At 63.8% G+C, this 56,393-nt stretch carries 24 protein-coding genes and 1 pseudogene; 16 read left to right on the plus strand and 9 right to left on the minus strand.

The genetic code is table 11. The features are described 5' to 3' along the window. The 3 genes and pseudogenes from LDN95_RS17755 to LDN95_RS17765 form a co-directional block, all read left to right on the plus strand. Positions 1–107: pseudogene (locus LDN95_RS17755) on the plus strand (IS5/IS1182 family transposase); the annotation flags it as partial. Positions 108–307: 200 nt separating this feature from the next. Next, positions 308–17,437 carry a leukotoxin LktA family filamentous adhesin gene (locus tag LDN95_RS17760; RefSeq protein WP_226018902.1) on the plus strand — a complete coding sequence of 5,710 codons (17,130 nt, stop codon included), beginning with the start codon at positions 308–310 and terminating at the stop codon, positions 17,435–17,437. A 5-nt stretch (positions 17,438–17,442) separates the two neighbouring features. Beyond that, positions 17,443–19,089 carry a ShlB/FhaC/HecB family hemolysin secretion/activation protein gene (locus LDN95_RS17765; RefSeq protein WP_226018903.1) on the plus strand — a complete coding sequence of 549 codons (1,647 nt, stop codon included), beginning with the start codon at positions 17,443–17,445 and terminating at the stop codon, positions 19,087–19,089. A gap of 232 nt (positions 19,090–19,321) precedes the next feature. On the opposite strand, the gene LDN95_RS17770 is transcribed toward LDN95_RS17765, so the two are convergent. The 3 genes from LDN95_RS17770 to LDN95_RS17780 all read right to left on the minus strand — a co-directional run bounded on the left by LDN95_RS17770 (position 19,322) and on the right by LDN95_RS17780 (position 24,434). After that, positions 19,322–20,731, minus strand: a complete 1,410-nt coding sequence (locus tag LDN95_RS17770) for an aldehyde dehydrogenase family protein (RefSeq protein ID WP_226018904.1) — start codon at positions 20,729–20,731, stop codon at positions 19,322–19,324. A gap of 32 nt (positions 20,732–20,763) precedes the next feature. Next, entirely contained in the window at positions 20,764–21,876 is a 1,113-nt protein-coding gene (locus LDN95_RS17775) for an NAD(P)-dependent alcohol dehydrogenase (RefSeq protein WP_226018905.1), read from the minus strand. Positions 21,877–21,953: 77 nt separating this feature from the next. Continuing rightward, positions 21,954–24,434 carry a TonB-dependent receptor gene (locus LDN95_RS17780; protein WP_226018906.1) on the minus strand — a complete coding sequence of 827 codons (2,481 nt, stop codon included), beginning with the start codon at positions 24,432–24,434 and terminating at the stop codon, positions 21,954–21,956. Between the two features lie 58 nt (positions 24,435–24,492). Between LDN95_RS17780 and LDN95_RS17785 the strand changes: the two genes are divergently transcribed. Continuing rightward, positions 24,493–25,584, plus strand: a complete 1,092-nt coding sequence (locus tag LDN95_RS17785) for a helix-turn-helix domain-containing protein (RefSeq protein ID WP_226018907.1) — start codon at positions 24,493–24,495, stop codon at positions 25,582–25,584. A gap of 914 nt (positions 25,585–26,498) precedes the next feature. After that, positions 26,499–30,326 (plus strand): GLUG motif-containing protein, encoded by a 3,828-nt coding sequence (locus LDN95_RS17790; protein WP_226018908.1) that lies wholly within the window; start codon positions 26,499–26,501, stop codon positions 30,324–30,326. Positions 30,327–30,365: 39 nt separating this feature from the next. On the opposite strand, the gene LDN95_RS17795 is transcribed toward LDN95_RS17790, so the two are convergent. Beyond that, on the minus strand, positions 30,366–33,695 hold the full coding sequence (locus tag LDN95_RS17795) for a calcium-binding protein (protein ID WP_226018909.1): 3,330 nt from the start codon (positions 33,693–33,695) through the stop codon (positions 30,366–30,368). 500 nt (positions 33,696–34,195) lie between these two features. Between LDN95_RS17795 and LDN95_RS17800 the strand changes: the two genes are divergently transcribed. Further along, complete coding sequence (locus tag LDN95_RS17800) at positions 34,196–38,095, plus strand: SIR2 family protein (RefSeq protein ID WP_226018910.1); 3,900 nt, start codon at positions 34,196–34,198, stop codon at positions 38,093–38,095. Positions 38,096–38,203: 108 nt separating this feature from the next. On the opposite strand, the gene LDN95_RS17805 is transcribed toward LDN95_RS17800, so the two are convergent. The 3 genes from LDN95_RS17805 to LDN95_RS17815 form a co-directional block, all read right to left on the minus strand. Continuing rightward, positions 38,204–39,238 carry a zinc-dependent alcohol dehydrogenase family protein gene (locus tag LDN95_RS17805; protein ID WP_226018911.1) on the minus strand — a complete coding sequence of 345 codons (1,035 nt, stop codon included), beginning with the start codon at positions 39,236–39,238 and terminating at the stop codon, positions 38,204–38,206. Between the two features lie 114 nt (positions 39,239–39,352). Beyond that, a complete protein-coding gene (locus tag LDN95_RS17810; protein WP_226018912.1) occupies positions 39,353–40,540 on the minus strand; it encodes an MFS transporter in 1,188 nt (395 codons plus the stop codon). A 200-nt stretch (positions 40,541–40,740) separates the two neighbouring features. Next, a complete protein-coding gene (locus tag LDN95_RS17815) occupies positions 40,741–42,120 on the minus strand; it encodes an MFS transporter (protein WP_226018913.1) in 1,380 nt (459 codons plus the stop codon). Between the two features lie 83 nt (positions 42,121–42,203). Here LDN95_RS17815 and LDN95_RS17820 point away from each other — a divergent pair, with 83 nt between their 5' ends. From LDN95_RS17820 to LDN95_RS17845, 6 genes are read left to right on the plus strand one after another with little or no spacing between them, the layout of a single operon-like run. Then, on the plus strand, positions 42,204–43,355 hold the full coding sequence (locus LDN95_RS17820; RefSeq protein WP_226018914.1) for an aldose epimerase family protein: 1,152 nt from the start codon (positions 42,204–42,206) through the stop codon (positions 43,353–43,355). Continuing rightward, positions 43,352–45,133 (plus strand): IlvD/Edd family dehydratase, encoded by a 1,782-nt coding sequence (locus tag LDN95_RS17825; protein WP_226018915.1) that lies wholly within the window; start codon positions 43,352–43,354, stop codon positions 45,131–45,133. The genes LDN95_RS17820 and LDN95_RS17825 overlap by 4 nt, the downstream gene beginning before the upstream one ends. Before the next feature lie 14 nt (positions 45,134–45,147). Further along, entirely contained in the window at positions 45,148–46,689 is a 1,542-nt protein-coding gene (locus LDN95_RS17830) for an aldehyde dehydrogenase (NADP(+)) (RefSeq protein WP_226018916.1), read from the plus strand. Beyond that, positions 46,689–47,666: an AraD1 family protein gene (araD1, locus tag LDN95_RS17835; protein WP_226018917.1), complete on the plus strand. Its 978-nt coding sequence runs from the start codon at positions 46,689–46,691 to the stop codon at positions 47,664–47,666. Before LDN95_RS17830 ends, araD1 begins: the two co-directional genes overlap by 1 nt. After that, on the plus strand, positions 47,663–48,589 hold the full coding sequence (locus LDN95_RS17840) for a Gfo/Idh/MocA family protein (protein ID WP_226018918.1): 927 nt from the start codon (positions 47,663–47,665) through the stop codon (positions 48,587–48,589). Before araD1 ends, LDN95_RS17840 begins: the two co-directional genes overlap by 4 nt. Positions 48,590–48,609: 20 nt before the next feature. After that, complete coding sequence (locus LDN95_RS17845) at positions 48,610–49,305, plus strand: FadR/GntR family transcriptional regulator (RefSeq protein WP_226018919.1); 696 nt, start codon at positions 48,610–48,612, stop codon at positions 49,303–49,305. Between the two features lie 56 nt (positions 49,306–49,361). On the opposite strand, the gene LDN95_RS17850 is transcribed toward LDN95_RS17845, so the two are convergent. Next, positions 49,362–49,904, minus strand: a complete 543-nt coding sequence (locus LDN95_RS17850; protein WP_226018920.1) for a hypothetical protein — start codon at positions 49,902–49,904, stop codon at positions 49,362–49,364. 14 nt (positions 49,905–49,918) lie between these two features. Continuing rightward, entirely contained in the window at positions 49,919–50,473 is a 555-nt protein-coding gene (locus tag LDN95_RS17855) for a hypothetical protein (protein WP_226018921.1), read from the minus strand. A 531-nt stretch (positions 50,474–51,004) separates the two neighbouring features. On the opposite strand from LDN95_RS17855, the gene LDN95_RS17860 reads away from it, so the two are divergent. From LDN95_RS17860 to LDN95_RS17875, 4 genes are all read left to right on the plus strand, one after another. Further along, positions 51,005–52,174 (plus strand): AraC family transcriptional regulator, encoded by a 1,170-nt coding sequence (locus tag LDN95_RS17860; RefSeq protein ID WP_226018922.1) that lies wholly within the window; start codon positions 51,005–51,007, stop codon positions 52,172–52,174. Further along, positions 52,171–53,172, plus strand: coding sequence for a L,D-transpeptidase family protein (locus tag LDN95_RS17865; RefSeq protein WP_226018923.1), 1,002 nt, complete (start codon positions 52,171–52,173; stop codon positions 53,170–53,172). The genes LDN95_RS17860 and LDN95_RS17865 overlap by 4 nt, the downstream gene beginning before the upstream one ends. Positions 53,173–53,366: 194 nt before the next feature. Continuing rightward, positions 53,367–55,373, plus strand: a complete 2,007-nt coding sequence (locus LDN95_RS17870; protein WP_226018924.1) for a M1 family metallopeptidase — start codon at positions 53,367–53,369, stop codon at positions 55,371–55,373. Position 55,374: 1 nt separating this feature from the next. After that, a complete protein-coding gene (locus tag LDN95_RS17875) occupies positions 55,375–56,253 on the plus strand; it encodes a CPBP family intramembrane glutamic endopeptidase (protein WP_226018925.1) in 879 nt (292 codons plus the stop codon). The last annotated feature ends 140 nt before the right edge of the window (positions 56,254–56,393 follow it).

A 56,393-nucleotide genomic window follows, 5' to 3' on the forward strand; every position in this document is an offset into this window, starting at 1 on the left:
GGCTGGCAAAGGATTGGGAAAGGTCCATCGCGTCATCCACCGCATGGGCCCTCATCGCCTCAATCCGCATGCTCACGCGCAGAACCGCAAGATACTGTCAAATTTGATCAACTTCTGAATCGGGCTCTTAGGCGTGCCCCGGAGAAGCTCGGAGGCATTGATGGAACCCAGTTCGGCGAGTCGGCCAAGGGTAAGACAGGCCTGCGCCAGATTGATGGTCGGGGCCGCGTCGATTGCGGCGGCGCTTGCGGCCAATGGTGTTCACGCGCAAGCAGTTGACGTTACCGCAAGCAGTGGCGGAGCGTCGGTGGTTGCCCTCCAGAGTGGCGGCAACGCTGCGGTCGTGACCACCAGCCGCGTCGTGGGCGGAACCGGCTTCAACCGCTTCGACCATTTCAATATCGGCACTGGGCAGGCCGCAACGCTGGTCGTGCCGACGGGGGCCAACAATCTCGTCAACCTGATCCGCGATCCCTCGACGATCAACGGAACCGTCAGCTCGGTCTTGGGCGCGATTGGTGGCCAAGTCGGCGGCAACGTCTTTCTTGTCGTGCCCAGCGGACTTGTCATCGGCACCACCGGGATCATCAATACCGGCCGCCTGATCGTGCGCGGCACACAGGCCAATGCCGGGAGCGGTGACCCGTCGCTGGCCGATGTCTTTGGCGGCGCGCCCGCTGCCAACGTCACGATCAACGGCCGGATCAGTGCACCTGGTGGGGTTGATATCCACGCCTCAACGGTCAGCGTCGGGGCCAGCGGAGTGGTCGAGACCGGCGCTGCGGGGCTCGCCCGGATCGGGAACACGGCGGCGCTGCAGAACAGCTTGGTTTCGACGCAGGGCCTGCCTTCGGGTCAGGCAATCGTGACCACGGCCAGCGGCGGGATAGCTATCGTGGCTGGCAGCACGATAGCGCTTGCTGCCAAGATAGCGGACAACCCGGCGACCGCCGCCAACGAAGCGCAACCGGGCGCCTTGTTTGATGCAAGGCCCGTCTCCGCTTTGCCGACACTGCCAGCAGGTGTGAGCCTGCAGGCCCCGTCGATCACGATCGGCGGACGGATCAGGACATGGGATGGCACCGGCTCAAGCCCTGCCGCCGATATCACGCTGACCGCGACGGACAGCAAGGTCTACGCCAACACATTCGCCCCGAACTCGCCGTTCTACGGCATGCCTCAGGCGACGGCGGGCATCAGCATCGACGGCTCGGTGATCGGAGGAAACATCGCGGCCAGTGCGACCGCAACCGGCACGACGAACCCCGCCGACGGCACCAAGGCGGTTGTGGCGCTGGACAAGCTCGCCGGAGCACTTGGGTCTGCCGGCCTCGCCAAGTTGACTGGCAACACGCTTGGAATCGGGGCTTTCGTCTCGCTCGTCAGCGCCAAATCCGCCATCAGCATTGGCGCCGGTGCCAGCCTTACCGCGAGCAAGGATATCACGCTTGCCGCCGGATCGGCCGCCTCATCCGTTGCCTCTGCTTCGGCAAAGGCTGGCAAGACAGCAAGCGGGCAGGCGGCCATCGCCGCATCGGTATCGCAGACGACGTCCAATGCCACGATCACCGTGGGAACCGCGCAAGCAGGCGCCAGTCTGATCGCCGACGGGGCGATCAGGATCGGTGCCAGCAGCGATCCCCGCGCCAAGACCAGCGTCATCGCCAGTTCGACCGGCGACGCGGTGGCGGCGGCCATTGCCTACAATGAAGTCAACGCCGACGCTGGAGTGACCGTTTCCAGCGGGTCGAAGCTGGATGGCAAGTCGATTGCCGTTTCCGCAACGATCGCGCAGGCAGACCCGACCGCCGGTATCGTCACCAGCGCGACAGGCCGGGTCTTTGACACCAGCCCGGGCGGCGGGGTTGCCGCAGTCACGCAGGAGGCGATCCACAGCCACGTCGACGTTGGCGGCACGATCGGCAGCGCCCGCACCGCAACTGTGACAATCGCGGCCAACACGACCATATCGCACAACAAGACGTCGGCAACGACCACCAGCAAGACGGGGACCGACAACCCGGCTGTCACCCCCAACACCGCCAACACCAATTTCGCATCGATGATCGGCGGTCTGCTCCGACTCTCTACTACCGATCCCAAGACGCCCAAGCCCGGAACGATCGGCACCAGCGCCGATCCCGCCAATCGCCTTACTGCAGCCGTCGCTGTGCTTCAGGCCAACGAGACGGCGAACGCGCGGATCACCGGCACGATCACCGCAACCGGTCAGGTCAGTGTCACCGGTCAGGTGAGCGATCAGCAAGTGCGCAACAACGCGCAAGCGAGCGCCGCTGCAGCGCTGTCGGTAAATGGCGTCGTTACCACGGTGTCTGGCGCGGCGGCTTGGGGCACGTATGTCTATTCCGGCACGGCGGACATCGCCGGAACAGTGAATGCCGGTTCGCTGAATGTAACCTCGCTGGTCGATCGACCGGTCGGGATTGCCGATCCGGTGGGGACACTGGTCGATCAGGCAGACGTCTTGAATGCGCCCGACAATTTCAACGCTGTCCTCGCCGATCTGGGTTTCGCGAAAGATGTGTTCGCAACCATATCTCCCCTGTTGACCCCCAAATCGGGCCTGTTCGGCTCCTATGCCGGAGCCAGCACGGATAGCGACAGCTCGGGCAAGGCCGCGCTTGGCGGCTCGTTTGCCTATGACAGCATCGATTCCACGAGTCGGGCATGGATCGATCCGAGCAGCCAGATCACCATTGCCGGTCCGCAGGCGGGTGCATCGGTCATCGATGCCGAAACCAGCATCGTGCTGCTGAATCTGGCTGGCCCCAAGCTGTTCGGCAGCAAGAGTGGCGGGACAGCGGGCGGCGGCGCTGTCACCTACAACGCGCTCCACCCGGTAACGACTGCCGGAATTGGTGATGGCGTGATCTTTATCGCACCGGACCGAGACTTGTCGGTGATCGCCAAGTCCGCGATCGATGCGTTTTCGCTGTCGCCTGTCGCCGGCAAGGGAAAGAGCACCACATTGAGCGGCGCTTTTGCGGTCAATCAGGTGGATGGTGCAACCCACGCGATCATTTCGAGTGCGGCGCAACTGGCGATCGGTGCGGGAGCGCTGCGCGAGGCGGCAAGTACGGACCTGCAGCTCTGGGCCGTGGCAGGCACGCTGGCGTGGAACAAGGCGGACGGGACGCAAGGGTCTTCCGATACCTCGGTGGGGGTTTCGGGTGCGCTCAACTACGTGTCGCTCGACACGCAAGCAGCGGTTGCGGCGGCGCATGACGAGTTCGATACCACGGGCCCGGCAATTGCGGCTGCCACGAAGGCCGGTGTTGCTTCGGGCAACGTGAGCGTAACGGCGCAGACTACTGGTTCGGTTAACGCCGTCTCGGTCGCTGGAGTGCGTGACAGCAGCGATCCCGAGGTCAAACCCGGCCTCAAGGACAAGCTGAGCGCGACATTCAACCCGTCCAAGGGCGCGCTTTCTGCGCCCATGACCGACGAGCTCAATATCCTTGCCTCCGGGTTTCTGGGGGCCATCGGCCTCCAGAAGTACTCCGATCAGCTCAAGGCGAACTATACCACGCGCAAGGACGCCGCCAGCGCTGGCAATGCCGCCGCCACCGACCCAGCGACCAAGACGCCGCCCACCGACGGCTGGGGCGTGGCGGGATCGGCGGGCGTGAATCTCACCTCGCTCGCCACCAAGGTGAACATCAGCAAAGCCAAGTTCACCAAAGCGGCAAATGCCGCGTCGGCGACTTTTCTGGCAAAGGCGACCGAGCGCGCGGATACGCTGGCGATCACCGGCGGGGCCACGTTGGCCAACGGAGTGCAGTACAGCGGCAGTTCAACGCTGGTCGCGGGCGCCTATGGGGTTTCCTACAGCAACAATGCCACTGCCGTAGCGATCGACCAGAGCGTGCTTGCCGGGTTCGACGCTGTTACGGCCAATGCCGCCGCAAACGGCTTGCGCATCGGCGCCGGACTGGCCTTGGCAGCGGACACCACCAAGACCACCGATGGCCGCATCTTTGCATCCTCGGCATCGGTCCTTGTCGCCAACGACAGCGTCGGCGCAGCGATCACCGACGGCGCCGTGACCGGAACCGGCAAGGGTGACGTGTCGGTCCTCGCATTCGACGGGCGCACTCTGGGTGCGGGCGCGGGTGGCCTGTCATGGGGCACCCAAAGCGGCTTTGGCGCGGCGCTGACGCTGCTGATCGACAAGGCCGCATCGGGCAAGCCGACCACGGCGCTGCTGGCTCGCACGCCTGTTTCCGGATTCGTCAACTTGTCGGTCCAGGCGCTCGACGCAGCGCGATTGGTCGGCGTAGCTGCCGCCGGTGCGCTTTCGGCCAGTGCGGACCAGAACAACGGCGCGCTCGCGGCAAGCATTTCGATCAACGACGTCGCACTCGGCACCAGCGCGCTGATCGATCTGGGCGACACCGGCACGGGCCTTGTCAACATCACCGGCGCGCTGACCGTGGCTGCCGGCGAATATGCCGCAAACGACCCGGCCGCGCAGGTTTCACGCACCAGCTGCAGCATCAATTGCGATGCCGCCGAGAGCTTGCTGGCCAACTTCGCGATCGCCTCGACCACGTTCGGCTCCGACGATCCGGTGCAGGCGAAGGATCTGCCATCGGGCGCGGCGGTCGTTTCGGTCGCCATCCCGGTTGCGTCCGCCAGAGGCAAGGCGACCGGCCTTGGCCTGTCGGTCAACCTTGTCAACAACGATCGCACCGCCGCGATTATTGGCGGTGCGGCCGCCTCGGGATCGACAATCAAGGCTGGGTCGCTTGCGCTGCGGACGGTCGACCGCGCGACGATCCTCTCGCTCGCGGCAGGCCTTTCCACCAGTTCCAACCAGACCGGCATCATGGGCTCGCTGGCCTACAACCAGATCGGCGGAACAGCCAGCGCCAGCCTCGCGCGGTCGGCAACAGCGACTGCGGGCCCGGTGATCGAGACAGGCACGGCTGGCGGCTCGGTTGCCCCGATTTCGGTCACGGCGCTGGCCGACGGGCGCATCTACAGTCTGTCGGGCGCGATCGGCATCGGCAAGAGCGCGGCAGGCGGCCTTGCGGTCAGTGTGAACAGCATCGCGCGCGATGGGTCAGGCCCGGCTGCGGGCCTTGACGCCAATGTCGACGGCGTGACGCTCAAGGGCAATCCCGGCCTTGCGGTGAATGCGGCCAGCACCGAAACGATTCTGTCCGGCGCCATCGCCGGATCGCTGGCGTCGGGCAATTCGCTTGCGGGATCGGCCTCCACCAACGCTATAGCCCCGAAAATATCGGCGCGGGCCGACAGGCTGGCCTATGCCAATGCGGTAACCGGAGATCTGGCAGTCACGGCATCGGACAGTGCCTCGATCCGCTCGCTGGCGCTGACCGCCGCGCTCTCGTCGAGCAGCAATGCCCTTGGGGCGGGTATTTCCGCCAACCGGATCAGCACCAATGTGCTGGCCAGCCTGACCCCGGCCAGTGCGATTTCGGTGCGCAACCTGCTGGTGCAGAGCCAATCTGCCGCCACCACCCAGTTGGTCGCGGTCGGACTCGGCCTCGCCGCGAAATTCAACGGTGTGGGCTCGATGGCCGTCAACCAGACGAGTGCGGAGGCCGACGCCCTGCTGACGCTCAATGGTTTCAACGTTACCGCCACCGGCTCGGTCGGCGTGCTGGCAACGCGCGACAGTTCCATCGACGCCGCAGCCGGTGCGGTGGCGCTGGGCTCCAAATCGGCCGTAGGAGCCTCGCTGGTGCTGAACGACGTGTCCGGCGGGGCGCAGGCGCTCGTGACCGGCACGGGCGCGGCCAGCGTCACAGCGCTGGGCGGCGGCGATGGGTTTGCGGTGCGCACCGGCGATCTAAGTGAAGCGCTGCAGCAGTTCAGCCTACCGGATGTGGTGCCGGATTCCACGAGTACGACAGGCGCCTCGAACGCATCGCTGCAACACATCAAACCTGCCACCACGCAGATCCACGGCGTGGCGATCAATGCCAATTCGACCCACTCCACGCGCACGCTGGCGATAACCGGCGCTGTCAGCGGCAGCGGTTTCGCAGCGGCGGTCACCGCGGTGGTCGGCAATGTCGGCGGCAACACGCAAGCGCTTGCAAGCGGCGTGCAGTTCAACGTGGGCAATGTCGGCGTGGCCAAACCGGTCGCCGAACCGGTGGCGCTCGACATTCGGGCCGGGACTGCGATCGATACCGCCAGCTTTGCCGGTGCGGCCGCAGGCAGCAACAATGTCGGCGTGGGCGCTCCGGTCGTCTCGGACGGCCTTTCCGCGCAGACAACCGCGCGCATGGCTGGTGGCGGCGTCAACACCACCGGCAACGTCACCGTGCGCGCGGCATCGCGTCAGGCGGCGACAGCGCTGGTCGTTGCCGGTGCGATCGGCGGCAATGTCGGCGCTGCGGTGTCCGGCGTCTCGCCGCGCTTCGCAGGGGTGACGACGGCTGCGGTCGATGATCCCACGGCGGTCACGATCCTTGGCAGCGGCGGTCTGGCGATCAATGCCGACAGCGATTCGCGGGGTCTTGCAACGTTCGGTACGCTGGCGCTGGGCAAGGGCGCCGGGGCCGCTACGGTTGTCGTGGTCACCGACGATGACCAGACGCAAGCCCGCTACAAGAGCACCAAGCGCGTGAGCGTGTCGGCACCCTCGGTCAATGTAACCGCGAACGGCCGGCTCGATGCGCGGGTTGCTGGCGCATCGGCCGCAGCCGGGCTCGCCGGAGCGCTGGTGGGCAATGGGGTCGGCATCGTCAATCGCCAAAGCGTCGCTGCGCAGGCAAGCGGACTGTCTTACAACAATGGCCAGGGCACCGTGGCCGTCACCGCAAACCAGATCGCCAATTTCCAGCCGATCGTCGGTCAAGTCGCCGCTACAGCGGCCATTACCAGCGGGGCAGCCGCGCTGGGTGCGGTGGTCGTGCTGTCCCAAGCCAAAGTCGATGCCACGCTGATCGACCCGCTGGTCACGGCAAAACAGGTCTCGGTCAATGCCTATGGTGCAAGCGGGGTCGATGCCTTGCAGCTCGGTCTGGCGGGCGGGCTTGGCGGCAGTATCGGCGCGAACGTCACTTACATCGGCATCGGCGAAGTGGCCGATACCGGCGCGCTGTTCTCCACGAGCGGCGACAGCAGTGCCAATGGCAAAGTTGCTACCAATGCCGGTGCTACTGGCAGTGGCAATGCCAACCTTGCGATGCTGGGTGGCGGCTCGGGCGAAACCACAGCGCAGCAGGCGGCCGCGCCCGGTCTGGACCAACTTGCCGGGTCAGGATCGGCGCACGTGGTTGCGGGCGCCGATGGCACACGCGATGCCACAGGCACTGTTCAGACGAGCAGCCGCGACCAGTTCATGCAAGTCGGCGTGGTGACAACGGCACCGGGCGCCGACGATGCCGCCGCCTCGCGCGTCAGGGCGCAAGTGCTCTCAGCGACTCCCGGGCTTGATGACCGTGTCACCACCGGCGCGCTGAGCGTGGTCAGCAGCGCCAACCTTGTGAGCAAAAGCTCCAATTTTCAGGGTGCGGCCAGCCTCGCCAGCGGGTCTGCGGCAATTGCCATCACCCGCAATGCGGCAAACAGCATCGCGCGGATCGGCGCGGGTGTGACTGCAACGGGTGTCGGCAATGCCAGCACCGCACAAGTGCAAGCCTTGACCGGGCAGGACACCAGCCGTCTGACAGGCGGCATTACCAACCCGTCCAAGGCGGCCGAAGCGCTGGTCGTCGCGGGCGCGGTGGGCGCCCTTACCGCCAGCATCGGCCTTGCCGACATCAAGTTGCAGACCGTCTCGCTCGCCGAAAGCCTTGGCAAGATCGGCTTTGGCACGTTAACCATCAAATCCGGCGACAGCAGCGACGCCGCCGCACAAGTCTATGGCGCGGCGGCAGGCGGCGCGGCGCTTAACGTTGCCGTGGCAAATGTCACCAAGGAAGGCACGGTTGGCGCCCAGATCGCCGGGAAGTCGGCATCGACCATCACCAATGTGATCGCTTCGGGGGGCGGCTCGACCAGCGCTTATGCATTGGCTGCATCAGGCGGAAACCTGCTTGATGGCAACGCGGCCGTGGCGCTGGCCACAGACCGGCGAACGGTCGATGCGCGGGTCGCCGAGGGCACGGTCATCAGCAGCAATACCTTGCTGGTCGATGCGTCATCCTCGCCCGTGATCAGCGCCGCCAGCGATGGCATTGCAGTCAGCGGGGGCATCGCCATGGGTGCAAGCGTGGCGCTCGCCAATGCCGATGCCACGGTTGAAGCGCGCGTTGGCGAAGGCGCCAACATTTCCTGTGCCACTTTCCTTGCCGCCAATTGCACCCTTACGGTTCGTGCGGCGCTGGCGCGACCGACCGATGGTGCGAATATCACGGCGCGCGCGCGCGGAAGCGCTGGCGGCGGGCTGGCAGCGGCCAACGCAACGCTGGCAACCGCGTCGGACAATGGCAACGTGGCGGCTATTATCGGTGCCGATCTCAATGGCGTGGCTGGAGCGCCGACAGTGCTTGCAGGGCCCGCTCTGACGGTTCTGGCAAGCCGCACGCTGGCCCAGACCGCCAGCGCGGACGGGCTGACCGCGGCAGGCCTGCTCTCGATCGGCGTTCAGTCGTCCAGTGCCACCTCGGCCGGCTCGGTCGATGCGGCGCTGCTCAATGTCGATGGCTCGCAGCAGGTGCTGAACGATCCTTCGACCAACCGGGCGCTGGTCAATGCCAGCGGCGGCTTCCTGCGCAATCCTGATGCGACAGTTTCGGCAACCAGCCTCGATCTCAATACGGCCACCGTGCGCGCGGGCGCAGGCGCGGTCGGCGCTGGGGTTGCCGCTAGTGCGACGACCGATGCCAGCGGGATTGTGACGACCACGATCGCACCCGATGCGGCCTACACCTTCCGCGCCGGGACGTTGACCGCAACCGCGACCGCGCAGACCGACTATCACTCCGAAGCCGATGCGACGCAGGCTTCGATCGTGGGCGGTTCGGGTAGCACGACCGGGAATACGGTCGACACCACCGCGCATGTGCTGATCGGCAAGGCGCGGGCGGGCGCCGCGACTGGCGGCAATTCGACCATCCGCGCCAGCCAGTTTGTTATCAGCGCGCAGAACACCGTGGGCGTGACCGGCAGCGACGGCGGTTTCGCGCGCGGCGCAGGCGGCGGCGCGGCGGCGGGTGCGGCTGCACAAGTCACCAACCGCGTGACGCAGCACAGCACCGTGGATGTGCTGGACGGCGTTACGCTGCGCCAATACGGCGATGCCAGCCAGAACCTGCTGGCGATGACAATCAACGCCGGCATCACCACCGCGCGCAGCCACAGTACCGCGCTGCAGGTCGGCGGGGTGATGGTCCTGCCCTTCGCGCGGGTCGACAGCACGTTCAACGCAAGCAGTCTGGTCACGATCGGGGCAAACGCACTGCTGCGTGCCGACGGCGGCATCGGTATCGGCACAACCGCACACCAGACGATTGCCGATACGTCGGCGGTGCAGATCTATGGCCTCGCCGGGATCGGCGGCGGCTCGGCCAGCACCACGGACACCGCAGCCGGTCTTGTAACCGTTGCCGATGGCGCGACGATCGAATCGCTCTCGGATGTCCACCTTACCCCCGGGATCGCGGCGGATGGGCTGGGCCGGGACAACGTGAGCATTTCGGACCAGACCGACGTGTTCAACCAGACGCTGGTTCCGATCACCGTCGACCATGATGCACACGCGACCGGCACCCTCGCCAACCGGCTGGTGATCGGCAAGGCAGTTGTCCGTTCGGCCCGCGATGTGACCTTCAGCGCGCTGGCAGAGGGGCTTGCGGCGACTGCGGTGGGTACCGGCCACAACCCCTATCTGGCACTCGTCAGCAAGTCCGACAGCGGCGGCACGGCTGACATGTCCACGGCCGGATCGATCGCCTTGAACGGCAGCCAGATCACCGCCGGGTTCCTTGCCAATCGCAAGATCGCGATCACCGACACAGCGGATGGCGGCTGGCAAGGGATCGCGACCGATTTCGACGGCACGGAAACGCTGACCCGCACGATCGTGGCCGATGCCAAGGGCAAGATCACCGGAGATACACTGGCATCGTCAGCCAAGGGCCCGATCGCGACGCCGGATCGCGACAGGCTGGGCCTTGCCCAACTCTCCAGCCGCACCGTCTCCGCGCTCGATGTCGTTGGCCAACAGATCAGCAGTCTGACCGCGCAAGTGCAGGCAGCGGGTCTTGCCGTCCCCGGCGATCCCAACGCCCTGCCAGTCGGCCCCGACCATGAAAAAGCCGCAGCCGCGCTCGCCGCTGCGGCCGCGCAATCGGCTCTCGTGGCGAAGCTCTCCGCCGCCTACGACACCCGCGCCGCGCTGGCCTCTGCCGGGAGCACGAACACGGCCGGCATCATGGTCGACAACCTTCTGGCAGCGGGCGGTTCGTTCGCCATCAACACCGCCACGATCACCGGCAGCGGAAGCACGATCGTGGCCAACGCCTCTCCCACAATCGCGATCAACAGTACCAGCGCGCGCAACCTTATCCTCGGCAACCTGTTCATCCCGGCCAAACCCAGCGGTGCGGTCACTTATGGCGGCCCGATCGGCGAGACCGATCTCAATGCCATAGCCTCCGTCCGCTCGTCCGGTCCCAACGATACGGTCGAGGGCTTGATCGACGTGACCGACGGGGCGCAGTTCGGCGCAAAGAGCGACCTCCTTGTGTTCGGCCCGATCGCCAATGTTGGCGGCACGTTCAAGGCGCTCGTCAACAACGGCAATTTCAGCCAGTTCGGCGATGTGCAGGTCGGCAAATACGATGTGACCGTGCCCAACGGCCTGTTCAACGTATCGACCACAGGCGACTTCACCATGGGTGTGCCGATCAGCCTATACTACGGGAGGCTGGGTCTTTCGCTCAACGATGCGGCCGGGTTGGACTGCGGTACCGGCGGCTCCACCGACGGCTGCGCGACGAACGCGAACCAACTTGCGTTGCTGGTGCAGTCCTACATCGCCGAGCAGACATTCGACGTGACCGACATCCCGGGCATCGATGCATTGCGTCAGGCCATGAAGCGCGCGTTCAACCTCAGCGATGCGCAAGCCGCCGATCCGATCCTGACCCTGTTCGAGCAAGGCTTTGTCGAAAACAACGGCGGGCAGGCCTATTACACCCGGCTCAACAGCGCTGGACAGCTACTGCGCACGGCGGTGACGCCGAAGTCCAGCGGTGCACCGTACACCGCTGGAGCAGGCAGCAGCGCGACGATCTTCGCATCGTGCACGCAGTGGTGCGAACTGGAAAGCAACGACAACCAACTCAGCAGCGTTGCGCCCGATGGCGGCAACCTCTTCGTTCCGTTCCTTTGGGGGTATGGCGATACCTATCCGCGCAAGGACTATCCCGGCGGATATTACACGCAAGGCAGCACCTTCAGCGATCCCGTGATCGTGCGCCGGATCACCGATCTGCCCGAGAACGGCAATGCCGCCAATGCGGTGAGCAAACTCCCGGCAACGGCCAGCGACGGCGGCCTGATCCGCGCCAACCAGGTGCGGATCAACGCCAGGTTCGTCAACGTTTCGGGCAGCATCGTTGCAGGCCCCGAAAAGCAGCGCACACTCGCGATCAACAGCCAACTGGTCAATTCGGTCGGCCTGACGATTCAGGATGCCATGGCGCTCGATCCGAACGTGCATGTCGGTTCGATCTCGGCGCCGCTGCAAAGCCTTAATGTCGCATCGGGCAATATCGGCGCGCGCTATGTCGTCACCGGACTGGTGCGCAATGGTCCTTGCCTTGTGTCCGGAGCCGGCGGATGCCTGCAGCAGGCGGTGAGCAGCACCACCGGCTACATCCAACTCGACGATGTCGATGCCGGAGCTGGCGGGGTGATCGACATTACTGGCCGCATCCTCAACACCAATCCGCTCGGCGGGGGCGAACTCAAGGTGCTCGACGGGTTTGCCAATATTTCCGTCGTCAACAACGCTCCGATCGATCTTCATCTCGGCACGATCAATGCCGGCACCGATGTCAGCGGGCTGATCAAGCTGACCGACCTGCACGCCGATGGCTCGGTTGAACAAACCACATACCGCGATACGCCTGGCTTGGGCGTGACGATGAGCCACGCAATGACCACGAAGGTGGCCGGCTCCGACCAGTTCACCACCCGGATCGATGCCGACGTGACCTATCAGCCCGGCGTGGGCGAGACCAATTCGTCGCAAGGCTCCGAGGCGCCGCTGATCTACGATCCCTCGACCCGTGGAGCGGCCTATTACGTGACGACCGAGGGCCGCACGATCACGCGCGATGTCAGCATCACCGACGATTCAGTGCCCAAGACCGATGGCAAGCTGCCCACACCCGGCACGCTTGACGTACTGGGCGGAGCGGCAAGTCCGTGGCGCTTCGGCAATGCCACGCAGCAGCCACAGTCCGGGAGCTTTGTCGATGTGGCGGCATCAGGGACCGACCCGCTCCTGATCCGCGCGCTCGGCGGCGGCACGCCCGACTTCGTGCAGACTGTCGGCGGCACCGTGACTCACAGTCAATATGATACCGTTCCGTTCGGTACGAACGATGATTTCCGCCAGAACATGACCTGGGAAATCCCTGACCAGATCAATGTCACCCTGACCACCGCAGCGCGCGCGACTTATCCGATCAAGGTCGTCTTCGACAATGGATACGGTACAGGCGGGGTCAATGTCGTGTCGACCCAGAGCAGCGTGGTCGTCGGCGGACGGATCACTTATGGCGGCGGCGATGTCGGGATAACCGCAGGTGAAAACATTGTCGGAACCCCGAGCGGGCTGATCTATGCGCACGGGTTCCACGGTTGCGCCGGTTCAGCCTCGCCCGCTGATTGCGCACCGACGTTTTCGAGCGGTTCAATCGGCTCGGCCAATCAACCACTTGCGGTGACGATTGCCGGTTCAGCGCTGGGCGATCCGGTCACCGGCCTGGGCAAAGTGGCAGGCGGAACCGTAACAGCGCAAGCGACCGGCGGCGATGTTTTCCTGACCCTCAACTCCTCGACCGCGACCGCAGGCGATCTCGACGCGGTGGCTCTGCTATCGGTCGCCGCCACCGGCAAGGTCGTGATTACATCGGGCACGGGTCTGGTCGGCATCGACGGGATCGGCCCGAACATCGTGGGGCAGGAGATCGATCTTACCACCGCCGGTTCGGTAGGCGGGTTCAACCCATATTCGGGCAGCGGCACCGATCCCCTGCGCAAGCCCGCGCTGACACTTACCGTCGGCAATGGCGGTTTGTGGATCAATGCGGGTGGCGATATCACCGTGCAGGGCGCGCTCAAGAACGACGGGACCGACATAAACGACGTCATGCGCCTCGGTGCGATCGTCTCGACCCGCGACGTGCAGATCCGCGCCCCCGGGTCCATTGTGGCGCTCGATACCACGACCACGGTCAACCAGGACAAGCTGGCCCGCTTTCTCGCGGCGACGCAGGCGCTCCAGCTTGCACCCGGCGCCACGTGCAGCGGCGCGGCCTGCCCCACGATCGATCCGACAAGGCTGACCTCGATCACCGATGCGCTGCGCAATCAGGCTCGCGCGGCATATGACACGATCATCCACGCCAACGGCCTTGCCCAGACCGAGGCGCTGGACATCGCCGCGCGGATCGACAAGCTCAACGGACTTGCCGCCTCGGGTGTCGTGATCGGCCGCGATGGCAAGGTGGTCTATGACCCTGCCAAGGATACCGGCAAGACCGCCGCTGGCTTTGCCGCATCGCTGACCGGCCGTAACGGGCTGAGCACGGCGGACATTACCGGCGCATTGCAGACTTATGCCAACAGCGTCATTGCGCTGGTCGGCGTGAACCTGCCCAACTTGTCGGGCAGCCCCGACAAGGCCGCTACGGTCTCGGCGCTTGTCAGATCGCAAGGCAAGGCAGCCGCCGAAGCCGATGCGGTCGGCAAGCTCCAACTGGTCGATCAGCTTCGCACCCAAGGCGTGCAGATCGATACCAGCGGCAAAGTGACGCTGGCGGGGTCGGCCAACGTTGCCCCCGGCAGCGCGCTCGCCGTGCTCGCGGTCAACGCGCTGCAATCGCAGACCAACGCGCTCAAACCCGCGACTGGTGCGCCCGCCATCACCCCCGTGGCGACGCCAACCCCTGCCGACGTCCTGCGCGGCCTGCAGGCCTACGTCGATAGCGTGACCGGCAAGATCAAACCGCTGTTCGGCGGCACCTTGCCCACGCTGGTCGGCCTTGGCACAACAGCCGCCCAGCTCAGCTTTGTCGACAGCAAGATCACTGCGACCGGGATCACCGCCTATACCAGCGCGCAGACGGCGGATGCACAGGCCGTGCTGACCCAGCAGTTCGGTGTTCTGCCCACCTCGCGCGCCAGCATCGACACACTTGCGTTCTCGTCCAGCTTCCTCGCTGCGCGCACCGATGGCGCCACATGGCGGCAATCCCAACTCGATTTCCAGGTGCCCTCGACGGCTTTTGTGCCGGTTGCCGATACGCAGTTCGAAACGCGCAAACCGGTGATCACCGCCCGCAATCTCACGCTCATCGCAGGCAACAGCATCGGCAATTTCGAAGCGCCCGAGGCGTTCCGGTTCACCAGCGCAGGCCTTGTCGATGCGGCGGGCAAACCGATCACCGATCCCCTGCAAAAGCAGCTGGCGGCGGCCTATCTCGCTTCGGCTGGGCCCGGCGATCTCACGGCAACCGTGACTGGTTCGCCAGCCACTCTCGTCACGTTCGTCAGCCGGCGCGACCAGCCGCTGCCGCTCGATGTTGATGGCGTGATCAACGCCTTTGCCGCCACAAACTATGTCTCGCGCACGACATCGTGGACCGCTGCCAATGCCGATCAACTGGCAGGCGACATTTTCCTGAACGATGTCAATACAATGACGATCGGTTCGATTGTCAGCCTCAAGCCCGTGACCGGCGCGCGCCGGACCGATTGCAACAGCAATCCCGCCGTGCTTCTGTCGAGCTGCGACAGCCGCATCCGCCTCACCGCCAATGCCATTACCGGCGTGACGCAAGGCGCGGCGCAGCTTACTGGACGGGTTTACGTCAACAGTACGCTCACCAGCGCCAATGTCACCGACGCAAGCGGACGCGCGCTGATCATGGGCGGGCTGATCCGGCTGGAAGCCTCGAACGGCGATCTGCAATCGAGTGATGGCACCGCCATCCAGATCGACGCGCAAGGCCTCGAAACCGTGCGGGCGGCCGGAAATGCGAGGCTGATCAAACGGACACCGGGGCTGATCGGTTCCAGCGATTTTTCGTCGCAGCTCGCCTACCGCAACGGCAACGACCTTACCGTGGGCGATGTGTTTGCCGGCAAGACCTTTGCGCTCGACAATCTGTCGGGATCGCTGCTGGTCGGCGCGGTGCCGTCCTCGCTCGCCAGCGAAAACCGCAACGGGCGGATCGTTGCCGGTGCGGTGGCCTTGCGCGCGGCGGGCGACATCGGCGGTAGCGGCATAACGGCGGCCGGGCTGCCTGCGCGCTTCGATATCCAGACCCCGCAGCTCGACAAGCTGGCAGCCGGATTTGACTATGCCGCCGCGCCGACGACAGGCCCGGCAACCACCCTCACCTTCGACGGCGGCGGGCAGCATGTCTTCTCGGCGGCCGAACTTCTCGGATCGTCTGCGATCGATCCTTATGCGCAAGTCTCGATCACCATCACCAAATTGCCGACCGGGGCCAGTCTGGTGCTGAATGGCGCCAATGGCCTCCAGTTCATAAAGGTGGGCGCAAAGATTCCTCTAGCGGCCATCTCGCAGCTTCGGTTCAACGGCTTCTCGGGGCTTGGTACCCAGACCCTCGGCTATCAGCTTACCGTGGCGGCGGGGGCGGTTGGCAGTGGCTCACCGCCTGCGGGCACAGCGGCCGGATCGGCCTGGCTCGATCTGCGCAGCGCCACCCGTATCGGCGGCAACGTTGCCTCGCTGATCGGGGCGCGCGGCTCCATCGATATCGGCAAGGGCCCCGGCGCGAACGGGCTGATCGACCTCGAAAGCGCGGTCAAGGTTGGCGGCACCATGGCCATCGCCACGGCGGGGAACTTCGCCATCGGTGCGGGGGTCAATGTCAGCAAGAGCGGCGCGGCTGCGCCCGCATCCTGCGCGACCGATCCTGCTCCTGCAACGTGCCTGATGACCCTGTCGAGCCTGAATCTGGCTGTCGGCGGCGCGTTCAATCTCACCACCGGCCGCAGCATCGAATTCGGTGCGCTTGCGGCAGGCGGCGGAAAGGTGGAATCGACGCTTGGCTCGATCACCGTCGATCGTGGCCTGACAGGCAGCGCCAGCGCTGCCGCGCCCTTCACGCTGAAGGGCAGCACCGGCGTGTTCACCCACGATATTCTGGGGGGTGCGCTCGCGCTCATCTCCACCAATGGCAATATCGATGTTGCCGGCAAGATGAACGCATCCTCGATCACCATGACCGGCAAGACCACGGGTGTCGACGGCGCGATCGATACGAGCAATCTGGTGATTGTTGCGGATGGCGACGTCTCGCTCGAAAGCACGATCACGGCGGATTCGCTCCATGTTTCAGTGACCGGCGATCTGGAACTCTCCCATTCGATCACGTTGCGCTCGCCCGCGGGCCATACCCAGTCGGTTCTGGTGGCAGGCGGCGCCGTGACCCTGGGCGACGATGCTGTGATCAGCGGAACGCCCTCGACCCTGCTCTCGATTACCGGTGCCAGTATCGGTTTTGCGCCCACATCGACGATCCGGGGTGTCGATACCACGATCGTCGCCACCAGCGGCCCTGCGTTGATCGGCACGATCGAGGGCGGTGCGTTTTCGCTTCGCGCACGAGGCGATATCGCTCTTGGCAGTCTGGCCGCCAGCAGCGCCGAGGTCGTCTCGACCCGAGGCAATATCGACTTTGGCGGATCGGTGCGGATCACATCGGGAGGCCTTGCTGGCAGCGGCAGGCTCGCCGCCCGCGCGGCTGGAGCGATCACCATCGCTGCGCCGTTTTCGGCAGGCGGCGGGATTTCCTTGGCAGCGCGGGATATCACCAGTGCAGGATCGGGTTATCTCGCCTCGAATGCGCCGATCGTGCTGCGGGCCGATCGCATGGCGCTGACCGTCGCCGATCTGCAGCCGGGTTCGGCCCCTGTCAGGCTCAACGTCTCCGGCTTTTCTGCACCTTTCACGAACGAAGCGACGTTTGCGTTCAGCACACCGCGCTTGCTGGACTTCACCACCCTCAAAGTGGCGCGCCTGCGTATCGATGACAATGGTGAGGTCCGCTTCGCACCCTGGACAGAATGCGAACTGCTCCCCGTCGCGGCGGGCAACTGGCTGGCCATGGGGGGAGGTCCGGCAGGGCGCTGTGCCCAGCCGCCGGCGCTCGATCCGGTCGGTTCGCAGAGGATCGAATCGAAACCCGCCCTCGCGCGGCCAGCCACACTTTCGCATCGGTGATTTCGATGATCTTTCGGCCAAACCGCAGTCTGGTTGCGTTTATCCTCGGCTCTGTCGCGGTGTTGCCGGTACAAGCTCGAGCAGCCAGCGCACCAGCGCTGCCACCGGGGCTCGATCCGGGGGTCATCAACGAAGCGGTGCGCCGCCAGTACGAGCCCGAACGAACTGACCGGAAACCGCCACAGCCGTCGGTGACCGTCGACGCGCAACAACCGGTCGAGCAGGCCACTGCGGGCGCGCAAATCCGCTTTGCACTCAAGGCGATCCGCTTCGATCCCAGCCACTATCTGGGACCGGAAATGCTCGCAGCGCTGGCGCAGCCGCTAGAGGGGCGCGAGGTCGGCATTGATGAGCTCAAGCAACTCGTGGAGCGGATCAATGCCCTCTACACCCAGCGCGGACTTGCGACCGCTCGTGCGGTGCTGGCGCCGCAATCGATCGAGGATGGCACCGTCGTGATCCGCCTGATCGAAGGGCGGCTCGGCGCCATTGCCGTCAAAGGTGGCAGCCCGCAGAGCCAGCGCCACGCGCAGAGGGCCATTGGCCTGCAAGCGGGCGCCTTTGCCGATCCGCGCGATCTTGAGAACCGCCTGCGCCTCTTCAACCGGGAAAATGATACCCATCTGCGTGCTGGGCTTTCGGCTGGTCAGACGCTTGGCCAGACCGATCTTGAACTGCAGCTTGTTGAACCACCGGCGCTTGGCCTCGAAGTCTTTGCTGACAACAACGGCTACCGGTCGACCGGTATGTGGGAACAAGGGGCCGTATTGCGGGCCTATCGCGTTCTGGGCAGCGCTGATCGCGCTTCGCTGGTCGCGGTGCGGTCAGATGGCGTTCGATCGTTGTCAGGGGCGTGGTCCACCCCCCTTGGTCAAGGCGCGCGGTTTGGCCTCACCGCCTCGCACGGCGAAACCACCATCCATCAGAACAGCGCCAATCCGCTCGACATTCGGGGGAGGTCAAACTCCCTTGGCGCTGATGTTGCGCTGTCGCTGGTCAATCGCAATGCCTTTTCCCTGCACCTTGATACCACGCTCAACGCCACACAATCCGATACACGCATTAGCGGCGAGCGTGTGGTCGACAATGACGTGCTGACCGCCGCCATCGCCGTAATGTTCGATGTCAACACCCCGCATCTGGTGGGCTCCGGCCATCTTGAAGCTGCTTACAACCATGTTTTCGAGCATGTGTCAGGCACGACGTTCGAGCCGCTGGTGCTGCGCGGAGATGCCCAGTTCAACCGCTCGCTCGGCCACCACGGCGCGCTGTTGCGGCTTCGCGGCGATGGGCAATGGACCGGTTTTGATACGCTGCCGGGTCTGCTCCAATACCAGATCGGCGGTGCCCGCTCGGCGCGCGCGCTCGATGCGGGAACGGCGGCTGGTGACCGTGGTTACACGGTTGCATTCGAAGCAGCACAAGTCCGTACGCTTGGCCGACATGCGCTCGAGGTTTCGGTGTTCGTTGATCATGCGGCTGCCTTCAACGCCGGTCAGCAAGAAGAAGGCGCAACCGATGTCGGGACTGGCCTGAGCATTTCGCTGTGGAACCGGGTCAACCTTCGCGGCCAATACGCCTGGGCGCTTGATCATCGCGGCGCGCATGGACTTTCGAAGCGGGGCTACCTGTCGATTTCGGCGAGATTCTGACAGACGCCGACAGCTTTGCGCGGTCAGCAAAGCGTCAAGTCGTTCAGCCCGCAGGGATGACGCCTCCGGCTCTCTATCAGGACGGACGCATTGGCGACCATGCGCCGGTATCCCGAATCCCGGTTTGACACCTGGCCTGCCACCGGCGTTATGCGTTGGCCCGAACGGGAGCGGCGAATGCCGGGCGGCCGCACACCCTACGAACACATCTGCAAATGCCGGGACCAAACACCTAGAGCGGCACGGCATTCACGATGTGGGCCTGCGTGTATTCCAGCAACCCGGCTTCGCCCAGTTCACTGCCCAGACCTGATTGCTTCACGCCGCGAAACGGGATGTCGGCCTCGATCGCCAGATGCTGGTTCACCCACACGGTTCCGGTGTTGATCCGGCGAGCGACGGCAATGGCGCGATCGGTATCCTTGCCCCAGACCGTGCCGCCCAGCCCGTAATCGCTGTCATTGGCGCGGGTGATCACATCATCGATGTCGCTGAATTTCAGCACCGGCAAGACCGGACCGAACTGTTCCTCGCGCACGAGCGGGGCGTTTTCGTCAAGATCGGCCACGATCGTGGGCGGGATGAAATAGCCGGGGCGATCCAGGGGCGCACCGCCGGCCAGAACGGTCCCGGTCCGGGCCGCGTCAGCAAGCAGCACGGAAACCTTGTCGAATTGCATCCGGTTCTGCACCGGACCGATGGTCACGCCCTGCTCGGCGCCATCGCCGACAACGGCGTCGCGCGCCAACGCTGCGATCTCTTCGAGAAACGCGTCATAGATCGATTCATGCACATAGGCCCGCTTGACGGCGACACAGATCTGGCCCGCGTTGGTCATCGCCCCCTGATAGACCTTTTGCGCTGCCAGTTTAGCGGGCATGTCATCGAGCACGATTGCCGCGTCGTTGCCGCCAAGCTCAAGCGTCACGCGCTTTACCGTCCCTGCGGCCGACGCCATGACCTTCTTGCCGGTGGCCGTCGAGCCGGTGAATCCAACCTTGGCAATGTCCGGATGGCTGGAAAGGAGCGGCCCCAACTCGTTCTGGTCGCAGATGATGTTCGCCACGCCGGCGGGCAGCACATCGGCCAGGATCTCACCCAACCGCAGTGTGGTGAGCGGGGTGGTCGGCGCAGGCTTGGCCACCATCGTGTTGCCTGTGACAAGGCACGGCCCCAGCTTGTTGGCCAACAGGATCAGCGGAAAGTTCCATGGCGTGATGGCAGCGCAAACGCCCAAGGGCGTGCGGTGTTCAAACACCTGATGGCCCGCTTCGTCGGTCAGCACTTTGTCGGTAACGCGCATCTGGGCGAAGCCCTTGAGCGTGAACACCGTGCCCATGATCTCGTTATGCGCCTGATCCAGCGGCTTGCCCTGTTCGCTGGTCAGCAAGCGGGCAAATTCATCGGCACGGGCCAGCAAACGATCCGCAATGGTGTCAACCAGCGCGGCCCGCTCGTCCTGCGTCCGCGCGGACCATGCTGGAAAGGCGGCCTTGGCGGCGGCAACTGCGGCCTCAAGCTGGGCGACGTCAGCCTTGGGGCAGCGCGCGATGACTTGCTCATTGGCCGGATTGATCACGTCGAAATGATCGGCACCGGCCACCAGTCGGCCGTCGATCAGCAGGTTGAAGGATGCGGTCATGGCAGGTGTCCTTGGTGGAGAGTCAGGTAGGTTCAGGGCAAGCGCAACACGGGCTTGATCACCCGCCCGCCCTCGCCCGCCTCGATTGCGGCGGTGATGTCGGCAAACTCGAAAAAGCGCACCAGCCGGTCGAACGGAAATTTGCCAGCCCGGTAATGCGCGATCAGTTCGGGGATGAAGGTTGCGGGATCGGCGCTGCCTTCGACCACACCGCGCACCACGCGCCCGCCACTCATAAGCAGTGTCGCATCGGCCGCGATGTCCGCGCCGGGCGCATAGGCTCCGACCAGCGCCAGTTCGCCACGATTGGCCAGCGCCGGTATCGCCGCATTGCAGACCGAGGCGATGCCGGTGGTGTCGACGATGTAGTCAAACCCCGCCGGACGCCCTGCCGCCGCCGCATGCGCGGTCATGCCAGCACGATCGGCGAGAAAGGCATGGGTGGCGCCCAGCTCGCGGGCCAGATCCACCCGCGCCGGATTGATATCCAGCGCCACGATCACGCTGGCCCCGGCAATCTGCGCCGCCATGACCGCCGACAAGCCGACCGCGCCCGCGCCGATCACCGCGACGCTTGAACCGGCGCGCACCTTCAGCGCGTTGAGCACCGCGCCCGCGCCCGTCTGGATGCCGCAGCCCAATGGCCCCAGCAGTTCCAGGGGCAAGTCCTTGTCCACCTTCACCGCATTGCGCCGGTTGACCACTACATGGCTGGCGAACGAGGATTGGCCAAAGACATGGCTGTGGACCGCCTGCCCCGCCGCATCGGTCAGCGCGGTCGAGCCATCCCCGCGCCCACCGAAGAAGTTGAGCGGCACCCACGCCTCGCAATAGGCAGGCGCGTGATCGTGGCAGGCACCGCAGCCCCCGCAAGAGGCGAAGGACAGCACCACGTGATCGCCGACAGCGAGATCGCGAACTTCGCTGCCCACCGCTTCGACCACGCCAGAGCCCTCGTGCCCCAGCACCACCGGCATCGGCACGGGCAGCAGGGCATCGCGCATGACCATATCGGTGTGGCACACTCCCACACCGACGATGCGCACCAGCACTTCATCCCCGCGCGGATCTTCCAGAGAAAGACGTTCGAGAGCGGGGGCCGATTTGGGCGTGCGTTGCACGGCTGCGAGAATGTCTGTCGGCATGTTCGGGCTTCCTGCCAAAAAATGAGATTGTGGCATCCGGCGCGCCCGATCAGCAGGCGCGCCGGCAGGACAGAATGTCAGAACTTCACGCCAAGGCGCGCGTACCAGACGCTTGGGCGATTGTAGGTGCCGACTTTGGCGCCAAACCCGTCGTTCTGGTTGCCCGTCACCAGAAAGCGCTTGTTGAAGATGTTATCGACACCCAGCGTCAGCGTCCAATGATCGACAGGCGGCGTATAGGTAATGTTGGCGTTCACCAGATTGACCCAGCCCTGGATGAAATCGTTCTGGTAGTCCTTGGCCATGGCGCTTTTGAAGTTGAGATCGCCATGCAGCGCCACGCTATCGCCCCGGCCCAGATCCGCTGTGTAGGTCGCGCCAAAGCTGCCCGACCACTTGGGCGTGTTCGGCAGTTTGAAGCCATAGGCAAAACCAGCCGCGGTCGCGACACTGCCCAGCGAGATGTATTTGGCGTCCATGTAGCTGACCGAACCGGTCACGCGCAGCGCCGGAATCGGGCGGGCTTCTCCGTCCACCTCGATCCCCTTGATCCGCGATTGCCCGGCGTTGATGAACCATGGCACGAACGCCGTCTGGGCGCTGGTCACGGTCAGTTGCATGTCCTTGTAGTCGGTCCAGAAGCCAGTGACGTTCAGGCGCAGGCGACGATCGAACAAGTCGCTCTTGACACCGACCTCATACGTATTGGCGTGTTCCGGGCGGAAGCTGGGTGGCTGGGTGGGATCCGGGTTCAGCGCCGTGGTGGCGGCCAGCGGCACCGCCAGACGCGTGGTCCAGCCTCCGCTCTTGTAGCCTTGCGCGAACGAGGCATAGGCCATCACATCGCGGTTCACGTGGTATTCCAGTCCGGCGTGGATCGAGGTGTTGGTCGCCGCCTGACGGAATTGCCCCAGTGGGAACACGCGCGACAGATTGGTTGGATCGGGGAACGCTGCGGGCGGGATGCCCAGCGTCAGCCCGATCTGGTTCAACTCGCTCTGGCCGCCGCTGAACAGCTTGTGTTCCTGCGTATAGCGAAGGCCGAAAGTGGCCCCCAGCGCCTCGGTGATCTTGAGGTTGTTGTGCGTGAACAGCGCCCAGGCCTTGTTGGTGAATGCGTTCGGCCCATCGACCTGCACCAGCCCTTCGCCAAAGACCACTTTGTCGTGCAGGTCGCCGCCCTCGTTGAAGTAATAAGCGCCCACCACCGACTTGAGCCGGTCGGCAAAGGCATGCACGTTAAGCTGCAATTCCTGACTGAACTGATGCTGGTTCATCGAAAACGTGGTCTCGCCCATGTCGAGCGGCGAGCCGTCGATGTCGGTACCGAACGACGAGGTCAAACGGCGCCATGCGGTGATCGACTTGACCGCAACATCGGGCGACAACTTGTAGTCGATCGTGCCCGATGTACCCCATGCCGTGACGTACGAATAGTTGGCGCCGTTGGCATACGTCGTATCGATATTGTTGGTGATGAAGCCATTGCTGAAGGGCAGGTACTTGCCGGTGGCTTGCAGGTTGGTGTTCACCTTGCCCTTGATCTGGCAGATGCCCGGAAGGGCCGACACGCCCGCCACGCACAAGTTATAGAACGTGGCGAACGTGTTGCCGCCGGGCTGTCCCAGCGCCTGATTGGTGGCTATCAGCGTTTCGGCGGCGGCCTCTTCATTGGCGTGGGTGTAGTCGCCGGCGATGACAACCGTGAGATCGCGCGCAGGCGTCCATTTCAGCTTGCCACGGATGCTCCGGCTGTTTTCGCCGCCCTGCGTGCTGCTGCCACCCACCGGGGCTGAGGTCAGGAAGTTGCCTTCGTTCGACAGGATCGTGCTCCCGGCGACAGGCCCTGTTGCGGTGCCGGTCAGCGGGTTCACCTCCTTGCCGGTGACGGTGTAGGGGATGCGGTGCTGATAGCCATCCTGATGGCTGGAGCCAAAGCTGAACGATGCCGCCAGCGTATCGGTGATGGGCAGGTTGACCATGCCCTTCACGTCCAGCCGATTGTAGCTGCCGGTCGTCACATTACCCTTGAACGCAAAATCGTGGGTCGGATCAGCCGTCACCACGCTGACCGCGCCGCCGATGGTGTTGCGTCCGAACAGCGTGCCTTGCGGACCTTTGAGGATTTCGACGCGGGACACATCGACCAGATCAAGCGCAGCACCCACCGTCCGCGCGAAATAGACGCCATCGACATAAAGCCCGACACCCGGTTCCATGTTGAAGCCAAAGTCGTTCTGACCGATGCCGCGGATATAGGCACTCATGATGGTGGATGAGCCCGCGAAGGGCGATGCGCGGTCGATCTGCACGCTGGGCGTGAAGGCGGACATCTGCGTGATGTTGGTGATGCCGCGCTGCTGCAACTGCGCCTCGCCCATGGCAGTGATGGCAATGGGCACGCTTTGTACGTTTTCGGCGCGCTTCTGTGCGGTCACGACGATTTCACCGACGCCGACATCGCCGGCTTGTGTCGGCACATCCTGAGCGGCCGCAGCTTGCCCAAGGCTGGCCAGCGCGACTGCGGCCACGCTCGCGCTCAAGCGGTAAACCTTCATACGACATCACTCCCTGAACAATTATTGCTTCGTTCCATTTCTAGAACCAGCTTCGGGCGTGGGCTTTGACGATCGCGTAAAAACGCATGACAAATGCGAAAGCGTGCTCTCGCACGTCGATCGATGTGCATCGGGCTTGCGCATTTTGTTATATTGCATAATATTGTTTGGGCAGAGGACTCCGCGACAAAGACGGACTTTTGCGAGGGAGGATCGCATGTTCCAACAGTTCTCGACGCGGGGATTGCAACCGTCCGAACGCGTTGACGCCTGGAACAACGTCATCGGCCAAACCTATAGCGGCCTGTCGGCCAGTCCGCTCCGCCCCGGATTTGCCGCCCGGATCGCGCGCTGGGAATTGGGCGACACGATCCTGACGCGGCCTGCCTCGACCGCCGTTTCGGTGGAGCGGCATCACGCTTCGCTGCAACACCCGGTCAGCCGCAAGGTGTTGCTGCATTGCCTCCATCAAGGTTCGGGCCGGCTGCGCCACCGTCGGCGCGAAGTCGATCTGCGTCAGGGCGACCTGATGGTCTGTGCGGCTGAGGAAAACTACCGCTTCGACATGCACGGCGACCACGAATTGCTGATTGCCGAGTTTGATCTCGCCGCCTTTGGCGAAACGCCGGTCGCGTGGATCGACGATGTCATCGCCCGTGCCATCCCGCGCGAAACCGCGGGCGCACGCCTGCTGAACGACTTCATGCTTTCGCTCTGGCGTGAGGGCGAGATGCTGGACGATGAAGCGCCGCGCGCCGAATTCGGCCGGGTTTTCGCAGACATGGCGCTCGCCTGTCTGCGTCCGTCTTTTGGCGTTCGCTTGAGCGAGCAGGCACCCTTATGGCAACGCGCAAAGGCCATCATCGCGTCACGCCTTGCCGACAGCAGCCTTACCCCTGCCGCGCTCGCACAGGAACTTGGAGTCGGCTTGCGCAGCCTTCAGGCAGCAGCAGCAGCCGCCAATACCACACCCGGCAGCTTCATCACCCAAAAGCGCCTCATGCTGGCGCAACAACTGCTTGTGGCTGAACGCTATCGCTCAGTCACCGAAATCGCCTTTGACTGCGGATTTGAAGACAGCAGCTACTTTTCCAAGCGATTCCGCCAGAAATTCGGCGTCAGCCCGAATCAATTCAGGACAACAAACTGAACAAGATCTTGGCGGCAGAGATATTTTGAAGCCTTCTGCCGTCAGTACCCGCGGCCAATCCAACCCGATTGGTGACAGGATCACCTAGGTCGTAAACTCATAAATCGCGCCATCGAGGTTTGAAGCAAAACGGCTCAGTGCAAGGAGGGAAGGCGCAGGGATATGTCGATATCTCAAGCCTTTCCGACGCCGCAATGGGCCGTTTTGGTCAAACGAAGTTCACCGCAAGGTAAATCCCGAAGGGACACCCGAACGGCTTCGATCTCGAACGGAAGCAACCTTGGAAAGGCAACCAGCCTTCCCGGCGGTCGCTTCCGTCCGATATCTTCGCCGTTCGGGTGCCTCGATGGCGCGATTTATGAGTTTACGACCTAAACGAACCAGCAAGAGCTAGGCGGCGTGGAGGCTAACCGCTGACGCTTGGGCAACGTGGACATCTTCCACGAGGCCGTGAGGAAAATCTCCGCGCCGCCTAGACCTTATAACCAGATTCAATCCTCTTGAATGACAATTGACGAACCAGATCACACTCCATGAAAATTGACCATTTCTGTTAAAACGATGAAATATCCATCACTCAATCTCGTACACATTTGAGATCAAACAAGGCCTTTTTCGCCGAAATTTATTCTCAGAACTCGGCAAGGACGGCTCCCGATAAAGATCGGTCAGCTCAAAACTTGTTCGTCCAAGACATTTTCGATAAAAATGTTTTGAAAAGCCGTGAAACGTCGATAGTCTGCGCAACAATCAGAAACATACTGGGTCCACCCCATTGCCGCTCGAACCGACGTCCACCCGACCAATGCGTGGTCGGGTGGACGCTGGGCACGTTTGGCGGCGGGGACCGCTGTTACCACGCTTCTTCGACCTGAATGCCACGTGTTTCGCATAGTGCGCCCGGGGGATTTATCATGGGTTCGGTCCGTCTTGATCGTCGTTTGCGTCTTGCGTTGCTGGCCACCAGCGTGCTGGGCGGGGTTGTGGGTGCCACTGGTGCGCAGGCGCAGGCGCTGCCCACGGGGGGCAGTGTCAGCGCGGGCAGCGCCAGCATTTCGGCGCCCTCTGCGGGCACGCTGACCGTCACCCAGACCAGCGGCACCGATGTCGGCGGGCTGATCGGCTATGCGGAATCCATCACGACGAACCGGATCGCGGACAGTTTTGCGACTGGTTCGGTGACAGTTCTGGGAGGCGGGTACAATGTCGGCGGGTTTACCGGGCAGAGTCATGCCGTCCTCGATCACGTTTCAGCCACGGGCAATGTCACCGTCGGCAATTCTTCAAGCTGGGTTGGCGGGCTGGTCGGATATGCCAGCGGCAACTTCGCCGCTTCACGTGCAAGCGCAAGCGGTGCGGTTACTGCAGGGAATGGCGTCAGTGACATCGGCGGGCTGATCGGCCACTTTGAAGGCAAAGCGGTCGCGGGCATCTTCATCACCAGCAGCAGCGCTTCGGGAGCGGTCAAGGTCGGCGACAACGCCCAAAACATCGGCGGGTTAATCGGTGGCGTTCGCGGCGCGACGATTGCGTCGCTTGGCGCAAATGGCACCGTGACGACGGGTGTCAGTGCCAAGAATGTCGGCGGGCTGATCGGCTCCATCGGTGCACCGCTCTACTTTCCCGCGCCGACCACGTTTGCCGCGTCAGTGACCGGCAGCAACGCCAGCGGCGCTGTCACCGTGGGCGATGGATCGAGCTATGTCGGCGGATTGCTGGGCTGGTACGACGCGTCGGCCAGCGCTACCGTTACCGGAGAGCTGACCAACAGCAGTGCCTCGGGCGCCATTAGCGCAGGCAGTTCGGCCAACTATATCGGCGGTCTGGTGGCCTGGACAAATGCCAAGACCGTTGCTGGCGTTTCAGCCAAGGGCAATGTGACCGTCACCAACGGGGCGAATTACGTCGGCGGCCTGATCGGCAAATACGACGGAACCGGCACGATCACGTCCAGCCTCGCGATCGGTGCGATCAATGCAGGCGCGTCCAGCTACGCTGTCGGCGGACTGTCGGGATCGGTGATCGGTGCCGCACTGAGCGCGGACACCGCAACCGGTCTGGTGATGACGGGCGATGCCAGCACCTCGATCGGCGGACTGATCGGCGAATTGCGTGGCGGGTTAATCACGGGCAGTTCCGCCAGCGGCGCGGTGACTACGGGCAAGACCAGCAACAACGTCGGCGGGTTGGTAGGCATCGGCATATCGTCGAGCATCGCCACCAGCAACGCGCGGGGCGCGGTAACGACCGGGTTCGAATCCTATTATGTCGGCGGGCTGGCTGGTGGGTTGGGCATCGGCGACATCACCTCGTCCTATGCGTTGGGTGCGGTCACCGGCAGCCACGAGGTCGGCGGACTGGTCGGTAGCGGCGACGGCGGCACGATCACCAACAGCTTTGCCAAGGGCGTCGTTACCCAGATCGGCACTCTCGATGTCCAACCTTATGCCAACATCGGCGGGCTGATCGGCATGAGCAGCATGACCCTGCTGAACGACTATGCCCGCGGTGATGTGCGAGCAAACAGCAAAGTGGCTTCCATCGGCGGGTTGATCGGCCGACAGGACGGCTCTGCGGCCGTGACCGGGTCATGGGCGTCGGGCAACGTTTCCTTCTTTAACGGCACGGACGTCGGCGGGCTGATCGGCCATTTCGAAGGCACCGGCACGGTGAAGTCCAGCTTTGCCAGCGGAGCGGTCACTGGCAGCAGCAGCGGAACCGGCGTCGGCGGGCTGATCGGCCTGTTCAAGGGCGCAGGCACCGTCACAAAGAGTTACGCCATCGGCGCGGTCACCGTTGCAGGGGTCGGGAATCAGGCGGGCCAGGGGCGAGGCGATGGGCTTGGCGGGCTGATCGGCCACGTCGACGGCGGCACCGTGACCTCGAGCAGCGCCAGCGGCAACGTGTCGGTGGACGCGGGTTCGAACAACGGTGGCCTGATCGGTGCGATCGAGAATGGTTCGATCAGCGCCAGCGGCGCGACCGGAAAAGTGGCGATAAGCAACGGTGGATCGCGCTACGATAATGTCGGTGAAAATACCGGTGGGCTGGTAGGACTGGCCTCGAATTCATCGATTTACAACAGTTCCGCGCGCGGCGACGTGCTTACCGTCAGCACCCGATTTGTCGGCGGGCTGGTAGGGAAGATCACCAAAGGCGACATCGTCGGATCGAACGCGATCGGCGCGGTTTCCGGCCTTTGGGCCGTCGGCGGACTGGTCGGTGGCGGCAGTGGTGGGACGATTTCCGACAGCTTTGCCAAAGGCGGCGTTCAGGGCATCAAGTCGAGCCTTACGGCCACGTCCGGTTACATCGGCGGATTCATCGGCAACTCGGCGATGACGCTGAAAAACGATTTTGCCACCGGCGCAGTGCAGACTTGGGGAACGACGCCTGAAGTCTTCGCGGTTGGCGGGCTGGCTGGCTATGCCACTGGGGAAATCAGCCAATCCTACGCCACCGGCAGCGTGACAACCGTTGCGGGCGGCGCGTATGGGATTGGCGGTCTGATCGGTCAAACCGAAAACGCAACGGTGACCAATTCCTACGCTCTGGGCACGGTGACCGGCCTTAAGAGTGTAGGCGGATTGATCGGCTCGCAGATCGGCGGATCGCTGGCGGTCACCCGGTCTTTTGCCAAAGGTCAGGTCAGCGGCAGCGTCAATGTCGGCGGCCTGATCGGCGGGATCGGCACCGACGCAGCGATCGTCAGTTCGTTTGCCACCGGCGGCGTCGTGTCGACATACGGCGACGGTTCGTATTTTGGCGGGCTGGTCGGGTTTGCCGATTCAAAGGTGTCGGCCGGTTCCGGGGCCAAGACTCCGTCGATCACCTATTCCTTTGCCACGGGCACGGTGACGGCCAGCGGGAGCGCCCAGTTCGTCGGCGGACTGGTCGGCGGCATCAACGGTGTAATCGGCGCATCGTATGCCACCGGTACGGTCTCCACAGGCGCCAAGTCGGCGTTCGTCGGCGGGCTGGCCGGCCGATTGACCGGCGGGGCAAGCCGGGCTTATGCTACCGGTCCGACCAGCACGGGAGACAGCAGCAACGCCGTCGGAGGGCTGATCGGCGGCATTGTCAGCACGACCACATATAGCGCAAAGTTAATCGAAACTTACGCGATCGGGCAAGTCAGCACTGGAACGGGCAGCACCAATGTCGGCGGCCTGGTCGGGTCGGCGGACGCAGCGACGGTCATCGAAAAGTCGATATGGAACACCCAGACCTCGGGCCGGGCGAACATGTGCGGCACGTCAGGACTCCTCGCCTGCACCAACGCTTCGGGCAAGACCACAGCGCAGATGACCGACTACACGCAGGCAAGCACGACGTATGCCGGGTGGGACTTCACCTCGGTCTGGTCGCCACCCTCGCAGACGGGGCAGAACGGGCAGAGCGGCACCTACTATCCCCAGCTCTATGCCCTGACCCCGGTGGTCGTGGCCAATCCGAGCAGTGCCACACGCAGCGTTGGCGCGGCCAATCCCGCGTTCGGCGGAACGATCCTGGCGGGGGGGCCTGCGGTCTACCTGTTCGATGCGGCGGGCGACACCTTGCCGGTGGCCAATCTGTTCAGCACCACGGCGGACGGCACGACGGGCGCGGGCACTTACGCCATCGGCCCCAATGGCTCCGCCAAATCGACTCTGGGCATCAGCTATCGCGTGATCGTGACTGTCCCTGCAACGCTGACGATTACCCCGGCGGGAGGGAATGCCGCTGCGCCCAAGGTGCCATAGGCACCGCGCTCGCCTTGGCGAAGGCGGCTATGATCAGCCTCAAATCCACAGCGGCGTGCCGTCGGGCACGAACTGGAAATCGGCGGCGGTCAGCGCGGACAGCTTGACGTTGTCGAGCTCGATATGAAAGTTCGGGCCAAGGTCGATCAGCACGTTGGCGCCGCTTTGCACCGCTGCCGCCTTCACTTCGGCAAATGTGTCGAAAGCGGGCGTTGCGCGCAGGCGGATGACGTCGTCGGTGCCCCCGGCGGTGAAGTCGGTGATGACCCAGCTCAGCGTGCCGTCATAATCGGTCACTCCGGCATAGGCGAGATTGGCCGAAATGGTCGGATCAAGCACGAACGTGTCGTTGCCTGAGCCACCGGTCAACCGGTCGAACGCGCCATCTGACACCAGCACGTCGTTCCCGGCTCCACCGTCGAGCCGGTCACCATCGACATAGAAATCGGCAATGTTGATGCCGTGATCGATCAGCGTGTCGTTGCCCGCAAGACCTGAAAGCACGTCCTCGCCGCTGCTGCCGTCGATGCGGTTGTCCAGCGCGTTGCCGACCAGCACGTCGCGGCCGATGCTGCCGGTGATGTTCTCGAAGTTGGCGGGCGCGCCAATGGCCGACAGATCGACCGCGCTGCCGTAATAAGTCGCGATCGCGATATCGACCGATGCGCCGGTGGCCGTGGTTATCGTGGCGGTATCAGGCGCAATCTCGAAATATTCGGTGATCAGCGTGTCGATACCCGCGCCACCGTCGAGCGTGTCCGAGCCATCACCGAAATAAACCGTGTCATTGCCGCCCCCGGCCTTGACGATGTCCGCGCCATCGCCGCCGTTGAACACCTCGGCGCGATCGCTGCCGATCAGCGTATCGTCCAATGCCGTGCCGATGACGCCCTCGATCGAGACGTAGATATCGGTGGCAGCGGCGGCGGTGTTGACTCCGGTGGCGAAGTTGACGGTGACCGGCGCCAGCGCGCGCGCATAGGACACCATGTCGATCCCCGCCCCGCCGTCGAGCACGTTGAGCGCGGTGTTGCCGATGAGGATATCGTCGAAAGCACTGCCTTTGATGTTTTCGACATTCTTGATGACGTCGCCCGCTGCATCGCCGGTATTGTCTACGGTCGCCCGCAACGAGATCGTCAGCCCCGCAGCGCTGTCGGCATAGCTGACCGTGTCAATGCCCGCGCCGCCGTCGATCGTGTCGGCCCCCGCGCCGCCGCTGATCGTGTCATTGCCGTCACCGCCCGAGATCGTGTCGCGCCCGGCACCACCGGCCAGATCGTCGGCCCCCGCGCTGCCGGTGATGATATCATTGAACGCAGATCCAATCACGCCTTCGATGCCGGTGAACGTATCGCCCAGCGCATCGCCCGCGCTGCCGCTGCCAGTGGCCAGATTGACAGTGACCGCCGCCTTTGCGGTCGAATAGTCGACCCGGTCGAACCCTGCGCCGCCGTTGATGATGTCCTTGCCCGCTCCCGGTCGCAGGATGTCGTCGCCGCCATTGCCGGTCAGCGTGTCGTTGCCGTCGTTGCCGACAAGGATGTTGGCCAGCTCGTTACCGGTCAGCACATCATCGAATGCACCGCCTTCGGCGCGGACGATCGCGGTGATCGTGTCACCGGTGGCATCGCCGCCAGTCACCGTCTGCAAGTCAAGCCGAACGATGACCGCCGCCGCCGAACCGACATAGCTGACGCCATCGTCGCCGCCGCCGCCGATCAGCTTGTCCGCGCCCGCGCCGCCGGTCAGCCAGTCGTTGCCGAGCCCGCCGTTGAGCGTGTCATCCCCTGCGTCGCCCAGCAGCACGTCATCGCCGCCAAGGCCGTTGAGCGTATCGTTGCCGCCTTCGCCTGCAAGACGGTTGCCCATTCCATCGCCCGAAATCGTATCGGCAAAGGCAGTTCCGGTGACGTTTTCAATCGAGACATACGTGTCGCCGGTAGCATCGCTGCCCGCACCATTGGCAGCGGCATTGCCCAGATTGACCGAAACAGCCGTGCTTGCGCCTGCATAGCTGGCGGTATCGCTGCCGCTGCCGCCATCCAACGCGTCGGCCCCGACACCACCGATCAGCACGTCGTCGCCCAGCCCGCCCAGCAGGTGGTCGGCTCCGCCCAGCCCTTCGAGTTGATCGTTGCCGATCCCGCCGGTGATCGTGTTGGCCAATTCGTTGCCGACGCCGTTGAAGCCCGCCGCCGTATCGCTTGCCCGTGCGAGGTTCTCGAAGTTGGCCAGCAGCACATAGCGCGCAAGGCCCGACACGAAGACGGTGTCGGTGCCTGCTCCGGCCGCCTCGATCACGACGTCGCTGGCAAGGTCGACGACATAAGTATCGTCGCCAAGGCCACCGTCCATGCGATCGTTGCTGCCGCCGCCGTCGAGCCAGTCGTTGCCCGCGCCACCGGTGAGTTGGTCGCTATCGAACCCGCCGATCAGCACATCGTCGCCAAGCCCGCCGTCAAGCTGGTCAAGCCCCGCACCCCCGGTCAGCGTGTCATTGCCATCGCCGCCTGCCAGGATGTCGTTGCCATCGCCCCCGTTGAGCGCATCGTTGCCGCCATCGCCCTTGAGCGTATCGTTGCCGCCATCGCCGAACAGCGTGTCGTTGCCGTCGCCCCCGCTCAGGCCATCGCCATCGTCGCCGCCGTACAGCAGATCGGCACCTGCGCCGCCGTCAAGCGTGTCGACCCCGGCAAACCCGCGCAACGTGTCATCCCCGCCCAGCCCGGTCAGGACGTTGGCCGCCGCATTGCCGCTGATCAGGTTGCCCAGATCGTTGCCGGTGCCGTTGAGCGCCGCCGTGCCGATCAGGTCCAGATCCTCGACAAACGCACTCAGCGTGTAACTTGCGGCCGCATGGACCAGATCGCGGCCGCCGCCGGTCAGTTCGACGATCTTGTCGGCGGTGTTGTCGATGGCATAGACATCGTCGCCGGTGCCCCCGGTCATCGTGTCGACGCCCGCGCCGCCGTCGAGCCAGTCGCTGCCCGCGTTGCCGGTCAACTGATCGGCCCCGCTGCCGCCCAGCAGGATGTCGTCAAGCGCACCGCCGACCAGCGTCTTGGCGGTGGTGGCAAGGCGCGCGCTCTGGACATGCCAGGTCCTGGTCAAGGTCAAGTCACTGAATTCACCGGTGACCGACACGTCGAGGGTCTGCACAGCCTCCCCCGCCGTCAACGCGACCGAGGCGACGATCGTGCCGCTGTCGACCAGCGACGGGGCGGATTCGACAAAGCTGCCGTTGGGAAAAGTCAGCGTGGAATAGGAATCGAGCAGGTGCTCGGGCGAGGCATAGTCTGTGTAGCCGTCGATATAGCTCTGGGTGATCGTCAACTTCTTCAGCACGGAGTCGACGGAAAGAGACATCCCATTGAAATACGAAGAATAATAGGAAACCGTCATTACAACACACCCCGGCCTTGCGGCTTTTGCGACCCGATCATCGGCTTGGAACCGATTTGCAACCACCCACCGCCGCCCACGCGAGCGCCGACTTCAGCATAATGTCCCGGCGATGAGATTCAGGCTTGTCGCCGCAATTTGTGACAAGCGTCTTGCACAGGCGGTTCAAAACGACCCTGCCGATTGAGGCGGCTGAGTCTGGGCGTACTGCGGCAAGACGGGTGGCAGGCATACGGCGCTGGCGAACTGGGACCGGCGATCGATGTATGGTTCGATCGTGATGAAACGACTGCGCCTGCATAAAAGGGCTGGCCTTGACCAATACATGGCCTATCCAAGTAAAGGGCAATGAGGCGGGGTCAATCGTGTCGATCGATGATCTGAACAATCAAACATATCTTTCAAAAATATACTTCAACGAATCCAGCCTGAAGTCATTCGCGCTGCAAGAGTTCGTTCGGTCTGTGCGCAGCGGACGGCTGACCGCATTCATCGGATCGCTCGTCACCGAAGAGCTTGGCTATCCCAAATGGAAAGAACTGCTCCGCGATATCGGCATTGCGGCGGGCGCATTGCCCGCTCCCAAGGAAGTGATCAAACAATTCGAAGAGGAGTTGTGGAAATGGCTCAGCGCCGAAATGGCGGCGAACTCGGCCTTTGATGCGCGCATTGCCGCCAGCGTGATCGGCCACTGGTTCGACCACCGCACCGGACGGCGCAGCAGCCGCGTCGATCTGAACAAGATGATTGCCGCAGGACTGGCCGACTACAAGACCAAGCAACGCAAGCCGGGCGGCGATGCCATTCTCAGGGCGCTGATCGAGGACTTGCAGATAAAGCGATTCATCACGACCAATTACGACGTCGAGATCGAGGCCTCGCTCGCCCGCTTGCTACCGCAGGAGGTCCATCAGCATTTCGGCACATTGCCCGAAGTCAGGGGCGATTCTGGCACCGAACGCAGCGCCGACGAACAAGCCGCACTTGGCCGCCGCGCACCCGAAGGTGAACGGATCAAACTGGCAAACGGACTGGTCATTGCAAGCGATGCCTTTCAACGCGAGCGGCTTGACCGGCTCATCGAGTTTTCGCTCGGATCGACGCAGACCGATCTGCATGTGCTGCACTTGCATGGCAGGATCGACAAACCCGAAACGATGGTCATCAGTTATCGCGACTATGACCGCATCTACCGCCGCGCAGGAGCGACGCGCGCGCCGTTCGAACAGACGCTGGCCATGCTCCATTCCAGCAATCCGGTGCTGTTCGTAGGGCTTGGCATGAAAGAGCCCGAACTGAACGAGGCACTGGAATACCTGATCGGCAATCAGCCTTTCAAGGGCGTGGGCCGCCGCTTTCTGCTGTGGTCCCCGCCTCAGGCGCGCAAAACCGTCCCAGCCGACAAGGTCCGCGCCGCGTTCCGTCTGGAAAAGCTCCACAAGCTGGGCGTGCTGACGATCTTCAACGACGAGATCGCTGAAGCGGCAAGCCTTGCCGGGGCACAAGTCGCCGACGATGCAGGTCCGTCCGACATAGCGGGTGGGCTGGCGAACGCGATCACCAACCTCGGCCGCCATTTCACCGCGACCAAGCAGGCGCGATCGCGCAAGCCGAACGCCATCGCCTGGCGTGACGTCGACTTCAGGCGCAACCTGACGCGCGACACGCTGATCTACACCTGGCAATTCCAACGCAAGGTCGAGGCCAGCACATTTACTACCACGCCGCGTCCGTCGGTTACGCGCGACGATCTCGCAAAGCACTGCCTGACCGTGCTGACCACACGACCCGGCACCGGCAAAGGCCGCGCAGCGACCGATCTGACACTGAACTGGGCGTATGAATGGTCAGGCCAAGGGCCTGTCCTCAACCCCGACGGCCCAGTGCTGCTGGTCAACATGAGCCTCCGGCTCGATACCGATTCGGCCCTGGAACTGATCTATCTGTTTCTGGGCCGCATTTCGGCAAAGCCAGACTATCGCAACCGCTGCCGCAGTCGCGAGCGCGAGTTCCTCGCCAACGATGGAGCGCTGTTTTATTGCGCCGAACCCGCCTCCGACCAGACATCACGCATCGCTCCGCTGATCGTATTCAAGGGGCTAGAGCGCTTGTTCAACAAGGGCGGTGTTCCGCTCAGCGCCGAAATGGACCGCTTCTTTCGCGCCTATCTCGTTGCGGCAATCAAGGGACCACCTGCTGCCAGTACGGTCGCAACCGACGCGGAAGTCACCGACCCGCTCGCAATCTGTCCGCTAGTGGTGTTCGGAACCCGCCGCATTCGCACCTATTTCCGCCGCCTTGAAACGCAGGTCCGGGCCCAGCTTGGCGTGCCGGAACAGGCGCGGACAATCACCGCAGCCCTCGCTCGTTCACGGCCCGGACCGACCCCATCCGAGCGGGCGGACCGGATCATCAAGGTCGATCGCGACGATCGTGAACCCCAAGGCTACCTTGGCACCTTGCGCAAGTCCTTCCAGCTCGACGGTTCCAGTCCGCCGCTACTTCTGGCCAACGACCGGGCCTTTGCGCGCGAGACATATCGCGGCGTTTTTGCATCGCAGCGCTTTCAGCGGGCTTTCGACCCGAACACGGACCACGGCAAAGTCGCCTTTGCGGTGCTGACAGTGATGGCCTTCATCGGCCAACCGGTCGAACCGCACGTGCTGTTCCACGCGCCGCGCGTGGAACGCTTGCTGAAAGCTTTGCCGGTCGACGAGCGCCGGCGCATGCTCGACGCCGTGATCGAACGTCTTGCCAGCGATGAATTCCGGCTGATCTTCAAGATCGGCAACCCGGTCGGCGATCGTTTCGAGCTAAAGCCCACCAATGGCTTCGCAATGGACCGTTATGCGCTGCACATGTCCTTGCAGGCCGAATTTCGCGAACGGTATGGCGTGCCACTGTCCGAAGCCGTGCTGTCGACCTCGTTCAACATGGCGCTTTACGTAGCGCAACCCGCCGACGGAGCCGTTGCCGAACCGGAAATTCACGACGAACTGGGCCGACTGATCGACTGGCTCATCGGCGCCTATCGCGATGCGGACACCTACGATCCGAACCATGCCCTGCTGCCGGGCGAGGAATCAGGTCCGCGCCGGCGCGCGCGGCCCCACATCGCGGCATGTCTGCGTGGTGCGCTGGCGATCGTTCGCGGGTTCTATTCGACTTCGGCGCTGCTCTCGCTCGATCTGGGCAACCGACTGATCGACGAACAACGCGACGGAGCACTGACCGAACATGCCAGTCGGCTCGAACGGCTGATTACGGCGGTCGAAGATCAGGGGAAGGCGCGCGAGGAGCTGGCAACCCTACTGTCGACGCGCGGCAACAGTCCCGGCGCTGTGCGCGCCGAACTCGGGCCGGGCGCGATCTATCGCGATGAACTGGTCTGGCTCTACAACGAATTGGGGGTGGTCAAGCTGGCGCAGGGCGACATGTACGAGGCGCGCGTCAATCTGAACGAGGCCGACCGGATCAACGCGCGCGAAGTCGAGTTCGCCTGCCGCAGCCACAACTGGCGGCGGATCTGGCTCAACCTGATCCTTGTCGATATCGAACGCGGCAAGCTGTCCGCCGCCGAAGACCGCGTCGCCCGCATCGAAAACAGTTTCGATGACAAGAACATGGTCGAAAGGATCCGCAAGGTCTTGAGCAACGTCACCCCCGGGGTGGTACCGAAGCTGCCGTTGTCGATCTCGCACGAGGATTGTCTGTCGGCGGCATTGACCACCGGCTTTCGCGCGCTGATCATGTTCCTGCGCGGTGAGCTCAACCCGGCCGAAGGCATGTTCGCGCTGGCCATTGCGATGCTCGAATACCTCGATGAGCAGCGCGCCTGCGCCTTTTTCCGACGGCACTGGGCGGCGCTGCAATATATCACCAGTGGCTCGGCGCAGGGTTCGACCCAAGCCAAGCTGGCGATTGCCGTGGCCGAATCGGTACAGCAGATGGACATCGTCTATGGCGCCAAGATCGTCCGCGCGCTGGAACTGGCCGACAGCTCCGATGCAGGCAGTCGGCGCGAGGCGATGGTCACGCTGACCCGTGCGATCGAATTCGCCACCGAGACCGATCTGCACCGGATCGCGATCGAGGCGCGGCGCAACCTCGCCCGGCTGAAGCTCAACAACGGCGATCTGGAAAGCGCACTGGAACATGCCTCGATCGCCGCGGCGCTGGCCGGGCGTTATGGCATGACGCTCTACAAAGTCACGATCCGGATCATGCTGGGCCAGATCCTACACGCTCGTGGCACCCGCGACGCCGCCGACGCAATGATCAGCAATGCCATCGGCGAGGCCGGTCGCATCGGTTACCAACGCGCTATCGAGGCCGCCCAGTTCGCCCGCGCCCGATTGCGATAGGCGACAAAACGGCGGCCTTGCACCTTGCGTTCCGGGAGCAGCAATCAGGCAAGCGCATCGGGCGGGATGTCTGACCCGGTGTGCTTGCCTGTCGATCTCATCCTACGATCAGGGTCGGATCATGACCTTCAGCGCGGTACGGGCGTTCATGGCCTCATAGCCATCAGGCACGCCGTCCAGATCGACCGTACGGTCGAACACCAGCCCCGGCTCGATGCGCCCTTCGACGATATCGGGCAGCAGTTCATCGATATAGGCGCGAACCGGCGCTGGACCGCCACCGACGGTGACGTTGTGATAGAACATCATTTGCGCGCCCGGAACGACATCGTAGTGCGGCACACCGACGCGGCCGACCGCACCGCCTGCACGGACAATGCCCATCGATGTGTCCATCGCCTGCGCCGTGCCGACGCATTCCAGCACCGATTGGACCCCAATCCCGCCAGTCAGCGCACGAACACGCGCAACGCCTTCTTCGCCGCGCTCGCTGACGACTTCGGTCGCCCCGAAGCGCCGAGCCAGATCGAGCCTCGCCTCATGCCGGCCGAGGATGATGATCTGCTCTGCGCCCAGCCGCTTTGCCGCGATCACGCCGCACAGGCCCACCGCACCATCGCCGATCACGGCGACCGTACCGCCCCGCCGCACGCGTGACGTGACCGCAGCATGGTGGCCGGTGCCCATCACGTCAGACAACGTGAGCAACGAAGCCATCAGCGCATCGTCTTCGCCCACCGGCAGCGGATAGAGCGTTCCATCGGCAAGCGGCACGCGGAGCGCTTCGGCCTGGGCGCCGCCAGCTTCGCCGCCGTTGCCGAAGAAGCCACCATGGGTGCAGGCCGTCTGCAACCCCTCTTCGCAAAAGAGGCAATCTCCGTCAGAATAGGCAAAAGGCATGATCACCACCTGCCCCGGCTTGATCCGCTGAACGTCGCTGCCCACTGCCAGAACCACGCCGATCGCCTCATGTCCCATCTGCTGGTTCACGACATTGGGGCCGCCGTTGTAGGGCCACAGATCGCTGCCGCAGATGCAGGCACGGGTGATGCGGATCAGCGCGTCGGTGGGAGCGATGATGGCGGCATCGGGCACGTTCTCGATACGCACGTCGTGTACGCCGTGCATGACGGTAGCTCGCATGATGGTATCCTTTATTTGCTGGTTCACCGACAAAACGGTCGGCTTTGAAGACATGTTCCATCCGCACAACGGCGCGGCCGTCGAGCGCTTCGGAAAAAGCGGTACGGTTGCGGTTCATCGCCTGCTTGCACGACGGACTGGAGCGGTTCCCGAAGCCCCCGCCGCACCCAGAAGGGCCGCGCTTGCCAACAAGGCGCCCCCGGCAAGAAAGCAGGCGCCGTAGCCCAGCGCATCGAAAAGTATGCCGCCACCACCTGCGCCAAGCGTGATAGCCAGTTGGACAACAGCCACCATCAATCCGCCACCCGTTTCGGCATCGTCGGGCAAGGTCCGGGCCAACCAGGTCCACCACGCGACCGGAGCGGGCGTGCCGACGAAGCCCCACAACAACAGCAGTCCACCTGCGGCCAGCGGGTTGGTCCCTGACACGACCAGCAGGACCGCGATCGCGGCCAACGCCAGCGAAGGCGCAGTCAGCGCTGCATCAAGGCTATACCGCACCAGCCGACCGATCAGGATGTTGCCGAGGACACCCGCCAGGCCCATGCCCAACAGGACCAGCGACAGCAGCGAGACGGATAAGTGTGCCCGTTGCTCAAGAAACGGGCGGAAATAGGTGAATACTGCGAATTGCCCTGCAAACATCAAGAACACCGCAGCCATACCCTTGCGCACCGCCGGTCGTGCCAGCAGGGCAAGGGAATTGGCAGGCGGGCGCTGCCCTGCCGGTCGCATCGGCGGAAGCGTCAGCCATTGCCAGGCGAACGTCAGCGCGGCCAGTGGAACCACCAGAAAGAACGCCCAGCGCCAGCCGACAAACTGGCCGATGAAGCTGCCGAGCGGCGCGGCGATGGTCGTCGCCAGCGCGTTGCCACCGTTCAGCACGGCCAGCGCACGAGGGACGTCTTGCGCGGGAACAAGGCGCATCACCGTTGCCGCCGACATCGACCAGAAGCCGCCGATCACCACACCCACCAAGGCCCGCCCCAGCATCAGCATCGCGTAGTTTCGCGCTCCGGCGACCATGAGGCCGGACACCAGCATCAGCAATGTCAGCCCAAGCAAAAGGTGGCGGCGGTCCGCCAGCGCGCTTATCCGGGCGACTACAAGGCTGGTGATCACCGCAAACAGGCCCGAAATCGAGATTGCCTGCCCTACTTCCCCTGCGGAAAGGCGCAGGTCCGCAGCGATCGGGGTGAGCAGGCTGACAGGCATGAACTCGGACGCGATCAGCGTCGAGACGCACAGCGTCAGGGCAAGGACAGCGCTCCAGCGTGCCGGGGGTTGTTCCGCTGCGTTCATGCACACTGCAATAGCGCGGACAGGGCGGCCGCATTAGCCACCGCATGATTGACGCCTCGATGAATCAGATTCATCAATCGAACCATCACCAGCCCGACGGTCGCGCCTCACCCACGAACTCGACCAACCGGCCCAGCCAGCCCGCTCAGGCCTGCCCACATAGGCCCAGCCCACAAAGCCCTTGTGCTGCCGTGGCTGCATCAATGACCCGCGGCGATGCCCTCTTCGATGGCGTGCGTCGGCGCGTGGCGGCAGGCGCGCGCGAACCACAGTACAAACAGATAGCAGCCCAGCGGAACGACAAAGGCAAGCGAGCGCGCACCGACCGTTACACTGCTTGCGAACAGATCGATCACCGCGCCGTAGAGGATCGAGATGAACCCGCCGCCGCAAATCGCCATGCACATCAGACCGGAGGTAGCCGAGGCGGGCGCAGTCGACCGCTCGAGCGTCAGCGTGAAGATGGTCGGAAACATGATCGAGTTGAACAGACCCAGAAAAATTGCCGCAATCGCCGGCAGAAAGCCCATGGTGATCGGCGCCACGAAGCCACCCGGAAGGGTAACGGTCCCGCCAAGCGGCGTGGCCGCATTGCCATAAGTAGCAATCACGATCAGGCAGAGTGCCGACGCACCCGCTCCGACCAGCGCCAGCAGCGAGGTTGCCGGAACGTGGCGCAACAATACGCTGCCGCCGAACCGCCCGACCATGGCCAGCAGCATGAAGATCGGTGCAACGTAGCCTGCGGTCTGCGAGGGGATGTTCAGGATCTGGGGCTGTTCGAGGAAGAAGATCATCCCCGAGATGACGCAGACTTCCGCGCCGACGTAGAGGAATATCGCGAGCGCGCCGAGGTTGGCCCAGCGCGATTTCAATGCCGCCAGCGGCGATTCACCAAGCGCCGGGATGGCAGGCGCGTGGGCCGATATCGTTCCGCGCACCAGCAGAACCGCCCCGATGAACAGTACCAACGCCACCGCGATCAGGAAGTAGACTTCGGTGACGAACGATAACCCCTCGGCCTTGAGCGCGTCGGTCAGCACGACATTCTTGACGAACAGATCGCCCTTGAGGAGGTAGGTTGCGCCAAAGATTCCGCCGACATAGGCGCCGAGCGAATTGAACGCCTGGCTGAGATTCAAGCGGAAGTGGGAGCTTTTCCGGTCGCCCATCGAGGCGATCAGCGGATTGGCTGCAACCTGCAGCAGCGTGATGCCCGACGCTGCCACGAACAGCCCGATCAGCACTGTGACGAAGCTGTGCGAAAGGCTTGTCGACCATGCGATCAGGCATCCCGCCACCACGCCGATCAGGCCAAGCACGATCGAATTGGCGTAGCCACGCCGCGACAGATACCAGGCCGCCGGGATCGACATCACACCGTACGCGATGAAGAACGCAAACTGGTTCAACTGCGTCTCGAAGTCCGAGAGCGTGTAGATCACCTTCATGCTTTTCACGAGCGGGTCGATCAGGTTGGTCACGAACGCCCAGATGAAGAACAGCACGGTGACGAACACCAGCGCCGTGGCCAGCCGTGAGCGCCGCTTCCCCTCAACGTCCCCTGTCGTGCTTGTCATTGCGATTTATCCCCACCCGATACCTGTTGCATTTGTATGAGTATATCGGCAAGAAGAGGTGGTCAAGACGAACGGGAGGCAGGATGATCGTGTCGCGGACAGCGCAACAGTCGGCCTTGGCCTTGAGTCTGATGGTCGCCTGCACAGGCACCGCCCATGCGGCCAGCGCCGAACGAGCTGCGGCTGGCGCGCTCAAGGACGGAACAGCGGTCGAAGCGATCACGCTGCGCAACGCCAATGGCGTAGTGGCCCGCATCCTGTCGTACGGCGCGACGCTTCAGTCGCTCGTCGCCCCAGACCGCAAGGGCCAGCCGGCGGACATCGTTCTGGGGCATCAGACCCCCGCCGATCAGGAGGCAAGGCGCACCTTTTTCGGTGCCACCATCGGGCGGGTCGCCAACCGGATCGCGGGCGCCCGCTTCACGCTCGATGGCGTTGCCTATTCCATCGACAAGAACGACGGGCCCAATGCGCTGCACGGGGGCGGACAAGGATTCGATCGGGCCAACTGGAGCGTGGCAAGGCTGGTCAGCGGCCCGGTCGCCTCAGTCGTGCTGACCCACCACAGCCCGGACGGCGATATGGGCTATCCCGGCAACCTTGACGTCACGGTGACTTATTCGCTCGACGAACAAGGCAACCTGGGCATCGTGTTCGAAGCGACGACCGACCGGACGACGGTCGTGAACATGACCAATCACGCTCTGTTCAATCTGGCCGGAGACGGTGCGCCGCAGGGAGCCATGCTGCAACGGCTGACGATTCCCGCCGCGCGCTACACGCCGGTCGATGAAACCCTGATCCCAACGGGTGAACTGCGATCCGTGAACGGCAGTGTATTCGACTTCCGCAAGGGCCGGGTTCTGGCTGCTGGCGCGCGCGATGCCACCGATGCGCAGATCGTTATCGGCCACGGCTATGACCACAATTTCGTGCTCGACAAGGGCCAGACCGCGACACCGGAACTTGCCGCACGGCTCGAAGATCCAGCCTCGGGCCGCGTTCTCGAAGTGCTTTCGACCGAACCTGGATTGCAGCTCTATACCGGCAATTTCCTCGACGGCACAGTGATCGGGAAAGGCGGCCACTTGTACCGCATGGGCGACGGCATCGCGCTCGAGCCCCAGAAGTTTCCCGACACGCCGAACCGGCCTGCGCTCGGCTCGGTCCGGGTCGTTCCCGGCAAGCCCTATCGGCACGCCATGATCTACCGCCTTTCGGTGAGCAAACGATGACCAAACTGCGTTCCGCCGCCTGGTTCGACAATCCGGCCAACATCGACATGACCGCGCTCTATCTTGAGCGCTATCTGAACTTCGGCATCAGCCTTGACGAATTGCGCTCGGGCCGCCCGATCATCGGCATCGCGCAGACGGGATCGGACCTCAGTCCATGCAACCGCCACCACCTCGTGCTTGCCGAACGGGTGCGCGAGGGCATTCGCGAAGCGGGCGGCGTACCACTCGAATTTCCGGTCCACCCGATCCAGGAAACCGGCAAGCGCCCGACGGCAGGCCTCGACCGCAATCTTGCCTATCTCGGTCTGGTCGAGGTGCTCCACGGCTATCCGCTCGACGGCGTCGTGCTGACGATCGGCTGCGACAAGACCACACCGGCCTGCCTGATGGCGGCGGCCACGGTGAACTTGCCCGCCATCGCGCTGTCGGTCGGGCCGATGCTCAACGGCTGGCACAAGGGCGAGCGCACCGGCAGCGGGACCATCGTGTGGAAGGCCCGCGAGATGCTCAGCCGGGGCGAGATCGACGATGCCGGGTTCATCAAGCTGGTCGCCAGTTCCGCCCCCTCCACCGGCTATTGCAATACCATGGGCACGGCCACCACGATGAATTCACTGTGCGAGGCGCTCGGCATGTCACTGCCCGGTTCCGCCGCGATACCGGCGCCCTATCGCGACCGTCAGGAAAATGCCTATCGCACTGGCTTGCGCATCGTCGACATGGTTCGCGAGGACATCAAGCCTTCCGACATCATGACTCGCGATGCCTTCCTGAATGCCATCGTCGTCAATTCGGCCATCGGTGGTTCGACCAACGCGCCGATCCATCTGGCAGCGATCGCGCGGCATATGGGCGTCGATCTGCCCCTGCGCGACTGGCAGGACCATGGGCACAAGGTGCCGCTTCTCGTCAATCTGCAACCAGCCGGGGACTATCTGGGCGAGGACTATTATCACGCCGGAGGGGTACCTGCGGTCACCGGCCAGCTTATCGAGCAGGGCTTGATCCGCGAAGGAGCGATGACCGTCAATGGCCGCACCATCGGTGAAAACTGCCGGGGCGTGGCCATCGAGGACGAAAAGGTCATCCGTCCTTTCACCTCACCTCTGCGCGAGAATGCCGGGTTCCTCGTCCTGTCGGGCAATCTTTTCGACAGCGCGATGATGAAAACCAGCGTGATCTCGCCCGAATTTCGCGCGCGCTACCTTAGCAATCCCGACGATCCCGAGGCGTTCGAAGGCCCAGTGGTCGTGTTCGATGGGCCTGAGGACTATCACGCACGGATCGACGATCCGGCGCTGGCGATCGATGCCACCACGTTGCTGGTGATGCGCGGTGCCGGGCCGATCGGCTATCCCGGCGCAGCCGAGGTCGTCAACATGCGCGCCCCGGCTTATCTGCTGCGCGAAGGCATTGCGGCCCTGCCCTGCCTCGGCGACGGGCGGCAGTCCGGTACATCGGGCAGCCCGTCAATCCTCAACGCCTCACCAGAGGCGGCGGCAGGCGGCGGGCTGGCGCTGCTGGTTACGGGCGACCGTGTCCGCATCGACCTGAAGCGCGGAACCGCCGACGTGCTGATCGACAACGCCGAACTCGCCGCGCGCCGGGCTGCGCTGGAAGCCACCGGCGGCTATCCGTTCCCGCCGTCGCAAACACCGTGGCAGGCGATCCAGCGCGCGGTCGTCGGCCAACTGGCCACCGGCGCCATTCTCGAAGGGGCCGAAGCGTTTCAACGCATCGCCCAGACGCGCGGCCTGCCGCGCGACAACCACTGACCGGGAGTTCCTGTGTGACAATCGATGGCTCGATCCTGATCGGCGCGCGCGACGTGCGCCATGAAGCGGTGTTCCACGCGGTGGAGGCCGCCAGCGGCGCCGCCTTGCCCCAGCCCTTTGCCGAGGCGACCGAAACCGATGTCGCCGCCGCTTGCGCGCTGGCAGCAGCCGCATCGGACCAGTTCGGCTCCTTGTCGCCTGCCGATCGCGGCGCGTTCCTTGACGCTGTGGCAAGCGCGATCGAGGCCATCGGCGACGTCCTCATCGAAACCGCGATGAACGAGACCGGTCTGCCGCGCCCCCGTCTGGAAGGCGAACGCGGCCGCACGACCGGTCAGTTGCGGTTGTTTGCCGCCGAACTGCGCGATGGCGGCTGGCTCGATGTGGTGATCGATCCGGCAATGCCCGACCGGGTGCCGCCGCGCGCCGACTTGCGCCGGATGAACGTCCCGCTCGGGCCGGTTGCCGTGTTCGGTGCGTCGAATTTCCCGCTCGCCTTCTCGGTCGCGGGCGGCGACACCGCAGCAGCCTTTGCGGCTGGCTGCCCGGTCGTGGTCAAAGGGCACCCGGCGCACCCCGGAACCGGCGAACTCGTCGCTCGCGCAGTCCGGTCGGCGGTTCAGGCCTGCGGCTTGCCCGAGGGGGTGTTTTCCTATCTGCCCGGCCGCGCGAACGCGCTTGGCGGCGCACTGGTCGCCGATCCACACATCCGCGCCGTCGGCTTTACCGGATCGCGCAGCGGTGGCCTTGCGCTGGCCGAGATCGCCCGCCAGCGCGCCGAACCCATCCCGGTCTTTGCCGAGATGAGCAGTGTCAACCCGGTCGTGCTGATGCCGTTCGCGCTAACCACGCGTGCCGAAGCGCTGGGCGCGGCCTTCGTCGCATCGTTGACGCTTGGTGCGGGGCAATTCTGCACCAATCCCGGTCTGGTGATCGCGCTGGACGGGCCCGATCTCGACCGCTTTGTCGCGGCGGCAGCAAGCGCGCTGGCTGCGGCGCCACCCCAGGCAATGCTTACGCCCGGTATCCGGGCCGCCTATAATGCGGGCGTTGCAGCGCTCGATGGCAATCGCGCGGCACAGCGTGTCGGCCCCGGCGCGCTGTTCGAAACGACAGCGGAGCAGTTCATCGCCGATCGCTCGCTTGGCGATGAAGTGTTCGGCGTTTCGTCGGTGGTGGTGCGCTGCGCCGACCTCGCCCAATTGGCGCAAGTGCTTGCCAGCCTTGAAGGCCAGTTGACCGCCACGCTCCATCTCGACCCGGACGATACCCCTCACGCCGCTCCGATCCTCGCATTGTTGCAGGCAAAGGCTGGCCGCGTGCTCGCCAATGGCTGGCCGACCGGCGTCGAGGTTGCCCATGCGATGGTCCACGGCGGCCCTTATCCAGCGACCACTGACGGCCGGACGACATCGGTCGGAACGTTGGCGATGGCGCGCTTCGTGCGCCCAGTCTGCTTTCAGGACATACCCGACGCGCTGCTGCCTCCTGCGCTGCAGGCCGCAAACCCGTGGCATATCCCGCGCCGGATCGATGGCAAAAGGGAGACGATCTGATGCGCTCGCTGCTGCAATTCAGCCAGAATGGTGCGCGCGGTGTTGCCGTGCTGGACGAAACGGGCGGCATCTGGCGGCTGACCGGCGCGTCATCGACCCGCGAACTGGCGCTGCGAGCCGCATCCGAAGGCGTGTCCTTGCGCGATCTGGCCGAGCGCCTTGCGGCAGACGCCATCGACCCGGCGAATGTAACGCTGCTAACGCCGATCGATCACGTCGATCCGGCCCATCTGCTGGTGTCCGGGACCGGGCTGACGCACCTCGGCTCTGCCGAAGGGCGCGACAAGATGCACCGCGCGGCAGCGTCGGGCGAAACGCTGACCGATTCGATGCGGATGTTCCTGATGGGTCTGGAAGGCGGCAAGCCCGAGACCGGCGAAATCGGCGTCCAACCCGAATGGTTCTACAAGGGCGACGGCGATATCCTGGTCGCGCCGGGTGCACCGCTGACCGCCCCCGGCTTTGCCGAGGATGGCGGCGAAGAGCCCGAGATCGCCGGGGTCTATCTGATCGACACAGACGGCAATCCCTTGCGGCTGGGCTTTGTGCTGGGCAACGAGTTCTCCGACCACATCGTCGAGCGGACCAACTATTTGTGGCTCGCGCATTCCAAGTTGCGGCAGGCCGCGCTCGGACCCGAACTGCTGCTCGGCGAACTGCCCGCCAGCGTGCAAGGCACCAGCCGTATCCTGCGCGATGGCCAGTTGCTGTGGGAAAAGCCCTTCCTTTCGGGCGAGGCCAACATGTCGCACAGTATCGCCAACCTTGAACATCATCATTTCAAGAATGCTCCGTTCCGACGCGCGGGCGACCTGCATGTCCATTTCTTCGGCACGGCAACGCTCTCGTTCAGCGACGGAGTAACGACGCAGGACGGCGACATTTTCGAGATCTTGGCCGATGCGTTCACGTTGCCGGTCCGCAACCCGCTGGTGCGCGAAACCGGCTCCGCTGCGGTGAAAGTCCGCGCGCTGTGAAGGACATTCGCCTTGGGCTGGTCGGGCTGGGCAAGATCGCGCGCGACCAGCACCTTCCCGCCATCGCGGCCACCAACGGTATCGATCTGGTTGCTGTCGCCAGCCGCAATGCCACGGCGCAAAGCGTGAACAACTACCCCGATCTGACGGCGATGCTGGCAGGCGAACCTGACCTTGACGCGATCGTCCTGTGCCAGCCGCCTCAAGCACGGTACGCGGCCGCGCTGATCGCGCTCGCCGCAGGAAAGCACGTTTTTCTGGAAAAGCCGCCGGGGGCAACCGTGTCAGAGGCGCAGGCCCTTGGCGCGCTGGCAGCCGAACAGCGCGTCACCCTGTTTGCAAGCTGGCATTCGCGGTATGCCGCAGCCGTGGCGACCGCAAAAGGCTGGGTCGCCGCCAACGCCCCGCGACGCGTGCGCATCGATTGGAAAGAGGACGTGCGGCACTGGCACCCCGGACAGGAGTGGATCTGGGAGCCGGGCGGTTTCGGCGTGTTCGACCCGGGCATCAACGCCCTGTCGATCCTGACCGAAGTGATCGGCGTGCCGGTGCGGCTGGTCGATGCGGACCTGGACAAGCCCGCAAACCGCCAGACCCCTATCGCCGCGCGGCTGATGCTGGAAACAGCGAACGGCGTACCGATCCATGCGGAATTCGACTGGCGACAGACCGGGCCACAGACCTGGGACATCATGGTAGAAACGGGCGGGAAGAGCTTGATCCTGTCAGACGGGGGCAACAGGCTGACGATCGACGGAATTCCCCAGTCAATCGAACATGAGGCAGAGTATCCGGGCCTCTACCGCCGTTTTGTCGATCTGGTTCGCGCGCGGCAAAGCGATATCGATCTCGCGCCGCTGCAGATCGTGGCTGATGCCTTTCTTCGTGGTCGCTGGCACTCTACCGAGGCATTTGTGGATTAGTTTCGCGGGGGAATCGGGAATTGGGCAAGGCTGAACGCATCCATCAGGCGATCGCCCGCTCCCTTGGCACCGCCATCCTGACGGGCAAGTACCAGCCCGGTGACAGCTTCGAGGGCGAGATCGAACAATCGCTGGCGCTTGGGGTATCGCGCACGCCCTACCGTGAGGCCATCCGCATCCTTGTTGCCAAGGGGCTTATCGAAAGTCGTCCACGCGCGGGCACCCATGTAACGCAGCGTTCTCGCTGGAACCTGCTCGACCCTGACATTCTGGCATGGACGTTTTCGGGCGAACCGGATCAGGCCTTTGTCCGCGACCTGTTCGAACTGCGCGGGATCATCGAACCAGCCGCCGCAGCACTGGCCGCACAGCGCCGGACGGCCGCACAGATCGACACGATGCGTCAGGCTCTGGCAGCGATGCAGCATCACGGGCTGGCGGCAGACGAAGGTCGCGCGGCCGACCAGCGGTTCCATCATGCCGTGCTCGAAGCGACGCATAACGAAGCAGTTGCCTCGTTGGCCAGTTCGGTCGGCGCTGCCGTCGACTGGACGACCCGGTTCAAGCAGCGCCACCACGTGCTGCCGCGCGATCCCTTGCCAGAGCATCTGGCTGTCTTTCACGCCATCGAGGCGTCCGATGCCGGCGCAGCACGCAAGGCGATGGAAGAACTGCTGCGGTTGGCGCTTGACGATACCGCAGCCACGTTTGCGTGAAGCACGCCAAACCGACGGCCGGGCTCGTTCAAGCCCGGCCGTCACCAACCATCAATTCACGGCTTGGGTGCAGGTGCGGGTGCAGGTGCGGGTGCAGGAGTATCCATCTCGAACAAGTGCTTGTCCGCTGCCAGTTGCGTCTTGGCCTGTCGACCTTCGGCGCAGAACTTGGGTACATCGCGGTAATGCCCCGCCATGGCCCAGCCTGTGGCCATGCCGACATCCATCAGCAGGTTGTCGTTGAGGAACTTGATCCGCTCTGGCGAGAGGCTGGCTTCATCCGCCGGCTTGAAGGTTTCCAGCGCCTTCGCCAGCTTCACCTGATCGATTTCAAGCTCGTCGCACGACGCGGCCGCAGCGCTGTACCAGCCGATATACATGATCCGGCCGATTTCCTCGTCGCTCCACACCGGTTTGAGCAAAGTCAGCAGGCGCTTGGCGGCCTCGCGCTTCTTGGCACGCAAGGCCGGTGTGTCCTCGGGACCAAGCTTGGGCTTGGTGACGGCGGGCGGCGCGGCCACTTGCGCCAATGCCGGAATGGGAAGTGCGACAAGACCGACCAGCAGCGCAGGTATCGTCAGCATTTTGAAGCCGAGCATGGGTCTGTCTCCTCTCAATACCGGAATTCGTGCTGGGTCCAGCCCGACAGATATTCGTCGTTGTAGCGGTTGTAGCAGGCGCGCTGCCGCCGATAGCAAATGACGCCGCCCGCGGGACGATAGCTGTCCCCTGAATCGGACGGACGATAGTAATCGCTGTTGCGATCCTCGTCATACCGGTCGTATTCGTGTGACTTCTTCTTGGACGACGCCGCAGCGATAATCGCGGCAAGAGCGACAGCAACGCCCACCGCGGCCACCGCCTTGCCGGTGTTGTTGCTGCTGCCCGACTCGCGGCTCATCCCGCTGACATACAGCGATTGCACGCGTCCGTTCTCGGTCCGGCAATTGAAGTCGCGATAGTCGCCGCGTCGCTCCGCCGACCCGTTGACGACGAACCGGTCATAGCCGCGCTCGCTGACCGTCACACTTTCGGTGCCGGCATTGTAATCGCGCCGCAGCTCGGCGCTGCAGGCATTCTTGGCATCGCTTGCCGGACTGGCCAGCGCGGGGATCGGAACGGCAAGCAGGGACAATGCCGCGCCCATGCCAGCCAGGCTTCGCTTCATGCGTGTCATGTCGTTCGATCTCCTTGCGTTTTGCGCCAACATCTCACCCACCGTTGCATCAATCCCGATCTGCTTGCCGACCTCAACCAGTCTTGCTCGACCAATCGTGAATAGTGCCGCCGATTTGCAACCGGTCAGCGACTGAAGATCGCAAGCGCCGCAAACTGCCGCTGTCCTGACCGATCATCGTTGCCCCTTCGGCCCCTTGCGCCCCTCAACACTTGGGTCGCCCGGCCATGATCTCGCCAGAACGACAGCGCATGTCGGCGACAAATATCAAATCCAATTAAATACTTACAAAGTTAGTCAAATCGACAGGTCAAAGTGATTTCGGATTAATGCCCCCAGTACCCTTCTTATAGTGACCGAGCGTGGCAAGCGAAGCTATCGACAAAAACGGACACAGAGTTTGCAAAACAGGCCAAACCGGTCTTAAACACTTCTGCCGTGCAACGTCTTTGCGCCTGTTGGGATCGGTGCATTGATGCGGCGAGCGGGTGGGGTTCGAAAGCCGGAGGCGAGGGGCAGATCATGGCTGGCGCGCGTGGAACCGGCGTTTTCGACTCCGGCGCTCTGCAATCTGATGGCATGGTGAAGCAGGACGGATCGTTCCATCGTGACGTCCGGCAAGCCATCGCGGCGCTTGGCCCGGTCGCCCGGCGACCCATGCCGACAACCACCGCGATGCATCTGGGAAGCTGGCTCGGGTGGCCAAGCTGGCTGCGCGACGATACGTCGTTGACGTGTTCGGGCCCGTTGCCCAGCCATGTCTCGACGGCAGACAATCTTATCATCATCGCCAACATCCTGCACCACGCCGGAGAGACAGCCATCCTCGAACGCTTGATCAAGGATGGCCCGCATATGGTCGGGCCGATCGCGGCGCTCGCTTTTGCTCATGCGCCGACCCTTGGAAACGGGCTGCAATCGCTGGTCCGTCTGATCAACGTCAACGAACCGCACTTGCGCGCCTCGATAACGGTGCAAGGAGAGCGGCACGCGGTTGCACTTGAGCCGACGGCGCCGCTCGGACGCGTGACGAACTTCATCGCGCTGATCACCATGGCAAGCGCCTACAGATTGATTGCGGCAACTTCGTTCGACGCACTCGACGAAGTGGAGCTGCACTCGACATATGGCGATGACAGCGACATGGCGAAGATCTGGCGGCATTTCCGCTGTCGGGTCCGCGCCGGTGCATCGACCAATCGGCTGTCGGTGCCGTTGAGCTGGTGCGCGCGGTCGCACCCGCAGTCGGACCAGAACCTGTGGGCTCTGGCAAGCGCACAGATCGCCGATGCCGAGCGGACAAGGTTTGCTGACACGGTGGTGCTGGAATACCGCCACAAGGTTGCACAGATCCTTGCCGAACAACGCCGGGTTCCGCTGTTGAAGCAGATCGCGGCTGAATCGGGTATTTCGGTCCGCACGATCAGCCGCCTGTTTGCCTCGCACGGCACCGGCTTTCACGCGATGGTCGATCAGGAACGACGGCTGAGGGCCGCGACACTGATCAACGACCCTTCGTTGGGCCTGCCCGAGATAGCCGTCGCGCTGGGATTTTCCGACATGTCGAGTTTTGGCAGGTCGTTTCGGCAATGGTTCGGCTCCTCGCCCGGCAAGTTTCGCCGGGCTGGAAAGCAGGCCAGCGGCCTTTGCGAGCGTGATTTCCAATTCAATAGCCAGGGGGCCAATCGATGAAGTCAGTATCCGTGCTGTGCGGGGCAATTGCGGTGATGGTGGCGCTTGGCTGTGGCGCGCCCGTTGCGGCGCAGGGGGCAAAGGAATCCGCGCCGCTCGACATGGCGCGACAGGCGCTGGCGCTGAAGCCCGGAGAATATGTCTGGGCGCCCGAGATTTCGCCGAGCGGGCCGGTCACGGTCGTGGTCGACCTGTCGACGCAGCGCGCCACGATCTATCGCAATGGCGTGCGCATCGGGGTGAGCACGATCTCCACCGGCAAGCGCGGCTACGAGACACCCACGGGCGTCTTTTCGATCTTGCTCAAGGACGCCAAGCACCGGTCGACCAAGTACAACAACGCGCCCATGCCGTTCACGCAGAAGCTGACGCAAGATGGTGTCGCGCTTCATGCCGGCGGCCTGCCGGGCTACCCTGAATCGCATGGTTGCGTCCATTTGCCCTACACGCTGGCGCAAAAGCTGTTCACGACCACCAGCTTCAGCACGACGGTGGTGATCTCCGGTCGTACGGGAGCGCAAGCAAAGGATGTTTTCGGCGGAGTGCTCGCCCCCATTGCGACGAATGGGCAACCGGCGCTGCATGTGCCGCTGGCACCCAGCGATTCCTATCGCTGGACTCCGGCGCTGTCGCCGCGCGGACCTGTCACGCTGATCCTCAGCGGATCGGACAAGCGACTGGTCGTCTTGCGCAATGGCATCGAGATCGGCCGGGCCAAGGTGACGATCGATGGCGAGCCGCTGGGAACCCATCTGCTGACCTTGACGGCACAGCCCGATGGTACGCAGCAATGGCTGCTTGTCGGCGTTGCGGGGCACACCGAGGAAGCCAATCTTCCGGTGGAAGGCGATGTGCTGCAACGCCTGACGATGCCGGCGGCGTTTCGGCAATCGATCGCACCGCTGGTCGTTCCGGGCACCACGGTATTGGTCACGATGGCGCCGATCAACAAGAAGACCACGGGCAGCGAAATGACGGTGCTTGCTGCAGCAAAATGAAAGACTTGCCGGATCGGACAAGGTCGCGAATATGTCTGGGCGGAGATCGATTTGCGACCATTCCAAATATTGGTTTGCTTAACGAGCAACACTGTGTTCGTATGAGTGAGATGAATTTTGAGACAGCAAGTACATAGCGAGTGCGCTTGCTATAGTGAGTAGCGATACCCGGGGGGGGCAATTCGTTGAAACTCATGCATTATTTGTTTCAGAGCTGCGCCATTGTCGGCGCGCTACTGACGCTGGTTGTGCAACCGGCCGGGGCGGCAGAGGTAGTCGGCAATAGCCCGCCCTGGCTGATTTCCAACGGCCAGCACGATGGCGGGGTGTTCATGCCTCGCAACATCCGCAAGACGCTTGAAAACGGTACGCGCAGTCCGGACGGCCGCCCCGGGCCAAATTACTGGCAGAACCACTCGGACCATTCGATCCGTATCTCGCTCGATCCCGTCAGTCACAAGGTGCAGGGCGAACAAGACATCGTTTATACGAACAACAGCCCTGATCCGCTGCCGATCCTGCTGTTTCGCATGTACATGAATGCTCATCGCCCCGAGGCGATCCGCGAGCAGCAGGTCGATGCAGCGTTCTTTACGCAGGGGATCGTCGTCGAAGATGTGAGTATCGACGGCGTAACCAAGGCGTGGAACGATCCCAAGAGCCCGCTGGCAGGCTTGAACGGCCCCGGCAGCACGCTGCATGGCGTGCTGCTCGACAAACCGCTGGCGGCCAAGGGCAGCGTGCGCATCCACATGCGCTGGCACTATGATCTGGTGAAGGACGCCGGTTGGAAGGAAGGGGCGCTGGGCAAGGGTAGCTTCTTCCTCGCCTACTTCTATCCGCGTATCACCAACTACAGCGATTATGGCGGCTGGGACACGACGCCATTCACGTTGGGTCGAGAATTCAACAACGATTTCAACACCTACAACGTCGAAGTCGTCATGCCGCAAGACTACGTCGTATGGGCGACCGGCGAATTGCAGAATCCCGGCGAGGTGTTGCAACCGGCTGTGCGCGACGCGCTCGCCGCCAGCCGGAGCAGCGACAAGGTGCTGACGCTGGCCGAGGCCGCCGAGGTTCGCGCGGGCAAAGTCACCGCGCGTGGTGACCGGCTGATCTGGAAATGGCAGGCCGACAATGTCCCCGATTTCGCCATCGCCATCAGCAACGAATATCGCTGGCAGGCCGCCAGCGCGGTGGTAGATCCCAAAACCGGCCGCCGCGCCAGCGTGCAGGCCGCCTATCCCGACAGTGCCACCGATTTCCGCCCGATGGTCGAGGTCGCGCAGAAAGCGCTGACCTGGGCATCGACGGTCTATCCCGGTGTGCCCTATCCCTACCCCAAGACCACCATCGTGCTCGGCAGCGCCGACGAGGAATATCCGATGATGGTCAACGACAGCTCAAATCTGGGCAGTCCCGAAGCCGCCAAGCTGCCCGAAAACGCCTTTACCGGCTTCGTCGCCGCGCACGAGATCCTGCATTCGTGGTTTCCGTTCTACATGGGAATCAACGAAAAGCGTTATCCCTTCATGGACGAAGGCTGGACGACGGCCTTCGAATATCTGCGCAACCGCGACGTGCTGGGCGTGCCTGCCGCCGACGCCCTGTTCCGCGAGTTTCGGGTCAATCGTGTCGGCTGGGCGGCCACGAACTTCGCGAACGACCTGCCGATCATCACGCCGCACGATTCCCTGTTCGGGCAGTCGTCGGTGTTCGCCTTCAACCAGTACGGCAAGGCGGCGCTCGGCTATCTGGCGCTGAGGGATCTGCTGGGCGAAACCGCCTTCCGCACGGCCTTGCATGAATTCATGGCCCGCTGGCATGGCAAACGGCCGCTGCCTTGGGACATGTTCAACAGTTTCAACACCGCTGGCGTCGGCAACCACGACTGGTTCTTCAACAACTGGTTCTTCGGTTACAACTACATGGACCTGACCTTGGCCGGCGTCAGCGCCGACGGAACCGGGCGGACCGTCACCGTCAGGAACGCAGGCGGTCTCGCCCTGCCGTTCGATCTCGTGCTCGATTACACCGACGGAAGCAGTGATCGCATCCACCAGACACCCGCCGTGTGGCAGTCCGACGGACGCATCGCGCAAGTCAAGCTTGTCGGCAGCAAGGAACTGCGCGCTGCAAGGATCGACACCGGCATTTTTGTCGACTTCAACCCGGCCGATAACACCTGGAGACCCTGAAATGGACCAACCGACCACGGTGAAACCTTCGCTGCTCGTGCGGATCACCCAGTTTGCGCCGCTGCGCCTGCTTGTCCTGGGCGGAATCCTGTTCCTGTTTATGGGTGTCAGCAGCGGCGTTATGGAAAAGTTCGCGGGTCAGCCCGTGCTGGCAACGGTTGCTGCCGCCGTGATGGCGGGCCTTGGCGTTGCGATCTACGCCGCCTTCGTCAGGCTGATCGAACGCCGTCCGGTCAGCGAGCTCTCGCTGGCGCCGCTGGTGCGCGAACTGGGCATCGGCCTGTTGATCGGCGCGGGTCTTTATACCGCCAGTGTGCTTGTCCTGATGGCGTTGGGCATTTACCGGATCGTCGGATTCAACCCGGTGTCGTTCATGGTTCCTGCCATCGGCATGGCGCTGAGTTCGGGATTTTTCGAGGAACTGCTGTTTCGCGGTGCGCTGTTCCGCATCGTCGAGGAAATGTTCGGAAGCTGGATCTCCCTCGTGGTGTCCTCGCTGGTGTTCGGCCTGCTCCATCTGCTCAATCCGGCGGCGACACTGACGGGCGCCATCTTCATCAGCATCGAGGCCGGAGTACTGCTTGCTGCAGGCTACATGGTGACCCGCCGCCTGTGGCTGAGCATCGGCTTCCACGTGGCCTGGAACTATACGCAGCAGGGCGTGTTTTCGGGCATCGTGTCCGGTAACGCGCCCGTCCCCGGCCTGATCAAGCCGATCATTCAAGGGCCCGACGCGCTGACCGGGGGTAGCTTCGGCCTGGAATCATCGCTGGTCGCATTCCTGTTCTGCACGACTGCCGGGGTGATCCTGCTCATCCTTTCCGTCAGGCGGGGCAACGTCGTGGCTCCGTTCTGGAAGCGCCGCACGACCGCTTCGTAACCGCTTCCTCTTAGAGCCCGAGCGAAAAGTGGTTGAGCGATATCAGTAGGTTGTGATTCAGCGTCGTTGTCGAGACGATGGAGGAAGCACATGCCCTGGACTGATACCGCTCGCCGCAAGCATATGCGGGAAGGTGCGGG

The sequence above is a fragment of the Novosphingobium sp. FKTRR1 genome (assembly GCF_020404405.1).
In the GTDB taxonomy this organism is placed as follows: domain Bacteria; phylum Pseudomonadota; class Alphaproteobacteria; order Sphingomonadales; family Sphingomonadaceae; genus Novosphingobium.

Coding starts and splice junctions, on each gene's coding strand:
- LDN95_RS17765 (WP_226018903.1), top strand. CDS start 17,443: ATGATCTTTCGGCCAAACCGCAGTCTGGTTGCGTTTATCCTCGGCTCT.
- LDN95_RS17770 (WP_226018904.1), bottom strand. CDS start 20,731: ATGACCGCATCCTTCAACCTGCTGATCGACGGCCGACTGGTGGCCGGT.
- LDN95_RS17775 (WP_226018905.1), bottom strand. CDS start 21,876: ATGCCGACAGACATTCTCGCAGCCGTGCAACGCACGCCCAAATCGGCC.
- LDN95_RS17780 (WP_226018906.1), bottom strand. CDS start 24,434: ATGAAGGTTTACCGCTTGAGCGCGAGCGTGGCCGCAGTCGCGCTGGCC.
- LDN95_RS17790 (WP_226018908.1), top strand. CDS start 26,499: ATGGGTTCGGTCCGTCTTGATCGTCGTTTGCGTCTTGCGTTGCTGGCC.
- LDN95_RS17795 (WP_226018909.1), bottom strand. CDS start 33,695: ATGTCTCTTTCCGTCGACTCCGTGCTGAAGAAGTTGACGATCACCCAG.
- LDN95_RS17805 (WP_226018911.1), bottom strand. CDS start 39,238: ATGCGAGCTACCGTCATGCACGGCGTACACGACGTGCGTATCGAGAAC.
- LDN95_RS17810 (WP_226018912.1), bottom strand. CDS start 40,540: ATGAACGCAGCGGAACAACCCCCGGCACGCTGGAGCGCTGTCCTTGCC.
- LDN95_RS17815 (WP_226018913.1), bottom strand. CDS start 42,120: ATGACAAGCACGACAGGGGACGTTGAGGGGAAGCGGCGCTCACGGCTG.
- LDN95_RS17820 (WP_226018914.1), top strand. CDS start 42,204: ATGATCGTGTCGCGGACAGCGCAACAGTCGGCCTTGGCCTTGAGTCTG.
- LDN95_RS17825 (WP_226018915.1), top strand. CDS start 43,352: ATGACCAAACTGCGTTCCGCCGCCTGGTTCGACAATCCGGCCAACATC.
- araD1 (WP_226018917.1), top strand. CDS start 46,689: ATGCGCTCGCTGCTGCAATTCAGCCAGAATGGTGCGCGCGGTGTTGCC.
- LDN95_RS17850 (WP_226018920.1), bottom strand. CDS start 49,904: ATGCTCGGCTTCAAAATGCTGACGATACCTGCGCTGCTGGTCGGTCTT.
- LDN95_RS17855 (WP_226018921.1), bottom strand. CDS start 50,473: ATGAAGCGAAGCCTGGCTGGCATGGGCGCGGCATTGTCCCTGCTTGCC.
- LDN95_RS17860 (WP_226018922.1), top strand. CDS start 51,005: ATGGCTGGCGCGCGTGGAACCGGCGTTTTCGACTCCGGCGCTCTGCAA.
- LDN95_RS17865 (WP_226018923.1), top strand. CDS start 52,171: ATGAAGTCAGTATCCGTGCTGTGCGGGGCAATTGCGGTGATGGTGGCG.
- LDN95_RS17870 (WP_226018924.1), top strand. CDS start 53,367: ATGCATTATTTGTTTCAGAGCTGCGCCATTGTCGGCGCGCTACTGACG.
- LDN95_RS17875 (WP_226018925.1), top strand. CDS start 55,375: ATGGACCAACCGACCACGGTGAAACCTTCGCTGCTCGTGCGGATCACC.